47 protein-coding genes (1 of these 47 running past the window's edge) are annotated in these 57671 nt (G+C 67.6%); 36 read left to right on the forward strand and 11 right to left on the reverse strand.

All coding sequences use genetic code 11. The features are described from left to right. Positions 1 to 52: 52 nt before the first annotated feature. Positions 53 to 490, reverse strand: a complete 438-nt coding sequence (locus tag ABD301_RS36665; RefSeq protein WP_163569674.1) for a MerR family transcriptional regulator — start codon at positions 488 to 490, stop codon at positions 53 to 55. A 54-nt stretch (positions 491 to 544) separates the two neighbouring features. Here ABD301_RS36665 and ABD301_RS36670 point away from each other — a divergent pair, with 54 nt between their 5' ends. Next, on the forward strand, positions 545 to 1426 hold the full coding sequence (locus tag ABD301_RS36670) for a CE1 family esterase (RefSeq protein ID WP_344314737.1): 882 nt from the start codon (positions 545 to 547) through the stop codon (positions 1424 to 1426). After that, positions 1423 to 1665, forward strand: coding sequence for a hypothetical protein (locus tag ABD301_RS36675; RefSeq protein WP_344314738.1), 243 nt, complete (start codon positions 1423 to 1425; stop codon positions 1663 to 1665). The genes ABD301_RS36670 and ABD301_RS36675 overlap by 4 nt, the downstream gene beginning before the upstream one ends. A gap of 69 nt (positions 1666 to 1734) precedes the next feature. Here ABD301_RS36675 and ABD301_RS36680 read toward each other — a convergent pair whose 3' ends face one another. Further along, positions 1735 to 2874, reverse strand: coding sequence for a GDSL-type esterase/lipase family protein (locus tag ABD301_RS36680; RefSeq protein WP_163569671.1), 1140 nt, complete (start codon positions 2872 to 2874; stop codon positions 1735 to 1737). After that, entirely contained in the window at positions 2871 to 3362 is a 492-nt protein-coding gene (locus tag ABD301_RS36685; protein ID WP_163569670.1) for an FBP domain-containing protein, read from the reverse strand. The genes ABD301_RS36680 and ABD301_RS36685 overlap by 4 nt, the downstream gene beginning before the upstream one ends. A 64-nt stretch (positions 3363 to 3426) precedes the next feature. Here ABD301_RS36685 and ABD301_RS36690 point away from each other — a divergent pair, with 64 nt between their 5' ends. After that, entirely contained in the window at positions 3427 to 3993 is a 567-nt protein-coding gene (locus ABD301_RS36690) for a TetR/AcrR family transcriptional regulator (RefSeq protein ID WP_344314739.1), read from the forward strand. Positions 3994 to 4008: 15 nt separating this feature from the next. After that, positions 4009 to 4554, forward strand: coding sequence for a YciI family protein (locus ABD301_RS36695; protein ID WP_163569669.1), 546 nt, complete (start codon positions 4009 to 4011; stop codon positions 4552 to 4554). Between the two features lie 7 nt (positions 4555 to 4561). On the opposite strand, the gene ABD301_RS36700 is transcribed toward ABD301_RS36695, so the two are convergent. The 4 genes from ABD301_RS36700 to ABD301_RS36715 form a co-directional block, all read right to left on the reverse strand. Next, a complete protein-coding gene (locus ABD301_RS36700) occupies positions 4562 to 5275 on the reverse strand; it encodes an SDR family NAD(P)-dependent oxidoreductase (RefSeq protein ID WP_344314740.1) in 714 nt (237 codons plus the stop codon). Between the two features lie 15 nt (positions 5276 to 5290). Further along, complete coding sequence (locus ABD301_RS36705; protein ID WP_344314741.1) at positions 5291 to 6670, reverse strand: MFS transporter; 1380 nt, start codon at positions 6668 to 6670, stop codon at positions 5291 to 5293. Next, on the reverse strand, positions 6667 to 7080 hold the full coding sequence (locus ABD301_RS36710) for a sigma-70 RNA polymerase sigma factor region 4 domain-containing protein (protein WP_163569667.1): 414 nt from the start codon (positions 7078 to 7080) through the stop codon (positions 6667 to 6669). Before ABD301_RS36710 ends, ABD301_RS36705 begins: the two co-directional genes overlap by 4 nt. A 345-nt stretch (positions 7081 to 7425) precedes the next feature. Then, positions 7426 to 8397 carry a sigma-70 family RNA polymerase sigma factor gene (locus ABD301_RS36715; protein ID WP_344314742.1) on the reverse strand — a complete coding sequence of 324 codons (972 nt, stop codon included), beginning with the start codon at positions 8395 to 8397 and terminating at the stop codon, positions 7426 to 7428. Positions 8398 to 8519: 122 nt separating this feature from the next. Between ABD301_RS36715 and ABD301_RS36720 the strand changes: the two genes are divergently transcribed. From ABD301_RS36720 to ABD301_RS36735, 4 genes are all read left to right on the forward strand, one after another. Then, the gene (locus ABD301_RS36720) at positions 8520 to 9095 is read left to right on the forward strand and encodes a dihydrofolate reductase family protein (RefSeq protein ID WP_163569666.1); all 576 of its coding nucleotides are present in this window, start codon (positions 8520 to 8522) and stop codon (positions 9093 to 9095) included. Positions 9096 to 9499: 404 nt separating this feature from the next. Further along, on the forward strand, positions 9500 to 10735 hold the full coding sequence (locus ABD301_RS36725) for a hypothetical protein (protein WP_344314743.1): 1236 nt from the start codon (positions 9500 to 9502) through the stop codon (positions 10733 to 10735). After that, on the forward strand, positions 10735 to 11952 hold the full coding sequence (locus tag ABD301_RS36730) for an MDR family MFS transporter (RefSeq protein WP_344314745.1): 1218 nt from the start codon (positions 10735 to 10737) through the stop codon (positions 11950 to 11952). Before ABD301_RS36725 ends, ABD301_RS36730 begins: the two co-directional genes overlap by 1 nt. Continuing rightward, entirely contained in the window at positions 11952 to 13046 is a 1095-nt protein-coding gene (locus ABD301_RS36735) for a MalY/PatB family protein (protein ID WP_163569664.1), read from the forward strand. Before ABD301_RS36730 ends, ABD301_RS36735 begins: the two co-directional genes overlap by 1 nt. Here ABD301_RS36735 and pepN read toward each other — a convergent pair. Then, positions 13043 to 15595, reverse strand: coding sequence for an aminopeptidase N (gene pepN, locus ABD301_RS36740; protein ID WP_344314746.1), 2553 nt, complete (start codon positions 15593 to 15595; stop codon positions 13043 to 13045). The two genes, ABD301_RS36735 and pepN, sit on opposite strands and share 4 nt — an antisense overlap. 280 nt (positions 15596 to 15875) lie before the next feature. On the opposite strand from pepN, the gene ABD301_RS36745 reads away from it, so the two are divergent. From ABD301_RS36745 to ABD301_RS36855, 23 genes are all read left to right on the forward strand, one after another. Beyond that, positions 15876 to 16292 carry a pyridoxamine 5'-phosphate oxidase family protein gene (locus ABD301_RS36745; RefSeq protein WP_163569663.1) on the forward strand — a complete coding sequence of 139 codons (417 nt, stop codon included), beginning with the start codon at positions 15876 to 15878 and terminating at the stop codon, positions 16290 to 16292. A 58-nt stretch (positions 16293 to 16350) separates the two neighbouring features. Beyond that, entirely contained in the window at positions 16351 to 16971 is a 621-nt protein-coding gene (locus ABD301_RS36750; RefSeq protein WP_344314747.1) for a TetR/AcrR family transcriptional regulator, read from the forward strand. A 431-nt stretch (positions 16972 to 17402) separates the two neighbouring features. Next, positions 17403 to 21854, forward strand: coding sequence for a non-ribosomal peptide synthetase family protein (locus tag ABD301_RS36755; protein ID WP_344314748.1), 4452 nt, complete (start codon positions 17403 to 17405; stop codon positions 21852 to 21854). After that, complete coding sequence (locus ABD301_RS36760; RefSeq protein ID WP_344314749.1) at positions 21851 to 24397, forward strand: non-ribosomal peptide synthetase; 2547 nt, start codon at positions 21851 to 21853, stop codon at positions 24395 to 24397. Before ABD301_RS36755 ends, ABD301_RS36760 begins: the two co-directional genes overlap by 4 nt. Continuing rightward, positions 24394 to 24597 carry an MbtH family protein gene (locus tag ABD301_RS36765; RefSeq protein ID WP_163569657.1) on the forward strand — a complete coding sequence of 68 codons (204 nt, stop codon included), beginning with the start codon at positions 24394 to 24396 and terminating at the stop codon, positions 24595 to 24597. Before ABD301_RS36760 ends, ABD301_RS36765 begins: the two co-directional genes overlap by 4 nt. A 10-nt stretch (positions 24598 to 24607) precedes the next feature. Beyond that, positions 24608 to 25669: a guanitoxin biosynthesis L-enduracididine beta-hydroxylase GntD gene (gene gntD / locus ABD301_RS36770; RefSeq protein ID WP_344314750.1), complete on the forward strand. Its 1062-nt coding sequence runs from the start codon at positions 24608 to 24610 to the stop codon at positions 25667 to 25669. Beyond that, complete coding sequence (locus tag ABD301_RS36775) at positions 25666 to 28974, forward strand: non-ribosomal peptide synthetase (protein WP_344314751.1); 3309 nt, start codon at positions 25666 to 25668, stop codon at positions 28972 to 28974. Before gntD ends, ABD301_RS36775 begins: the two co-directional genes overlap by 4 nt. Before the next feature lie 13 nt (positions 28975 to 28987). After that, positions 28988 to 30268, forward strand: coding sequence for an LLM class flavin-dependent oxidoreductase (locus tag ABD301_RS36780; RefSeq protein ID WP_344314752.1), 1281 nt, complete (start codon positions 28988 to 28990; stop codon positions 30266 to 30268). After that, complete coding sequence (locus ABD301_RS36785; protein ID WP_344314753.1) at positions 30258 to 31946, forward strand: fatty acyl-AMP ligase; 1689 nt, start codon at positions 30258 to 30260, stop codon at positions 31944 to 31946. The genes ABD301_RS36780 and ABD301_RS36785 overlap by 11 nt, the downstream gene beginning before the upstream one ends. A 12-nt stretch (positions 31947 to 31958) precedes the next feature. Then, positions 31959 to 37259: an SDR family NAD(P)-dependent oxidoreductase gene (locus tag ABD301_RS36790; RefSeq protein WP_344314754.1), complete on the forward strand. Its 5301-nt coding sequence runs from the start codon at positions 31959 to 31961 to the stop codon at positions 37257 to 37259. Continuing rightward, a complete protein-coding gene (locus tag ABD301_RS36795; RefSeq protein ID WP_163569645.1) occupies positions 37256 to 37897 on the forward strand; it encodes an O-methyltransferase in 642 nt (213 codons plus the stop codon). Before ABD301_RS36790 ends, ABD301_RS36795 begins: the two co-directional genes overlap by 4 nt. Before the next feature lie 4 nt (positions 37898 to 37901). Then, positions 37902 to 38528, forward strand: a complete 627-nt coding sequence (locus ABD301_RS36800) for a 4'-phosphopantetheinyl transferase family protein (RefSeq protein ID WP_344314755.1) — start codon at positions 37902 to 37904, stop codon at positions 38526 to 38528. Positions 38529 to 38616: 88 nt separating this feature from the next. Next, the gene (locus ABD301_RS36805) at positions 38617 to 39681 is read left to right on the forward strand and encodes a hypothetical protein (RefSeq protein WP_344314756.1); all 1065 of its coding nucleotides are present in this window, start codon (positions 38617 to 38619) and stop codon (positions 39679 to 39681) included. Between the two features lie 10 nt (positions 39682 to 39691). Then, complete coding sequence (locus ABD301_RS36810) at positions 39692 to 40333, forward strand: flavin reductase family protein (protein ID WP_163569642.1); 642 nt, start codon at positions 39692 to 39694, stop codon at positions 40331 to 40333. A gap of 11 nt (positions 40334 to 40344) precedes the next feature. Beyond that, on the forward strand, positions 40345 to 40980 hold the full coding sequence (locus tag ABD301_RS36815) for a class I SAM-dependent methyltransferase (RefSeq protein WP_163569641.1): 636 nt from the start codon (positions 40345 to 40347) through the stop codon (positions 40978 to 40980). A 16-nt stretch (positions 40981 to 40996) separates the two neighbouring features. Then, on the forward strand, positions 40997 to 41368 hold the full coding sequence (locus ABD301_RS36820) for a hypothetical protein (protein ID WP_344314757.1): 372 nt from the start codon (positions 40997 to 40999) through the stop codon (positions 41366 to 41368). A 350-nt stretch (positions 41369 to 41718) separates the two neighbouring features. Then, positions 41719 to 42921 carry a cytochrome P450 gene (locus ABD301_RS36825; RefSeq protein ID WP_344314758.1) on the forward strand — a complete coding sequence of 401 codons (1203 nt, stop codon included), beginning with the start codon at positions 41719 to 41721 and terminating at the stop codon, positions 42919 to 42921. Beyond that, positions 42918 to 44381 carry an aldehyde dehydrogenase family protein gene (locus tag ABD301_RS36830; RefSeq protein ID WP_344314759.1) on the forward strand — a complete coding sequence of 488 codons (1464 nt, stop codon included), beginning with the start codon at positions 42918 to 42920 and terminating at the stop codon, positions 44379 to 44381. The genes ABD301_RS36825 and ABD301_RS36830 overlap by 4 nt, the downstream gene beginning before the upstream one ends. Further along, complete coding sequence (locus tag ABD301_RS36835; protein WP_344314760.1) at positions 44378 to 45601, forward strand: cytochrome P450; 1224 nt, start codon at positions 44378 to 44380, stop codon at positions 45599 to 45601. Before ABD301_RS36830 ends, ABD301_RS36835 begins: the two co-directional genes overlap by 4 nt. A gap of 11 nt (positions 45602 to 45612) precedes the next feature. After that, a complete protein-coding gene (locus ABD301_RS36840) occupies positions 45613 to 46671 on the forward strand; it encodes a class I SAM-dependent methyltransferase (protein ID WP_344314761.1) in 1059 nt (352 codons plus the stop codon). After that, positions 46668 to 48149 (forward strand): MFS transporter, encoded by a 1482-nt coding sequence (locus ABD301_RS36845; protein ID WP_344314762.1) that lies wholly within the window; start codon positions 46668 to 46670, stop codon positions 48147 to 48149. The genes ABD301_RS36840 and ABD301_RS36845 overlap by 4 nt, the downstream gene beginning before the upstream one ends. Further along, positions 48146 to 48622, forward strand: a complete 477-nt coding sequence (locus ABD301_RS36850) for a pyridoxamine 5'-phosphate oxidase family protein (RefSeq protein ID WP_344314763.1) — start codon at positions 48146 to 48148, stop codon at positions 48620 to 48622. The genes ABD301_RS36845 and ABD301_RS36850 overlap by 4 nt, the downstream gene beginning before the upstream one ends. A 196-nt stretch (positions 48623 to 48818) precedes the next feature. Further along, positions 48819 to 50051, forward strand: a complete 1233-nt coding sequence (locus tag ABD301_RS36855; RefSeq protein WP_344314764.1) for a PucR family transcriptional regulator — start codon at positions 48819 to 48821, stop codon at positions 50049 to 50051. 148 nt (positions 50052 to 50199) lie between these two features. Here ABD301_RS36855 and infA read toward each other — a convergent pair whose 3' ends face one another. Continuing rightward, complete coding sequence (infA, locus tag ABD301_RS36860; protein ID WP_163569630.1) at positions 50200 to 50424, reverse strand: translation initiation factor IF-1; 225 nt, start codon at positions 50422 to 50424, stop codon at positions 50200 to 50202. A gap of 17 nt (positions 50425 to 50441) precedes the next feature. After that, positions 50442 to 51227, reverse strand: a complete 786-nt coding sequence (locus ABD301_RS36865) for a GNAT family N-acetyltransferase (protein ID WP_163569629.1) — start codon at positions 51225 to 51227, stop codon at positions 50442 to 50444. Between the two features lie 508 nt (positions 51228 to 51735). Between ABD301_RS36865 and ABD301_RS36870 the strand changes: the two genes are divergently transcribed. Then, a complete protein-coding gene (locus ABD301_RS36870) occupies positions 51736 to 55038 on the forward strand; it encodes a serine hydrolase (protein WP_344314765.1) in 3303 nt (1100 codons plus the stop codon). 225 nt (positions 55039 to 55263) lie between these two features. Here the strand turns inward: ABD301_RS36870 and ABD301_RS36875 are convergent, their stop codons facing one another. Further along, a complete protein-coding gene (locus ABD301_RS36875; RefSeq protein ID WP_163569628.1) occupies positions 55264 to 55422 on the reverse strand; it encodes a DUF5670 family protein in 159 nt (52 codons plus the stop codon). A gap of 184 nt (positions 55423 to 55606) precedes the next feature. Between ABD301_RS36875 and ABD301_RS36880 the strand changes: the two genes are divergently transcribed. From ABD301_RS36880 to ABD301_RS36895, 4 genes are all read left to right on the forward strand, one after another. Then, positions 55607 to 56026 carry an ATP-binding protein gene (locus ABD301_RS36880; RefSeq protein ID WP_344314766.1) on the forward strand — a complete coding sequence of 140 codons (420 nt, stop codon included), beginning with the start codon at positions 55607 to 55609 and terminating at the stop codon, positions 56024 to 56026. 203 nt (positions 56027 to 56229) lie between these two features. Then, complete coding sequence (locus tag ABD301_RS36885) at positions 56230 to 56628, forward strand: hypothetical protein (protein ID WP_344314767.1); 399 nt, start codon at positions 56230 to 56232, stop codon at positions 56626 to 56628. 209 nt (positions 56629 to 56837) lie between these two features. Next, the gene (locus tag ABD301_RS36890) at positions 56838 to 57509 is read left to right on the forward strand and encodes a hypothetical protein (protein WP_163569625.1); all 672 of its coding nucleotides are present in this window, start codon (positions 56838 to 56840) and stop codon (positions 57507 to 57509) included. A gap of 151 nt (positions 57510 to 57660) precedes the next feature. Next, positions 57661 to 57671, forward strand: the 5' portion of a protein-coding gene (locus ABD301_RS36895) for an acyl-CoA dehydrogenase family protein (RefSeq protein ID WP_313885756.1). It continues 1132 nt past the right edge of the window; 11 of the gene's 1143 nt are visible here — the first part of the coding sequence; its start codon is at positions 57661 to 57663; the stop codon falls past the right edge of the window.

Raw genomic sequence — 57671 nt, forward strand, 5'->3', positions numbered from 1 at the left:
AAGTGCGGGATTTTCCCATGATCAACAACGGTGGAGGTAGCGGACGGCGACACTAACGGTGGGCCATCCGGGATCGGATGGCTCGTACCAGGTCGTCGGCTCGGCCAGCTGAACCGGCGCTGGGCCACTGCCAGCTTTCCCGTGGTTGTGAGTAAATCTCCAGCAGACCCAGCAGTGATTCGCGCATGGCCCGCAGGTCCTGGATTCTGCGCTCGAGGTCGGCGACCTTCTCGCGTACGAACGTCCAACCGGCCTGGCAGCTGTCGAGGTCGCCGGCGAGTGCCACGTCGAGGAGCTGGTCGATTTCGGCGAGGCTGAAGCCGAGGCCCTGGGCCCATTTCACGAAGCGCACCAGATCGACCGCCTCCGGGCCGTAGTCGCGATAGCCGGACGGCAGTCGCCGCGGCACCGGCAGCAGGCCGCGCCGCTCGTAGAACCGCACGGTCTGCAGGTTCACGCCGGCCAACTGGGCGACCTCGCTGGTACGCATGGATCCAGGCTAGCCCTTGACTCTGTACTGAGGTACAGGGTTGAAGGTGGCCACATGACAAAACTGACGGGGACGGTGGCGCGCGTCGTCATCGCCTTTGCCGTTGCTCTCGTGGCCTTCACCGGCGGTGCCGCCGCGGTTTTCGCTGGCCCTTCGGTGATCGCCGGATGGACTGGTCGCGTACGGGTCGAGACGCTGGGGGACAGGGACTATCGCACGTACGAGCCAGCGCATCGCGCCGCGCGTACGAGCCTTGTCCTGGACCTGCACGGCACGCATGAGAACGGATTTCTGGAGGAGTCGTTCACCCGGTTCGATCGGCAGGCCGACCGGCTGGGCTGGGTGGTCGCCTATCCGGACGGCGTGGACGGCGGTTGGGAACCTTTCGGGTGCTGCCACCGTGCCGGGGTCGACGACGTGGCGTTCATTTCCGCTCTCATCGACCATTTTCGTGCCACTGACGGAATTGACGCGGTGTATGTGATGGGCAGCTCCCGTGGCGCGATGATGGCCTACCGGCTGGCGTGTGAGCTTTCGTCGCGGATCACGGCGGTCGCGGCCGTGGAGGGAAACATGGCCGACGCGAACGCAAATGTCGACGGCGTCCAGTGTCCGCTCGCGCATTCGGTGTCAGTGCTCGCCATCCACGGTACGGCCGACTCCGCGGTGCCGATCAAGGGCGGTGGCCGGTTCGCTCCTTTCGTTGACGTGGTGGGAAAGTGGCGGCGGCTCGACGGGTGCGCGCCAGCTGGTGTCGTACGCGCCGGTGGTACGGACATGACCTGGTCCTGTTCCGCCGGAACTCAGGTGCGGTCGATCGTAGTGCCCGGTGGAGGGCACAGCTGGCCCGGCGCGCCGCTGGCCAACCTGCCGTGGACAGCCGCCGGGTCGCTTGACGCCTCTCGGATCATCGCCGATTTTTTTGCTGCCCGATGAACAAAAACAGGCGCCGCCGGGTGCCATACTGGCTGGTGATCGCCGACGGATTCAGCGCGGGAGTCGCCGCTGCGGGGTTTTTCGCGGTGGGATGGCCGTGGGATCTGCTGATCATTCCGGCACTGGCCGGGTGGGTCGCCCTCTTCCCGTACGGGCGCAGAATTCGACCCGTGACGATTTTCGGGCTCACGGTCATTTTTGTCACGTTGTGGGTTGCCCTGCTGTTGTCGACGGCTTAGTGGTCGGAAAAGGAAAAGTCCGCCGATCGCGGCGACCGCGATCACCGCTACAACCCGCATCGGCGCATCCTAGCCAGTGGCCCTCGCGAAAGGGCCGTCGAAGGCCAGTTTGGTGAAACGCTCAGCGATCCGTCGATGGCCGTCGACGCTCGGGTGAAGCTCGTCAGGCAGGGGCAGCTCGGCATAATCCGCATCGCCGTACAGCTCGCGGCCGTCCAGGAACTGCAGGTTCGCGTCTTCGCGCTGCTCAGCGACCCGGTCAAGCTGTGCGCGGATGATGTTCAACGTCAGGCGGCTCGGGTCCGACGGGTCGCCAGTCGCCCGGAAACGGACCTGCCCGTCCTTGATGTCAGCCGCGCCAGGACCCGGTGTGTCCTCGTGGATAGGGCAGAAGAGGGGCGACACAACCAGCAGGGGCGTGGTGGGATGCCCCTCGCGGACGGTGTCCAGAAATCCGTGCACAGCCGGGCCGAAGGCGCGTACGCGCATCAGGTCCGCGTTGGTGAGATTGATGCCGATCTTGACGCTGATCAGGTCCGCGGCCGTGTCGCGCAGGGCCCGCGCGGTGAACGGATCGAGCATCGCGTTGCCGCCGAAGCCGAGGTTGACCAGGTCCACGTGGGCATTCGCGGCGGCCAACGCCGGCCAGGTCTCGCTCGGCCCGTCGGCCCCCGAGCCGTGGCTGATCGAGCTGCCGTGATGGAGCCACACTCGCTGATCGCGATCAGCCGCGGCCAGCACCGGCGCATTCGTACGCAGCGCGATGACCTCGGTGATCTCGTTGTGAGGAAGCCAGATCTCCACGTCTTTGATGCCCGCCGGCAACGGCGCGAACCGGGCGGTGCCGGCGGGTCCGGGCGTGGTGACGTGAGAGAACGTCGTCATGTCGACGGTCTGCACACTGCCGCCGGACACGCTCGTACGAGAGGTCAGCCGACCATCGACGAGCAGGTCGTAAACGCCGTCCGGTCCGGCCGGAAAGCCCTCGACTATCGCCTTGGTCGGGCGTACGTCCAGCTCAACGACGGTCGCCTCGGTACGAAACGGCAGCCGAACCCCGGACGGCATGGCCTCCATCCGGGCGAGATAGCCATCCGGGAACTGCCTCCGGGCCGCCGTCGGCAGCCGATGCGGCAGCAGGCCAACGTCGGTGCGCTCGACCTCAAGTGCACCGCGCAGCATCCCGGCCTCGATCGGCGTCGTGATCATGCGGTCACCCGGTCCAGGAATCCGGTCAGGTTCGACATCGTCCGCTCGACCTTTTCGGCCAGCGACAGCGACTCGTTCAGCCGGCCACCGGGACCGACCGGCTTCTTGCCGCGCAGGTAAAGCGAACAGGCCAGGTCGCTGCACACGTACGACCCGACGGAGTTGCCCTGCTGCCCGTTCCGGCCGGCTTTGCGGGCGGTCATCAGCGAAACCCCGCCGCCGGAATGCGAGGTCAGGCAGAGGGAGCACATGCTTTGCCGCCGTTGGCCAGTAGGTCGTGCGGCCCGCAACGCCACCCCGACCAGGCCATCGCCGGACTCGGTCACCAAGTAGGCACGCTCGGTCGAGGCGGGATCTCGCCAGCCGAGAAAGTCCAGGTCGTCCCAGGGCCGCTCGGCCAAATCGCGGGGCACCGCGAGCCGAGTCGCCTCGCCCTTGGTGCAGTTGACGAAGGAGGTGCGGATCTCCTTCTCGGTCACTGATCTCATGTCAGCTAAACTAACTCGCCTAGGATCCCTAGGCAAATGATTAGGCCCTCTAGGAAGGTGACGCATGGCACGAGCTGGCCTGACCGCGGAGCGGCTCACCCAGGCTGCCGCGGAGCTGGCCGACGAGGTCGGCTTCGAGAACGTGACGGTGTCCGCGCTGGCCCGCGGCTTCGGCGTTAAGGACGCGAGCCTCTACTCCCACATCAGGAACTTCCAGGAGTTGCGGCAGCGGCTGGCGGCGCTCGCCCTCGACGAGCTCGCCGACAAGATCGCCGCCACCCTCGCCGGCCGCGCCGGCAAGGACGCGTTGGTCGCGTTCGCGAACGCGTACCGCGACTATGCCAAGGCCTGTCCTGGCAGGTACGCGGCGATGCAGATCGAGCTGGATCCGGAGACGGCCGCCGGCCCCGCCGCTCGTCGGCATTCGGCTTTCGCTCGGGCGGTCCTGCGCGACTACCGCCTCGGCGAACCCGCTGAAACCGACGCCGTACGGCTGCTGGGCAGTGCATTCCACGGTTATGTGAGTCTGGAGAAATCCGGCGGATTCCACCACCATCCGCGCGGCGCGGACGTTTCCTGGGACAGAATTCTGAACGTACTCGATGCCGCCCTCCGGAGCTGGCCTTCCTGAGGGGATAATAGGGCTATGGAATTTGTCTTTTATCACCGCGATCGGCCGGGCTCGATGCCGTTGCGTGAAGAGTTGATCGAAGCGCACTGGTCTTACATGGACGGTTACGCGAAGGGGATGATCGCTCGCGGGCCGACTCTCGGCGAGGATCTGGACACACCCACCGGCAGTATCCACATTGTGGATTTGCCGGATGTGGCCACCGCCCGCGCGTTTGCCTTTGACGAGCCCAATTATCAGGCCGGCGCCTACCGGGACGTGCTCATCCGGCGGTGGCGGAACAAGCTTGGCCGGACGATGTGGGACTTCGCTGGCGGCCGCGAGGGCGGCAACCGCTACCTGGTTATTGGTCTCGGGACTGGCGAAGGTGCCGATCTGGAGCCACCGGACAATGACGAGCTGATCGCGTACGGTCCGCTCCTGTCCGACGATGGCACCGGCTGGCTCGGGACCGTGGTGTTGCTCCGGGCGCCGGACCCGGACACCGCCCGCGCCGTCCTGTCCGAGGACCGGTATGCCGCCATCGAGGTCCACAACTGGCAGTTCGGCGGCCGCGAGTAGACAGTGGTCAGTCGATAACGGCTCCGCCGGTGAGGTTGATTTCGCTGGCGGTGATGGTGCGGGCCCAGTCGGACGCGACGAAGGCGGCAACGGTGCCGACTTCGGCGTAAGTGGGCTGATGGCGGGGCAGCAGCCCGGCGGTGTCCGGTTCGCCCGACTGGTCGGAGCCGGGTGAGAGCAGCCAGGTGACTCGTACGCCAGCGGGTCCGAACTCGGCGGCGAGTTGTCGGCAGAGCCCGGCCAGTGCGGCCCAGGCGACGTGCGAACCGCCGAGGTTGGCGATGGCCTCACGGCCGCCGGCCATCACGAGGATGACGCCGCTGCCGCGTCTTGTCATGTGCCGGCCGACCGCGGTGCCGATGGTGAAATGCGCGGTGATGGCTTTGCTGACAGGGCGCAGAAAATCCTGGTAGGCGAGGTCGAGCAGCGGGATGCCTTGAACGTCGTCATTGGGGGTGGCGTTGAAGCAGATATCGATGCCGCCGCTGTCGGCGACGGCCGCCGCGTGTTCTTCGACGGCGGCCCGGTCGAGGACGTCGAGAGGGGCGACGTACGCCGTGCCGCCCTCCTCGCGAATCTGCTGTGCCAGCGTCACCAGGGTCGCCCCGGTGCGACCGACGAGGTGGACCTCGGCGCCTTCGCGGGCGTAAGCGCAAGCCACCGCGGTACCCACGGGCCCGGCCGCGCCGTAGACGATCGCGGTCTTGTTTTCGAGCAACATAAGGAAAGCCTTTCGTCAGGGAGCGAGATGGAGATCGGCTTGTTTGAGGGCGCGGATGGTGTCGCGAATCTGGCCGAGGTAGTCCTGGCAGCCGACACAGTCGGCGAGGTGGGTCTGGAAGCTCTCCTTGAGATCGGGTGGCAGCACGCTGTCGAGGAAGTCGGTGACCAGCTCGACGAACTGCTCGCAGGCGCAATCCGCCGGTTGTTCGGCGACGGATGGCCGCCGTACGGACGTAATCAGCAGCAGTCCGATCAGCACCGCGGCGCCGGTCAGGAACCAGCCGGCCGACGGCACACCGTGGGTGCGCGCGTACCAGCCGAATACCAGCGAGAACGGCAGGAACAACAGCCACGACAGGGTGCCAACCCCGGACGAGACGCCGGCTCGTACCGCCGAGGGCACCCCGTCATGCAACAACTTTCCGGCGCGGATGCTGATGATGGCGAGCAGCAAGGCGAGCACCGCCTGAGTGGCGATCACCGCGACCAGTGACCGCGTCAGGGTGAGTGCGATCGCGGCGGCCGGTGCGGCAACCGCGAGCACGCCGACCGACAAGGGATGGCCGAGGTTCAGCTTGCTGGTGAGAAGGCCGCCCACGCCCAGGGTGGAGACCAAGGCCGCCCAGTACGGGCCGAACAGGACGGCCGGCGCGGCCAGCGCCACCAGCCATAGCGGTCCGAATTCGAACACCGACTGGGAAAGTAGCCCGACCAGGGCGGCCAGCAGCACGACCTGCCCGATGCCCGGCTCTCGGATCATGGTCCGGTAGGTCAGCGCGATATGGCTGCGCAGCGCGAGCGGCTCCGCGGCGCGATGCAGCTGTGGCTCGTCGAACCGCAGGAACGCGACAATCGAGAGCGCGATGCACGGGAGAGAAACAAAATACGTGACTCTGGCGGAGGTCAGCCCGGCGAGCAGGCCGCCGGCGAGCGAGGTCACCACGAAAGCGCCGCTTTGCACCATCTGGACCCGGCCGATCCAGGTCGCGTACAGATCGCTGTCGCCGGTTTCCTCGATGAGCACGTCATAAACGACGCTGTCCAGGGTGCCCGAGCTGAGGGCGAAGTAAATGCCGAGAATCATCGCCGCCGCGATATACGTCGGCACGTTGGTGCTCAGGCCGCCCAGCAGGGTGCTGGCGATCAGCGCGACGGTGGCGCAGACCATGATCTGGTTCCGGCTCCAGCGGTCGGCCAGGATACCCGAAGGCACTTCGAGCACGGGGACGACGACCGCGTATGCGGCCGCCATGAGCGCGACTGTGCTTGGCGTGAAGCCAATCTGGGTCATGAAGAGCTTCTCGACCGGCACCCACAGGGCGAGGCCCTGCAGGCCCACCGCGACCTGCAGTGGGACCAGCCGGCGTGCGAGCGTACGCGGCGCGATGGTCATTGGTCGCCGGGCCCGATGAGCGCCCGCGCGAGGTGATCTCGTACGACTGCACGCGCTTTGTTCAGGATTGCTCGCTGTTGCCGCGGGGACAGGCCGGATCGCCGGCTGATGGCGGTAGCGTCGAGACCGAGTCCGTCGTGGGCGACGATTATCGTGCGCCAGGTCGCCGGCAGCTGGTCGAGAGCCGCGGCGAGCGCGTCGCGAACCCGTGGATCCGTCGGCTCGGCCGGTGACCACGGGTCCGGGAAACGTCGCCAATGACCGGGAAACGGCTCGCTGTGGTCCTGAAAACGCGAGCTGGGCACCGCTGTCGTACGCCCGAACCAGCGCGCGGTCCAGCGGGCAAACCCCTTGCGCGGCTCCTCCGCACGCCAGCCGGTGGTGGCCAGCCAATCACCGGGCGGGCTCATCGAAGCCCTGCCTTGTCTACGCTGAGAAAGGCGACCCATTCAGCGTGCCTTTCGTGGTGGTTGGTGCGCCGAGCCCGGTGGGCGTGGTTCCGATCGGGGCGGCGATATCCGTCGTCGTCGCGGAAATCCCCTTTTAGGGCAGCAAAAAAGTCTTTCTCGGTGGTTCCTGGACGACGGATGTTTCCAGACCCGGTTGTCAAAGGGATGCCACCGCGATGTCACGCGCCGGCGAAGGCTGGCGGCGTCATCGGAGCGGACCTCCTTAGCGCGATCGTCGCTGGCACGCATAAAGCTAGAGCCGCCGCGATCCGGCCGCATCGGCGAAGTCGCCAGTCGTGAGGCTTCCTAGCTGGGAAGCGATCGCGGCAGCCCAAACCACCGGAGCGCGCTGTTCTCGAATCGGGTGAGGGCGCTGATCCGGTCGCCGGCGAGGGTGACCACGTAAAGGCCCGTTCCGTGCATGGTGCCATCGGGGGCGCGCAAGTACGCGCCGAAGGCAGGTTGGCCGTTGGCGCGGGTTGGCACGAGGTGGAACCTGCGCCCGGCCTGGAAGATGCTCGCGCTGAACCGGGCGACCGCGTCCCGGCCCTGGTATTCGAACGGAATGGGCGGCATCGACATGGTCACGTCGTCGGTCAGCAAGCTGACCAGCGCCTCGACGTCGGCCGCCTCCCATGCGCGTACGAACTTCGCCACGATCGCGTCCGCCGCGGCCAGGTCGGCGGCGGCCGGTGGCCGTTGGTGCCGCAAGCTGGCGCGGGCCCGTTTCAGGGCGCTTTTGACCGACTCCACGCTGGCGTCGAGCATGCCGGCCACCTCGACGGCAGGGAATCCGAGGACATCGCGCAGGATGAGCACGGCGAGCTGGCGAGGCGGCAGGAGCTGCAGGGCGGTCACGAACGCCAGTGAGACAGCCTCGGTCAGCTCGTAGCGCGCTTCAGGACCAAGCGGCGCATCTTCCAGCAGAGCGTCCGGAAAGGGCTCCAGCCAGACGACCTCGCCCAGCCGGGTCGGCTCGGGCGGGTCCACTTGCGGTATGTCCCACGCCTTCGCGGGGCGCCGGCTGGCCGTCCGGCGCGCGTTCAGGCACCGGTTGGTGGCGATCCGGTAGAGCCACGTACGCAACGAGGCGCGCCCCTGGAACCCGGCGAAGCCCTGCCAGGCGGCCAGCAGTGTTTCCTGTAGGGCGTCCTCGGCGTCCTGGAACGATCCGAGCATCCGGTAGCAATGCACCTGCAATTCCCGGTGGTACGGCTCGGTCAGTTCCCGGAACGCCGCACTTTCGCGGGCCTGGGCCGTCACATCGCCAGCTGGCACTTTCGGTTCACCTTCCGTCGGCTCTCATCTTGTACGGACACCAGCGGGAACGCGAAAGGGGCGGCCCTTTCCCGCCTTTCGCGGTGTCTCTATCACCAGTAGCCGACCCAAGGAGATCCACGATGGGAAAGATCGTTGTCAGCGAGAACGTGTCCCTCGACGGAGTCGTCGAGGACCCGACCGGTGACCAGGGCTTCGCCCGCGGCGGCTGGTTCGGGCAGATGCCGGAGCGGGACCGTGACGCCTGGGCCGAGGTCGAACTCGACGAGGCCGTCGGCGCGGCGGCCCTGCTCCTGGGACGGCGAAGCGACGCGTGGTTCGCCGCGCGGTGGCTGTCCCGCCGCGGCGAATGGGCGGATCGGCTGAACAGCCTGCCCAAGTACGTCGTGTCCGCCACCATCCAAGATCCCCGGTGGAGCAACGCGACGGTCGTTAGAGGCAACGTGGTGGACGAGGTGCGAAAGCTGAAGACAGAGGTTGACGGCGAGATCGTCGTCTACGCCAGCACCCCGCTCGTACGTACGCTGCTCGAGCACGACCTCGTCGACGAACTGCGGCTGATGGTCTTTCCGGTCGTGCTCGGCACCGGCGAACGGCTCTTCGGCGAAACCAGCGACTCGAAGCCGCTGCGGTTGACCAGCGTTCGAACCGTAGGTAACAGCCTCGCCTTTCTGACGTACCAACCAGTCAAGTACTAGGTGTTGCCTTTCCGGGTTCCGGCAAAGGTCACTCTGGGCAGTCGTCCGGCCGGCTACCCAGCAGTGATGCCGAAACGCGCCTTACGTTCGTCCTGCTACGCGCGTCGCTCACCCGGCTGGAAATATCGCCGAGCCGCCCGCGGCCCGGCGATCGTGGACGCGAGGGGAGGTGGCAAGGATGAAGGAAGAGACCCGTGAGCTCGAATACCTGCTGTGCATCGCCTACCCGACGTGAGTCACTGGCGGGTCCTTTTTACTTCCTGTCGACCGAAAGTACGCCGGTCCGGCAGGTGCTGCGCCTTGAGTTGGGGGCCAGCAGCTAGGTAACCCGCTCGCGGTGGGAGCCGTCGGCCGGCGGCTTCCACTGTGGCCGGCACCGTTTTCCGCGGACGAGGAGAGAAAACATGCCTACCAGCGAGCATCTGGAGGCCGATCGGCAGGAACTTCCGTACCGGCGCCGAGCCGGCGGGGTGGCATTCGGTGCGCCAGCGGTCCTGGATGTCCAGGATCTGCGCAAAAGATGGCTGCCGTGGATCACCATGGGAGTCGACGACACGACCCATGTCATCGTGAAAACGGCGTGGATGACCTGGAACCACACGATGACCGCGGACCGGAACGACATTCTCGCGCGGCCGTGGACCTCATTGCTGACGTCGGCGGGCCTGCGGCCCTTCATCCTTGGCCAGTGCCGTGCGCCGAACCACCTGGCGCCCGACGCACCGGAGACCGGTGAGCCGATCTCGAAGCTGCGAGCCGTCTGGCGCGACTGGTTGTACGGCCCGGATCCGTTGCGGCGCCTGCAAATGACCGTTCTGCTGGGCGCGCTCACCACCCACCTTCCGGTGCTGGAGACGCCCGATCCGGATCCGGATGACACCGATCCGATCGTCCAGCACCTGCGGTACGCCCGTGCCGGCGTCCTGCACCAGCGGTATCCGAAGGACCCGTGGAACGACGAGCTTTCCCAGTTTTTCACCAAAAACGCGACCGAGGCCGTGCTGCGTACCGGTGCCACCGTACGAGTGATCACCCAGGAGTTGCGCATTCACCGGGCGTGGGAGCCGGCGAAGCCGTGGATCGACTTCGGCTATGCGGGACTCGATGATCTCAAAGAACATCCGCGTTGGCTGGCGCAGTTGGCGGAGAGCAAGTTCCACCGTTGTGTGGCCCTCTACCATTTCCGCAAGAAGGACGCGGCGGAGACGGCGAATGCGCTGCGGGCGTCCTATCAGGCCGATGCGGAGCTTCGAAAAGAGGCCGGTGACAATCCCATCCTTCACCACCTGTGGCTGGAGAATCATCGTACTTTGCTGGAAAGTACGATCAAGAACCAGGTCGGGCACGACCCTGCCGGGGTAGCCGCCCAGATCGCCGAGTTGGATGAGATCGAGCCGTACTTCTACGAAAGCCGGTTCTTCGTTGGTCTGCTTTTCGCTCGCGCGGAACAGCCCGCCGAGGCCGCCCGGCATTTCGAGGCGGCCAGCAGGGGCGGGTCCGGTCGAGGTGCGGCCGGCGCATTCCTGGCTTTTGAGTGCTACCGGGAAATCGGCGACACGGACGCGGCGCAGCGATGCCTCAGCGTCGCGGCCGACCTGGACCCGATGCTCGACCTTGGGCATTACCGGCAGCTGGTGTGATGACCAGGGCGGCTGGTACGGCGACCGAAACGCGGTTCGTCGCCTTCGTACGAAGCACGGTCGGCGGCCTGCCGCGGGCCTGCTGGGTGCTGTGGGGCGGCATTCTCGTCAACCGCGTCGGTTTCGTCGTCCAGCCGTTCCTGGCGTACTACCTCACCGGCGTCCGTGGCCTGTCGGTCACCGCGACCGGACTGGTGATTTCGGGATGCGGCCTCGGAATGGTGTGCGCTCAGCTGGTCGGCGGGACGATGGCCGACCGGGTCGGACGGCGGCCGACGGTGGTCTTCTCGACCGTCGCCAACGCGGTGGTGTTGCTGTTGCTTGGATCCACTGGATCGCCGGTGCTGCTGGTGGTGCTGACCTTCCTTTTCGGCCTGACCCTAGACATGTACCGGCCGGCTTCGACGGCGATGATCGCCGACCTGGTGCCGCCGCAGGATCGGGCTCGCGCGTACGGCGTGAGTTTCTGGGCGGTGAACCTCGGATTCTCACTCGCGATGATTCTCGGCGGGCTGCTTACCCGGGCCGGGTTCACTCTGCTTTTTTGGCTCGACGCGGTCACTTCGGTGCTCTTCGGGGTGCTGGTGTGGCGGGCCGTGCCGGAGACGCGAAAGCGGCCCGAACCGGGCGTACGAGTCGCCGGAGCTTTCCGGGTGATCTCGAAAGACTGGTTGGCGCTGGCTTTTGTTGGGCTGATTTTCGCGCAAGCGCTGGTGTATATGCAGTCGTTCACGACTTTCCCACTGGCGATGCGGCTGAACGGCCTGCCAGCCAGTGTGTACGGCATCGTGATCGCGCTGAACGGCGTCCTGATCATCGCGCTCCAGCCGGTGGTCGGTGCGTGGGTTGCTCGCTGGGACCACAGCTACGGCCTGGCCGCGAGCGCGGTGGTGCTGGGACTCGGGTTTGGGCTGAACACGGTCGCGCACACGGCCTGGCAGTACGCGCTGGCGGTCGCGGTCTGGACGATGGGGGAGATCCTGTCGGCCGGCACCGCGCTCGCGGTGATCACCGCGCTCGCGCCGCCACACCTGCGTGGCCGCTACAGCGGCATGTTCGGGCTCGCGTACTCGGTCGCCTGGCTGGTCGCGCCGATCGGCGGGTCGTGGCTGCTCAGCCTGGGTGTCCCGGTGCTCTGGCTGACCTGCGCGGCGGTGTGCGCGGCGGCGGCCGCCGGCCAGTTGTTGCTGGGGCCGGCCGTGCGCAGGCGCGGCTGATGGAACTCAGTGCGCGTACGGGCGTGAAGTGGGCGAGTTGCGAGCCGGATGTGATCGCGGCCTGGCTGGCGGACATGGACTTCGCGGCGCCGGCAGTGGTGCGTGAGGCGCTGATTCGGTACGTCCAGGATGGCGATCTGGGCTATCCGCCGTGGCTGCTGGACGACGCGTCGCCCTTGCGTTCGGCCTTCGCCGAGCGCATGCGGGTACGGCACGACTGGACCGTTGACGAATCGTACGTCCGGGAGTTCACCGATCTGATCCAGGGCCTTCAGGCTGTTCTGCAGGTGGGTACGAGCGAAGGCGACGCGGTTGCCGTCCTCGCCCCCGCTTACCCGCCGGTGCTGGCGAGTGTCGAAGATCTGCGGCGCAGGCTCGTGCCCTTGGCCGACTGGGAGTCGTTGGCCGAGACGGTCGCGCGGCAGCGAGTCCGCGCGTTGGTGCTGGTCAACCCGCACAATCCCAGCGGCCGATGCATGCGGGTCGAGGAGCTGGCGGCGGTCGCTGAGGTGGCCGAGACGTACGACCTGCTGGTCATCGCCGATGAGATCCACGCCGACCTGACCTTCCCGCCGGCCCGTTTCGTGCCTTTCGGGTCGCTCGCGCCAGATCGTACGGTCACGCTGACCTCGGCGACCAAAGCGTTCAATCTGGCGGGGCTGCGCTGCGCGGTCGGCCATGTCGGTTCCGCCTCCGTACGCGCCGGGCTGGCGCGGCTGCCGCCGAACCTGCTCGGTGACGTCAGCACTCCGGCCGTACTCGCCACCCTGGCCGCCTGGCGGTCGGGTGATGGGTGGCTCTCGGCGGTGCTCGAGGTACTCCAGCGCAACCGGGACTTTTTGGTGGCTGAGCTGGGATCCGCTGGCATCGACTGTTCGCCACCGGACGCCGGCTATCTCGCCTGGCTGGACTGCCGTGCGCTCCAGCTGCCGAGCGAACCGGCCCAGTTCTTTCTGGAACACGCACGCGTACGCCTGTCGTCCGGGCTCGGCTTCGGCCCTTCCGGCCGCGGCTTCGCCCGACTCAACTTCGGCACGTCGCCGGACCTCGTCGCTGAGATCTCCAGCCGGCTCGTACGCGCCGTCGAGCGCTAGGCGCGAGAGTCGCGGGAACGGGCCCGAAGCGCGCGCAGTTGGTCGTCGCGGCGCTCCAGCAGGATGGTGCTGAGGGCCGGTGGCGGGCGGTCGCGGCTGAGGCATTCGTCGGTCATCGCGACGGTTTGTTCGCTGATCACCGGGGTGGGGTAGCCGGCGGTGGCGAACCGGCGGGCGAGACCGGCCGGCCAGTCGCGCCAGATCGCCACGATCACGTCGAAATAGCGTTGTGCGTACGGTTCGAGCAGGTCGGCCTGGTCGAGGTCGGCGAATCCGGTCAGCGAGGCGCCGACCATCGCCGCGCTGGTGGGCGGCTGCTGGCCGTCGGCGGCCATCAGCAGCCGCCAGGTGGTCGCCTTGGCGGCCGCGGTCGGGATCGCGGCCCGGCAGGTGGCCGCGTGCCGCAGTCCCGCGGCCGTACGGTCGCGGCGCAGGTGCTCTCCGATAGTCGACTCGTCGCTGGCACCGCGGCTGATCAGCCGGCGCAGCAACAGCCAGCGCAGTTCGGTGTCGACCCGCAGGCCCGGTAGCCGCGTGGCACCCTCCAACAGCTCCCGCAAGAGGGTCAAATGCTCGTCGGAGGTGGCCAGCCCCGCCAGCATTTGTACGCAGAACAGCTGGCGGTCCGAGCCGGCCGGCGCGAGCACCAACATCCGGTGCAAGGCGTCCGCGAGCTGCCGCAGCCCGGTGAGCCGCCACGACGGCGCGGCGTAGTCACGGGCCACCGCGACCGTCTGCAGCAGCAGCGTCTCCAACATGCCGGGGTCGTCGATCGCGTCGAGCGTGCCGGCGACCAGTCGTACGTAGTCGCGGGCCGGCAGTTCACCGTCGCGACACATGTCCCACATCGCGGTCCAGCACACGCCAGCAGGCAAGGTGTTCGCCGCGTGCGCCGCGCCGGCCAGCACGGTGGCCAGCGACCGGTCGTCGAACCGGATCTTCGCGTACGTGAGGTCGTCGTCGTTGACCAGCACGAGATCCGGCCGCCGGCAGCCGTCCAGGGCCGGGATGCTCGTACGATCACCGGCCACGTCGACTTCCAGCCGCTGCCGGCGGGTCAGGGTGGTGCCTTCGCGGTCGTAGAGGCCGACGGCGATCCGGTGTGGACGCAGCAGCGGATGGGCCTCGGGTGCGCTCTGGGTGACCGCGAAACCGTCGATGGTCCCGTCGCCGGCGAGCCGGTAGTCCGGCCGCAGCGTGTTCACGCCGGCGGTCTGCAGCCATTCCTTCGACCAGCAGCCAAGGTCGCGGCCGGAGGTCGCCTCGACGGCCGCCAACAGGTCGGCGAGGGTCGCGGTGGACCACTGGTGGCGCTGGAAGTACCGCTGCAGGCCGGCCGTGAACGCTTCTCGGCCGACGTACGCCACGAGCTGCTTCAACACCGACGCGCCCTTGTAGTAAGTGATGCCGTCGAAGCTGACTTCGGCGGTCGCCACGTCCGGCAAGTCGGCCACGATGGGGTGCGTACGGGTCAGCTGGTCCTGGTGGTAGGCGGAGGTCTTGAAGAGCTGCGAGAAGGTCGTCCAGGCGCCTGGCCACCGGGTCGCCTCGGCCTGGCAGAGGGTGCTGGCGTACGTCGCGAAGGACTCGTTCAGCCACAGGTCGTCCCACCAGGTCATCGTGACCATATTGCCGAACCACATGTGTGCCAGCTCGTGCAGCAGCAACGACGCCCGCCGCTCGTGTCGCACGTCGGTGACCCGCGACCGGAAGAGCATGTTCTCGGTCAGCGTCACACAGGCCGCGTTCTCCATGCCGGCGTGGTTGAACTCCGGGACGAACACCAGGTCGTACTTGCCGAACGGGTAGGGCATCCCGAAAAGCCGCTGGTAGAAGTCGAAGCCGTTCCAGGTCACCTCGAGCAGCTCGTCGGCATCGAGGTACGCGGCCAGCGACCGGCGGCAGTAGAGGCTGAGCGGCACCCGCTGCCAGGATCCGCTGACCGAGTGGAACCGGCCGGCGGCGACCGAGGTGGCGTAGGTCGGCAGCGGTGGCGTGGCGGGAAAGTGCCAGCGGGTGGCGCCGGTGCCGCTGGCCAGCCGGGCCTTGCCGACCGAGTCGGGCTGGGTGTTCGCGACCACCTGCCAGTCGGCCGGCACCACGACACCCAGCTCGAACGTCGCCTTCAGGTCTGGCTGGTCGAAACACGCGTACACCCGGTGCGCCTCGGCCGGCTGGAAGTGGGTGTAGACGTACACCGAGCCGTCGGCAGGATCGGTGAAGCGGTGCATGCCCTCGGCGGTGCGGGAGTACGCGCAGTCGGCGACCACCCGGAGGGTGTTGTGGGCCGCCAGCGCGCCGAGCCGAATATGGCCGCCGGACCAGGCGGACAGCGGGACCGGCCGGCCATTCAGGTCGATGGAGCGCACCGCGCTCGCTGCCAGGTCGATGAAAACCGCGCTGCCCGGTGCCGTGCAGCCGAAACGGGCGACGGTGGTCGAGGTGAACGTCTGGTCGTCGCCGCTCAGGTCCAGCTCGACCGCGTACGACTCGACCGCGATCAGTGTGGCGCGCCGCCGAGCCTGCACCCTGGTCAGATTCCCAGCCACGTCCCTGCCCCTCTCCGCGCCGCCGTCTTCCCACCCCCGTCGCGGGAGAACCGCGGCACTCAATGACCGTATTCGCCTCTAACAGCCGGTTTGTAGGCGCATCGCCGGTAAACGCAGGGGGCACATTCATGCTGACGTCTGAACACTGGCCAGTACCTGTATGGCTAACAAGGGGCGAAGTGCCTTGGAGGTGGATCCCGATTCGGGGGGTTGGACGTCTCGCAGCTCTGGCCGGTCCGTGCCAGCATGCAGTGTCAACCGGATCCGGGAGGAATGTCGGATGGACAGCAATGAGTTGATCGCGTTCGTACGCGAACGGGGTCTCGCGGTGGTCGCCAGCCAGGGCCCGGACGGCACGCCACAGGCCGCGCTGGTCGGGGTGGCGGCGACCGACCGCGGCGAGATCGTCTTCGACACCTCGGCAGGCTCCCGCAAGTTCGCGAACATAGGGCGGCAACCGAAGGTCGCGTTGGTGATCGGGTGGGAGGACGAGGTCACCGTCCAGTTGGAGGGCACCGCCGACATCATCACCGGCGCGGAACTGGAGCGCTGCCAGCCGTTCTACTTCGAGCAGTATCCGGACGGCCGGGACCGCGCCAAGGACCCCGACATCGCGTACGTACGAGTGCGCCCGGCCTGGCTGCGGCACTGCGACTTCCGCCCCGACACCTTCGGTTTTGCCGAAACCACTTTCTAGCTGATCCGGGCTTGCGGCGACCTTGACGACCGCGGTCCGGCGCGCGACTATGGAAACTATGGAAACCCAGACAGTTTCCGCAGTTTCTGGCGAGGGTCGCATCGACCTGATCGTGAACGCGGCCGGCCGGCTGTTCCTCGCACCCGGGGCCGGCCGGGTGAGCATGGACGATCTCGCCCATGAGCTGGGGATGAGCAAGAAGACGATTTACCGTCACTTCCCAGACAAGCACAGCCTGCTGACCGCCGTCCTGGATCGGCAGTTCGGAGCCGTCGAACGCGCGCTACTCGCGGCGGCCGCGGAGTCCGAAGGCCAGCCGTTCGGTGACCAGGTGCGGCAGTTCCTGATGGCCGCGGGCGGCGAGCTCGAGCGGATCGGCGCGGCGCAGCTGGCGACCGGACGCGGCGATGCCGCGCTGCGCCGGCATGTGGAGCAGCGCATTGACGCGGTGGTCTACCAGCGGCTGGACGACTTGTTCCAGGCCGGGCACCGGCGGGGACTCCTGTCGGCGCGGCCCGAGCTGTTGGGTGAGATCATCCGCGGCGCGGTCGAGCGGCTGTTGAACTCGCAGCTGCCGCGCGAACTCGACTGCACCGCGGCCGATCTGCTGCGGGCGACCGTGGACACGGTTCTTTACGGGGCAATCCGATCCGGCGCTGATGAGAAGTCGGGTACGTGAAGGGCGCATCTACGTGGTCCGCCTAGAATGATAAGAAATGAAATATTTGGCGCGAAAGCTAGCACGCCGCCCGTTATTGGCGAGAGCATGTTGCTGACAAAAGCGCGGCCGCCGGCACTGCAAACGTAACGACAAAGGCGGATCGGCGGATCCAGGCTGAACGCCCCAAAGAGCTCCTTCGGGGCAGTCACCGCGCAAACGGGGACGATCTGCTTTGTGCGCGTTGTTTCACGACATTCGTGGAATAGAACGCGGAAAGTCCCGGGAGCGGTAAACTCGTTGCCGGAGGCCGGAAAGCAGACGCGGGTAGCGTCGTCCGTTTTGACACCCCGCGCGCGGCCGGTCGCGGCGCCTAGCGTCATCAGCGCCCACCAAATCGGAGCCATTCTTCTCCCCAGGCGGGGAGTGGTGGATCGGGAGGACCGACGCCGATGCATGAGCCCGACGCTGTCCATCAGATGTCTCTCGAAGCCAAACGGGAATTGCTCGCCCAGCTGCTCAAGGCTGAGGCGGCCAAGGACGCTGACCAGCTTTCCGTTGCGCAGCGCCGATATTGGGTGCTGCGGCAGATGGCGCCGGAGGTCGCGACCCATGTGGTGACGACGACCGAGCTGTCCGGGGTCGTCGACAGCGCACTGTTGCAGCAGGCCTGCGCCGCGGTCGTCCGGCGGCGGAGCGATCTTTCGGTCGGATTCGTGGAAGTCGAGGGCCGGCCGGTACGCGTACACGCCTCGATCGCCGGCTGGGTACCACTGTCCACAGTGGACCTGAGTGACGTGGCGGCCGGCCGGCAGCTGGAACAGTTGCGGCAGGTGGTCGCCGAGGAAGCGGCGCGGCCGTTCGACGCGGCCTCGCCGCCGCTGGTACGGCTCACCCTGGTTCGTTGCTCTCCACGGCTGCACGTGCTGGTGCTCGTCGCCCACCAGTTGGTCGCCGACGACCGGTCCGGGCAGCTGCTGGTGGACGAGATCCGCCGCGCGTACGGGACGCTCGCGCAGGACGGCGGGGTGCCGGACAGTAGGCCGGCGCCGGTGTTCGCGGACTTCGCGACCTGGCAGCGCACCTGGCTCACCTCCGAGGAGGGTGCGCGGCAGCTGGAGTGGTGGCGTGGCCGGCTGGCCGAGGTGCCGGTGCTGACGCTGCCCACCGACCGCTCTCGGCCGACCGTGAAGGCGCAGGGCCTGCGTGGTTCCCGGGTCGCGATGCCGGTACCTGCGGCGACCTGGGAGGGCCTGAAGTCGCAGGTCATCGCGCTCGGCCAGCCGGTGCCGGACATTGTGCTGGCCGGCTGGGCAGCGCTGCTCGCGCGCTACTCCGGCCAGCGCGACTTCGCGATCGGCTGGCTGACCGATGGCCGGCAGCGGGCCGAATGGGAGTCGATGGTCGGTCCCTGCCAGCAGACCTGGCCGGTGCGCTGCGTGTTGCGCGGCGACCCCACTTTCGGTGACCTGCTCGCCGGAGTCTCGTCGTCGGTCAACGATTCCCGAGCGCATGGCGCGGTGCCGTTCGAGCGGTTGGTCGAGGACGTCCCGCATCGCCAGGACGTGGCCCATTCCCCGCTTTTCCAGGTACGTTTCGCCGCCGAGGAAGTCGAAGGCGAACAGCGTTCCGGTGGCGTCGGCTGGCAACCCGCCGACATCCCGACCGGCCTCGCACCCTTCGACCTCACGTTGCGCCTGCGCGAGACGCCACAGGGTGCCTCGCTGGTGCTGGAGTTCGCCGGCGACCTGTACGACGACGCCACCGCCGAGCGGATGCTCGATCATCTTCTGGTGCTGCTCCGGCACGTTGTCGGTGACGCCGGCACTCGGTTGGGCGCGCTGCCGTTGGCCGGCGAGACCGAGCGCGCGCAGATCACCGCGTGGGAACAGACCGCCACCACCACCGACACCCACCGCGGCCTGCACGAACTGATCGAGGAACAGGTCGCTCGTACGCCCGACGCGATCGCCTTGCGCGGCGGCGGCCTACGCGTCACGTACGCCGAGATGAACCGCCGCGCGAACCGCCTGGCGCACCGGCTGCGCGGCCTTGGCGTCGGCCCGGAGCGGCTGGTCGCGGTGACCGCGGACCGCCGGCCCGAATCGGTGATCGCGCTGCTCGGAGTGCTCAAGTCCGGCGCCGGGTACGTCCCGCTGGACCCCGAATACCCCGCCGAGCGAGTGCGTTATGTCTGCGAGGACGCGGCGGTCGCGGCCGTGGTGATCACGCCCGGCCGGTCGGCCCAGTTGTCTGAGGGCGACTGGAAAGTCGTGGTCGAGGAGACCATCGGCGCCGGCGACGAGCCGGACACCAACCCGGAACCGTTGACGGACAACCAAAATACCGCCTACGCGATTTATACGTCCGGCTCGTCCGGTCGGCCGAAGGGTGTGCTGGTCCCGCATCACGCGATCATCAACGCCACCGAAAATCGCACCGGCGTCTTCCCGGAGCCCATCTGGGCGTACGTGATGCTCGCGCCGTTGAGCTTCGACGCGTCCGGCGCCGGCCTCTACTGGACGCTGACCAACGGCGGCCGGTTGGTGCTGCCGAGCGAGGACGAAGTACGCGACCCGCGGTTGCTGGCCGCCTTGCTACGCGAGGAAAAGGGCGCCCATTTCGACGGCGTTCCTTCGCAGTACGGCGTGCTGTTGGAGACCCAGCCGGACTGCGTGGCGGACCTGCGCTGCGTCATCCTGGCCGGCGAGGCGTTGCCGCCGGCACTCGTCGCGCGGCACTATGAACTTGCGCCAAACACCCCACTTTTCAACGAATACGGGCCAACCGAGGGCACTGTCTGGAGCACGGTCCACCGCTGCGAGGCGGCCGATGCTGGCATGACCGTGCCGATCGGCAAACCCGTCCGGGGCGTACGTGTGCATGTCCTGGACGAGGCGTTCGGGCTCGCGCCGATCGGCGTGCCGGGGGAGTTGTGCCTCGCCGGTGAGCAGGTCGTACGCGGCTACCTGAATCGTCCCGAGCTGACCGCCGAGCGGTTCGTACCCGACCCATATGTGCCGGGCGGGCGCATGTATCGCACCGGTGACCTGGCCAGATGGCGTCCGGACGGGGAGCTGGAGTTCCTCGGCCGGGCCGACTCGCAGGTCAAGGTGCGGGGCTTTCGGGTCGAGCTGGCCGAGATCGAGAACGTGCTCGGCGAGCATTCGGCGGTCGCGGCGACTGCGGTCGTCGTACGCCAGCACGGCGACGCCGCTCAACTGATCGCCTATCTGGCGCCGCGTACCGGCCGCACGCTCGATCGCGCTGGCCTGGAGTCGTTCGTACGCGACCGGTTGCCGTCGTACATGCTGCCGCAGCAATACGTTCTGCTCGACACCTTGCCGATGACCGACCGCGGCAAGGTCGACCGAGCCGCATTGCCCGATCCCGCGCCGGACTTGGACCGTGGCGTCGGCTACCAGGAGCCGCGTACCAAGATCGAGCGCGAGGTGGCGCTGGCGTTCGCCGAGGCGCTGGGCATCGAGCGGGTCGGCCGGCATCAGGATTTCTTCGCCAACGGTGGAAACTCGCTGTTGATCGCGCGGGTCGGCTCGCGGCTTTCCAAGGCGTACGGCGTGGATCTGCCGCTGCATTCGCTGTTCACCACACCCACCGTCGCGGGGGTGGCGACCACGATCGAGGTCTATCGCAAGGAGGGTTACCAGGGCCTGCTGGCCAAACGTGACCCGCAGCTGCTGGTGGCCGAGTCACGGCTGGATCCGGAGATCACCCCGGCCGGGCTGCCGATGGCGAACATCGCCGACCCGGACCAGGTGCTGGTCACCGGCGCCACTGGTTACCTCGGGATTTTCCTGGTGGAGCAACTGCTTCTGCAGACCCACGCGCATGTGCATTGTCTCGTACGCGCCGACGACCCGGTGTCCGCGCAGGAGCGGCTCCGGGAGACCGCTGCCAAGTTCAAGGTGGACTGGGACGAGCGCTGGGACGAGCGAGTTCACGCGGTGGTCGGCGACCTGGCGAAACCGCTGCTGGGGACAAGTGAGGACGAGTTCGACCGGCTGGGCCGCATTCTCGACGTGATCTACCACAACGGCGCCCTGGTCAACTTCGTCTATCCGTACACGGTCCTGAAAGCGCCGAATGTCAACGGCACTGTCGAGGTGCTGCGACTCGCCTGCCGGACCCGCGCGAAGCTCGTCCACCACGTGTCGACGATCGACGTGCTGGTTGGGTCGTACATTCCGCGGCCGTTCCTGGAGATCGACCTGCCGCCGCTGCCGCCACGGGTTCCGTTCAGTTATCCGCAAAGCAAGTGGATCGCGGAGAAGATGGTGGTGACGGCGAGGGAACGCGGCCTGCCGACCACGATTTTCCGGCCCTCTATCATGATGGGCCACACCGAGACCGGCGCCTGTCACGAGACCGACTACATCCTGACCGCGTTGCGCGGCTTCCTGGACCTGAAGATCCTGCCGGTCTACACCGAAATCCTGAACTCGGTGACGGTGGACTTCGCCAGCGCGGCGCTGATCGCGGCCTCGCTGCGGCCGGATTCGATCGGCCGGATCTTCCACATCTGGAACACCGAAGCCCTGCCTACCAACGAGACGTACGAGTGGATTCGGTCCTTCGGCTACGACTTCGATGTGGTGCCGTTCCAGGAGGCCACCGATCGGGCGATGCGGGTCGATCCGTCGCATCCGATCTATCCGCTGCTGCCGGTGCTTTTCCTTTACACCGGCGGTGATGCCGGGCTGCCCATGGAGTTCGCGGCGCATCTGGCGTTGGACCCGGCGAGCGAATGCCGGAATCTGCACCAGGCGATTGCCGGCAAGGGCATCTCGTGTCCGCCCATTGACGAGAAATTCCTGCACAACTGCATGAATTTCCTGCTGGAGAAGGGATTCCTCCCGGAACCGCAGCGCGGTGGCCGGCGGTGAGTGCGGTCACCGCTGGGATCGACGGGCCGCTGGAGCCGGGCCTGCTCCGCCGGTCGGTGAGTGGCTGCCTGCGCCGCCGTCGCAATCATGTCCACAGTGGACAGACCTGGGCAGCGGTCGACCTGACCGATGGGCCGCCCGAACAGACCGTTGCCGCCACCGAGACCGCCCTCGCCCGTACGACCGAAGTGCCGCGCTTTGTACTGCTCCGACACTCAGACGACCGACACACCCTGGTGGTCACCGCGGACCCGTCGGTGCTCGGTACGGCCGGACTGCGCGCGTTGGTCTTGGAGATCGCCGGCCAGTATGCGGTCGACAGCGGCGTACGCGCCGACGTACGCCTCGCTGGCGCCCCGCCGACACCGCGGCCGAGCTCGGACAGCGGGGCGTGGTGGGGAGTGCGGCTTCGCGGCGCCACAGTCCCCGATCTGGTCGTTGAGACAGCTCAGCGGCCAGGTCGGGCTTCCCACTCGGTGGATCCGAAGGTGGCGCTCGCCGGCTGGTACGCCCTCGTCGCCCGCCTGACCGGGAGCCGGGACATCACGATCGGTATCCCGCCGACGGACCAGCAGCCGGGGCCCGAGCCGGTCGACCTACCGGTACGCGTGTGCCTGCTCGGCGATCCCACACTTGCGGTCATCGCCGAGCGAGCCCAAGCGGCCTGGCAGGAAGCCAAGAAGCACGCCCCCGTACCCACAGAGGCTGTTCAGCACTTGACGGATGGCCCGCACCTGGCCGTACGGTTCGCGGCCGGCCCGCCAAAGGCTGCCCACATCACCCACGGCTCGCTCCGATGGACGATCGACGAGCCGGCCGTACGAGCGACAAACGGCGAGGTCACGCTCTGGGCCGACAGCACCACGTTCCAGGGTGGCAGCCGACTGCTGGATCGGCTGGCGCAGGTGGTGGCGGCCGACCCCGATACCAGGCTCTCCGAGTTGCCGGTCCTGACAGCGCACGAGCGCCGCGTGCTGGCCGAGGCGAACGCGACGGACGCCCCGTACCCGCGTGACAAGTGCCTGCACCAGCTGATCGAGGAGCAGGTCGAGCGGACCCCGAAAGCGATCGCGGTGACCGCCGGCGGCGAGCACCTGAGCTACCGGGATCTGGACCGGTCGGCGAATCGGTTGGCGCATTACCTACGGGCGGCCGGTGTCGGCCCGGAGCGGATGGTCGGCATTCTTGCTGCCCGCCGGATCCAGACCGTGGTGGCGATGCTCGCGGTGCTGAAGGCCGGTGGCGCGTACGTCCCACTGGATCCCGACCAGCCAGCCCCACGGCTGCGCCTGATGACCGCCGGCCTGGATCTCGTAGTGGCGCCTCACGACCTCACCAGTCGAGTGCCCGGAGCGGTCGACGGCACCGCTGTATCGGCCGATTTTCCCGAGCGACGGCTGGAAAACCTTGCACTCCCGGACAATCTCGCGTACGTCATCTACACATCCGGCTCGACCGGCGAGCCCAAAGGCGTGTTGGTGCCGCACCGCCAGATCGTGCACTCCACAGCGGCGCGGTGGGCCGACGGCCGGTTCTCACCCGGCGCGTACGCACCGCCCGTGCCGCTGTCATTCGACGCGTCGGCGGCGGCGATTTACTGGAGCCTGTGCCGCGGCGGACGGCTTGTCCTGCCGTCCGACGACGAGGCTCGTGACCCGCGGCTGTTCGCGCTGCTCATACGCGAAGAGCGAGTCACCCACGTGACCGGCATGGCGTCCTTTTACGCGCTGGTGTTGACCGCCGGCCCGGAGCCGTTGGCGACCCTGCGAGATGCCGCGATCGGCGGCGAGGCGATGCCGCCGGAAGTCGCCGCCGAGCACCGCCGGACCCTGCCAAACGCCTTGCTGTGCAACGATTACGGTCCGACCGAGGGCACCGTGTGGAGCACCGCGCACAGCTGTCGCGGCGACGAGACCGGCGCCAGTGTGCCGATCGGGAAGCCGATCCAGAACGTACGAGTGCACCTGCTCGACGAGCACCTGCTGGCGGTGCCGCTGGGCGCGGTGGGACAGATCTGCGTTGCTGGCGAAGGAATCGCCCGTGGCTATCTGGGCCGGCCCGCGCTGACCGCCGAGCGGTTCGTGCCGGACCCGTACGGCTCCCCGGGCGACCGCCTCTATCTCACCGGCGACCTCGGCTTTCGCGGCGAGGACGGTGAAATCACCTTCGCTGGCCGCCTCGACAACCAGCTCAAGGTGCGCGGCTTCCGGGTTGAGCCGGCGGAGATCGAGGCGATCCTGCACGGCCACCCGGAGGTCGGTACGGCCGCGGTCATCGGTCGCCCCCGCGGTGGCGACACCGAACTGGTCGCGTACGTGGTCCCACGTGACGCCAGTCGGCCGCCGGAAGACCTGGTCGAGTACGTCAAGGAGCGGCTACCCGCATACATGGTGCCGAGTCGTTTTGAGGTCGGTCCGGAGCTGCCGCGTACGGCCACCGGCAAGATCGACCGGTCCGCCCGACCCGACCCGGTGAGCGCACTGTCCGAGCGAGACGTGGACGCACTCCTTTCCGGTCTGTTAGCGAAAGGACAACCAAGATGAGTGACCAAGAAAGCGCGGTCAGCTGGGCCGTGGTGGTGAACGACGAGGACCAGTACTCGATCTGGCGCGACGACCGGGAGCCGCCGGCCGGCTGGCGCCGGACCGGCACCAGTGGGCCGCGTGAGCAGTGCCTGGACCACATCCGCGAGGTGTGGACGGACCTGCGTCCGCTCAGCCTGCGCCAGCGAATGGAGAGGTGACAGCACCGCTATGGACAGCGAGTTCCCACCCGGGGTCGGGGTGTACGAGCTGGCCCCCGATCTGCCCCTGGTCGAGCCACTACTGGACGAGCTGACCGACCGCTACCCGGCCGCCGACGACCCGCAGCTGCTGGCCGGCTGCCGCCAGCTCGCGTACCGGCGGCTGCCCGCGGACCTGGTGGCCACCTTGACCCGGTTCCGGGACGCCGAGCATGTGCCGGTGCTGGCGGTCGCTGGGCTGCCGGTCGACGACACCCGGATCGGCCCGACCCCGGATCACTGGGCCGCCCAACGAGACCCGGCTAGCACGGTCCGCGAGGAGATCTGGTTCCTGTTGCTGGCCGCCGTCATCGGCGACCCGTTTGGCTGGGCCACCCTGCAAAGTGGACGGCTGGTGCAGAACGTGCTGCCGATCAAAAACCAGGAACACGAGCAGAGCGGCCACGGCAGCCTCACCACCCTCGCCTGGCACACCGAGGACGGCTTTCACCCGTACCGGTGCGACTATCTCGGACTTTTCGCGCTGCGCAACGACGATCTCGTGCCGACCACGATCGCACCGGTGGACGCCGTACGACTGGACGCGCGTCATCGCGAGGTGCTGGCGCAGCCGCGGTTCGTGATCGGGCCGGACAACGAGCATTTGACCCAGCGCCAGCGCGAAGACGCGGCCGCCGGCGAGCCGCTGCCGGCGGACTGGACCCATCCGCCGCCGACCGCCGTCCTTTTTGGCTCGCTCGACCAGCCTTACCTGCGCATCGACCCGTTTTTCATGCGCGCGGTCGACGGTGATCCGGAGGCCGCCGCGGCGCTCACCGCGATCGTCGAGCAACTCGGCGAGGCGATCCGGCCGCTGCCGCTCACCCCGGGCACCGCGTGTTTTGTTGACAACTATCGGGCTGTGCACGGCCGCAGTGGGTTCCGCGCCAAATACGACGGCCGCGATCGCTGGCTGAAGAAGCTGGTGCTGACCCGGGACCTGCGAAAATCCCGGGCCGCCCGTGGTCCGGTGGACGCCCGCATCTTGCGTGCGACGGTCCTGGACAGTGTGCCCGTGGAGGTGCGGCGATGACCGATCTTTCCCCGGCCAAGGCCAGACTTCTGGCCCGGTGGCGAGAAGCCGCGACCGACGAGTCCGAGACGCCCGGCGACATCCCGGCCCGTACGAGCCGCGGTCCGGCGCCCCTTTCCCTTGCGCAGCAACGACTCTGGATCCTGGAGCAACTGCAGCCCGGCTCAGCTGCCTACAACCTTTTCTTCTGCGGCCGGCTCAGCGGTCGACTGGACCCGGCCGCGCTGACCACCGCGGTCGCCGATTTGGTGCAGCGCCACGAAACCTTGCGGACCGCGGTCGTGACGATCAGTGGCCGTCCTGCTCAGCGTACGGACGCGTTGCCGCCGGAGCTGGCTGTCGTTGACCTTCGCGACTCGGCCGACTTTGATGTTGCCGTACGCGAAAAGATGGACGAGGCGATCCATCTCCGCTTTGCGCTGCGGACTGGTCCGCCGGCTCGGTTCCTGCTGTTGCGCGGGCCTGACCACGACTGCATCGGATTAGTCGTCCATCACCTCGTAGGCGATGGTTGGTCGCTCGGTGTCGCACTGCGCGATCTGTCCGCCTGCTATCAGGCACGCGTACGAAATGAGGAGCCCCCACTCGAGGCCCTGCCTGTCACCTTCGCGGATTTTGCCAGCTGGCAACGCGAAGCCGTACGCGCCGAGGACTGGCAGTCTGACCTGGGCTATTGGGCCGATCGGCTGCACGACCTGACGCCGCTGGAATTGCCGCTGGATCGGCCACGGCCGGCGATCCTGTCGCTCGACGGAGACTGGTTGCCGATCGAGCTCGGCGCTCGTACGTCCGACGCCATCCGCGCGCTCGCCCGCGCCCGCGACACGACAGCTTTTACCGTGCTGCTCGCGATTTACACGACCCTGCTGTCGCGGCTCGGCGGCCAAACCGACCTGACCGTCGGCACGGCGGTGGCGCATCGCAGCCACCCGCAAACGTACGGGCTGATTGGCAACTTCATCAACATGCTGGCGTTGCGTACCGACGTTGCCGGCGATCCGACCTTCGGTGAACTCGTCAGCCGGGTCCATCGCACCTGCTCCGCCGCGTACGGGCATCAGGAGGTGCCGTTCGAGCGAGTCGTCGAGGAGATCAACCCGCCGCGAGACACTTCGCGAGGTGCGATTTTCCAGACCACGCTGGTGATGCAGCCGGCCAGCGCGCCAGCTGACTTCGCCGGTCTCGACATCGAGCTCATCGAGTTGGGCTCCCGAAGCGTACGAGCTGATCTGGAACTGCACCTCTGGGATCGGCCGGAGTTTGTGGGGCGGCTGGCTTTCAGCACCGACTTGTTTGACCGGACCACCGCTCAGTCGTTCGTCGACCGGTTCGTACAGCTCGCCGAGACCGCGGTGGTTGAGCCTGACCGTCGGCTTACTGAGTTGCCGATGTTGCTGCCGGACGAGCGGGTGCGCCTCCAGCAGTGGTCGCGTGGCGAGCCCGCCTGCGAGTCCTTTGTTCCCGTACATGAGCAAATCGCCGAGCAGGCCCTGCTGCGGCCGAACGCGCCGGCGGTGGTCGACTCGCAAGGCCGCACACTGACTTTCGGCGAGCTGGCCAAAGCCGCGACCGCCTTGGCGCGAAGGCTGGTTTCCTTGGGCGTACGCCCCGAAACTCGGGTCGGCATCTGCCTGGAGCGCAGTGTTGATCTCGCCGTAGCGGCGCTCGGAGTGCTGGCCAGCGGCGGCGCGTACGTGCCGCTGGATCCTGGCTATCCGGCCGAAAGACTCGGATATCTCGCCGAGGACTCGGCCGCCCCGATCGTGATCACCTCACCGGAACTTGCCGACACCAAGCTCGCCGGACTGCCGGCAACGCTGGTCTGGATCGACGGCGACGACGTACCGGCAGCGCTGCCGTCCACAGTGGACAGTGGGAGTTTGGCTTACGTCATCTACACTTCGGGCTCGACCGGTCGTCCGAAGGGCGTCCAGATCGAGCACCGGTCGCTGGCGAATCTCGCGTACGCGATGCGCCGCCGGCCTGGACTCGGGCCGGACGACACGATGACGATGATCGCCAGCCTGTCCTTCGACGCGTCGGTGGCCGAGCTGTTCCCGCCGCTCGCGGCCGGCGCGCGGGTGGTGGTCGTGGACGCCGACGACGCCCGTGACGGCCGCCGGTTGGCCGCGCTCATCGAGCGGCACCAGGTCACCGTCGTGCAGGCGGTGGCGACCACTTGGCGGCTGCTGCAGGGCGCCGGCGGAGTCGACGGCAGTCGCGTACGAGCGCTCTGCGGTGGAGAGCCGATTGGCGACGAGCTGGCCAGCTCGCTGGCCGAGCGTTATGAGGCATGGAACATGTACGGCCCGACCGAATCGACCGTCTGGTCGTCGTGTGGGCCGTTGACCACGGATGGCCCGGTGTTGCTGGGCGAGCCGCTGGATGGCGTACGGCTGCACGTCCTTGACGACAGCCTCGAACCCGTTCCAGTCGGCGTGTACGGCGAGTTGTGCATCGCCGGCGCGCACCTCGCCCGCGGCTACCACGACCGCCCAGAGCTGACCGCGCAGCGGTTCGTCCCCGACCCGTACGGGCCAGCCGGCGGCCGGTTGTATCGGACCGGCGACCGGGCTCGGCGCCGCCAGGACGGCTCGCTGGAGTTCGCCGGCAGGGCCGATGACCAGGTCAAACTCCGCGGCTACCGGATCGAGCTGGGGGAGATTGAGGCGGAGCTGGCGGGCCACGAGCTGGTCGCCGAGGCCGCCGTCGCGGTGCAGCCGCCCGGTCGGCTGGTGGGCCACGTCGTTCTCGCCGCCGACACCTCCGCGACGCCCGCCGAGATCACGGGGCAGCTCCGGGACGCGTTACGGTTGCGGCTGCCGGACTACATGGTGCCGTCCGCCTTCACGTTCCTGCCGAAACTTCCCGTCACCGCCAACGGAAAACTCGATCGGCAGGCGCTGCCCGAGCCCGGTCGCGACCGCTCCGGCTCGGCACCTTACGTGGCACCGGGCAGCGACCTGGAGAAGGAGGTCGCCGGGTTCGCCGCCGACTCGCTTGGGGTGCGGCGGGTCGGCCTCTACGACGACTTTTTCGACCTGGGCGGGCATTCGCTCACCGCCGCGCAACTGGTGGCGGCATTGAGCGTCCGGTTCGGCGTCGACCTGTCCGTCCAGGACCTTTTCGTGAACCCGACAGTGAGTCACCTGGCCGCGCTTGTCCAGGCCGAGGTGGACCGGTCGCTGCACCTGACCGACGAGGACGGCCGGATCCGCCGGCTGGTCGCGGAGATGTCCGAGGAGACGGTCGACATGCTCACCACCCATCTGTTGCGTGCCGGCGACGGCGCGGCGCGGATCTGAGCAGGAGGCACCGATGCAGTTCGGCATGTTCTTCGAGCTTCAGTTGCCCCGACCGTGGGCCGACGGCGACGAGCACCGACTGGTCCAGAACGCGCTGGAATGGGTCGAGCTCGGTGAGGAGGCGGGGATCGCGTACGCCTGGGCGCAGGAGCACCACTTTCTGGAGGAGTACTCGCATTCCACCGCACCCGAGGTGTTCCTGTCGGCGCTGAGCCAACACACCAGCAAGATGCGGATCGGACATGGCATCACGCTGATGCCACCGGCGTACAACCACCCGGCCCGAGTGGCCGAGCGGATCGCGATGCTGGATCTGGTCAGTGGCGGCCGGGTGGAGTGGGGGACCGGCGAGTCCACCTCCCGCATCGAGCTGGAGGGTTTTGGCGTCAACTACATCGAAAAGCGCAGCATGTGGGCCGAGTGCGTACGGGAAGCGGCCAAAATGATGTGCACAGAGCCGTATCCGGGTTATGCCGGTAAGCACTTTTCGATGCCGTCGCGAAATATCGTGCCCAAGCCAGTGCAGTCTCCACATCCGCCGCTCTGGGTGGCTTGTACGAACCGTGACACCCTCAAGTTGGCTGCCCGCCTCGGCATGGGTGCTCTGACTTTTTCCTTCATGGACGCGGGAGAAGCCAAATACTGGGTCAACGAGTATTACGAGACCTTCGCCCGCGAGTGTCGGCCGATCGGGCAGGCGGTGAACCCGAACATCGCGATGCTCTCCGGTGTGATGATCAACGAGGACGAGCAGGTCGCGCTCGATCGTGGGCTGCTCGGTCAGCAGTTTTTCAAGTGGGCGCTGGCACATTACTACCGGCACGGCGAACATGTCCCGGGGCGTACGAACCTGTGGGAGGAGTTCCAGAAAATCGAGCCGGAGCCGATGGCCGGCGTCGGTGCGGTCGGCACGCCCGAGCAGGCGATCGAGCACTTCAAGGGCCTGGAGGAAGCCGGTGTCGACCAGGTGATCCTGCTCCAGCAGGCCGCCGGCTACCAGCACGAGCATATTTGCGATTCGTTGCGGCTGTTGGGAAAGAAGGTGCTCGGCGAGTTCAACGAACGGCATGTCGAGCGACAGGCCCAGAAAGAGCGTGACCTGGCACCGCACATCGAGGCCGCGTTGGCGCGCCGGCCGGCGATCGACGAACCTGACCTGACGCCGGTCACTTCCTATCCGCAGCAGTGGAAAAAAGACGGCGCCACCGACCAACAGGTGGGCATCAACCGCTCGGTGGACGCTTCGGCGCTCTGGCGGCTGCACGTCGGCGGTGGTGGCAGCAATGGTCGGTGATTCCGCGTATCTCAACCGCTTCCGTCAGCAGGTCGAGCGGGTCCCGGAACGAGTGGCGTGCGGGTTTCTGGGCGACGGTGAGAATCTGACCGCCACGCTCACGTACGGCGAACTCGACGTGCGGGCGCGTACGATCGCTGACCAACTCCAAGGGCGGCTGGCTGCCGGCTCTCGAGCGATCCTGCAGGCCGAGCCTCATCCGGACTTCGCGGCAGCGTTTTTCGGCTGCCTGTATGCGGGCGTGATCGCCGTGCCGGTAGCCGCACCGGCGCCGCCACGGCCTGATGTTGGGATGGAGCGGCTGCTGCGGATCGTCGGGGACGCCGGTGCGGAGGCACTGCTGTTGTCCGGCGACCTTCCGGTGGAATTGCCGGCCGGCGTGGCGGCCATTCGTGTGGACCGCCCTGGCGGCGACCCGGCCGGCTGGCGGGATCCGGGCGTACGTCCGGAAACCATCGCGTTCTTGCAGTACACGTCCGGATCGACTCGCATTCCGCGGGGCGCGGTGGTGGGTCACGGAAATCTGGCCGCGAACCTGGACGCTCTCGGACACGCGCTGGCGGTGCCGCCCGGCAGCACCTCGGTGAGCTGGCTGCCGCTGTATCACGACATGGGGCTGATCGCCGGCCTGCTGCTCGCCGCCAGCAGCGGCGGCACGGCGTACCTGATGAGCCCGCTGCATTTCCTGCAACGCCCGGTGCGGTGGCTGTCCGCGGTTTCCACGCACCACGGGTTTATCAGTGGAGCGCCCAATTTCGCGTACGACCTGGCGGTCAGTAAAGTGACCGACGAACAGGCCGCCGGGTTGGATCTGTCCTGCTGGCAGGTCGCTTTCAACGGTGCCGAGCCGGTCCGGCCGGCCACCGTGGAACGTTTCGGAGAGCGGTTCGCGCCTTTTGGCCTCCGGCCGGAAAATGTGATCGGCTGCTATGGGCTGGCCGAGGGCACGCTGATCGTCAGCGGCTGCACGAACACCGATCCGAAATCGGTCGCGGTGGACCGGGACGGCATCGAGCACGACCAGGTCCGCGAGCCGGTGCCGGGTGAACCGGTGACCCGGCTCGCGACCTGCGGGCGGGTGCCGCCGGGCGTACGGCTGGAGATCGTGGATCCGGCCGATCGGGTGGCGCTCCCGCCGGACACCGTCGGTGAGGTGTGGGTGGCAGGTCCGAGTGTGGTCCGCGGATATTGGGGCGGTGCGGCCGATCCGTCGCTCGGCGCCCGCCTCGGCGACGACCCGACGCCGTTCCTGCGTACCGGCGATCTCGGCTTTGTCCACAATGGACTTCTGTATCTTTCCGGGCGGATCAAGGACTTGCTGATCGTGCGCGGCCGGAACGTCCAACCACACGAGGTCGAGGACGCGGCCCAGGCCGCTCATCGGCTGATCCGGCCAGGTGGCTGCGCGGCCTTCCATCTGGACGACGTGAGAATCGCCTTGGTGGCCGAAACTTCGGCTGGCGACGATTTCGCTGAGGTGGCCGCGGTCGTACGACAAGCGGTGCTTGCCGATCAGCAAGTGGCTCTCGCGGCGGTGTTTTTGGTGCCGGCGCGGGCAGTCCCGAAGACGACCAGTGGCAAGGTGCGGCGGCAGGCCTGTCGGCAGCTGCTGACCAGCGGCCAACTCGACGTGCTCTTCGAAGACCGCGATCCGAGCCAGTTCGCGGTGGTCAGCTGAGGGAGAGGTGCCATGAGCGACACCGCGGATCTGGTGCGGTGGCTGACAAACCGCGTCGCCGAGTTGACCGGCGCGGCGGCCTCCGAGGTGCCGGTCGACCAACCGTTCAACGCGCTCGGGCTGGACTCGGCGCGGCTGACCGCATTGGCCGGTGAGCTGGAACAGCGGCTCGGCCGGCGCATCGACCCGACAGTGGGATACCACCATCCGACCATCGCCCAGCTGGCGATCGCTTTGACCACCGCGATTCCAGCGGTCGCGGGTACGAGGGCACGCCCAGAATCGGAGCCAATCGCGGTCGTCGGGCTGGCCTGCCGGATGCCTGGCGCCCCGGACGCGGAGGCGTTCTGGCGGCTGCTGGACGGCGGTGTCGACGCGGTGTCGCCACTGCCGCCGGACCGTTGCGCTGGCACTCCAGGGCTGCCCCCGGCCGGTACGCTCGCGGACCTGGCCGGCTTTGATGCCCAGTTTTTCCGCTTCACCGCGGCAGAAGCGGACCGGATGGATCCGCAGCAGCGTCTTCTGCTGGAGGTCTGCTGGGAGGCGTTGGAGGACGCCGGCAGCCCGCCGGAGCGGTTGCGCGGCTCGGATACCGGAGTTTTCCTGGGAATCTCGGAAACCGAGTATCTGAACCGGCAGCTCGCGGACCCGGCCGGCATCAACCGGCACACCGCGACCGGCGGCGCGCGGTCGGTGGCGGCCGGCCGGATCGCCTATCTTTTTGATCTACACGGCCCTGTTTTGGGAGTCGACACCGCCTGCTCGTCCTCGCTGGTGGCCCTGCATCTGGCCGTACGAGCGCTGCGCGCGGGCGACTGCGGGACGGCTCTGGTGGCAGGTGTAAACGCGTTGCTTGACCCGGAATTGACCCTCAGTCTGCAGCGGGCCGCAATGTTGGCACCAGACGGTCGATGCAAGGCTTTCGACTCGCGTGCTGATGGCTACGGTCGTGGTGAAGGCTGCGGTGTGGTGGTCCTTCGGCCGCTGTCGGCGGCGGTCGCGAATGGCGATCGGATTTATGCTCTCGTACGGGGAAGCGCGGTCAACTCCGATGGCGCCAGCAACGGCCTGACCGCGCCCAACCCGGCCGCGCAGCGGGCCGTGCTGGCCGCCGCGTACGCGGATGGCGGGGTTGCTCCGGATACCGTCGATTACGTCGAATGCCACGGAACAGGCACATTGTTGGGCGACCCGATCGAGGCCGCCGCTTTGGGCGCTGTGGTGGGTGGCGCTCGTACGAACCCATGCCTGATCGGGTCGGTGAAGACGAACATCGGGCACCTGGAGGCCGCCGCTGGAATGGCCGGGCTGATCAAGGTCTGCCTGTCATTGCACCACGGTCGGGTGCCGGCGAGCTTGCACGTACTGGAGCCAAATCCGCATATCGACTTTGCCGCGGCCCGGCTGCGGGTCGCGACCAACGCGGTCGAAATTCCTGGGGCCCGGCTTGCTGGAGTGAGCAGCTTTGGCTTCAGCGGTACGAATGCGCATGCCGTGCTGGCCAGCCCGCCGGTTGGTTTGAAGACCGAAGCTGGCCGGACAGTGCTGCCGTTGTCTGCGCGTACGCGCGAAGGCTTGCAGATCCTCAGGCAACGCTTTGTCGATTTGTTGGAAACATCCAGCGATGTCACCGCGATCTCGCGGACGGCGGCGGGTCGTCGTACGCACCATCGCCCGTACCGGCTGGCCGTCCCGACACCGACCGCCGAACGACTGGCGGCCGCGGTGCCGCTGGTGCCGCGTACGACGGCGGCCACCGCGGGCCAGCCGCGGCTGCTTTACGTCTGCTCCGGTCAGGGTTCGCAATATGCCGGAATGGCCCGCGGGCTGCTTGCTGTCGAGCCGCTTTTTCGTTCTGTTATCAGGCGTTGCGACGAGGAGATGGACTGGTCCATCGAGGCCGTCCTGGGTGGCGACGACCCACGCGATCTCGCGGACACCTCGGTGGCGCAGCCGGTCACGGTGGCCGTTCAGGTCGCGCTGGCCGAGCTTTTGCGGGGATACGGCGTCATGCCGGCCGCCGTCGTCGGACACAGCGTCGGAGAGATCTCAGCGGCGGTGATCAGTGGCGCCCTGCCGCTGGGTGCGGGTATCGGGCTGGCGGCCCGCAGAGGTCTCGCGATGGCCGCTCCTGGCGGTGCCGGCGCCATGTTGGCCGTCGAAATTTCCGCTGAAGAGGCCGAAAAGCTGACAGACGTCTCGGTGGCAGCAGTGAACTCACCGGGGACCTGCGTGCTGTCCGGTGATCCCAAGACACTCGGCCGGGTGCGTACGCGGCTGTCCGCCGACGGTGTGCTGGCGCGTTGGGTCAAGGTCGACTACGCCTTCCACAGCCCGCGAATGGCGGGTGCCGCCGAAGCGCTCGGACACGTCGAGTTGGAGCCGTCGGCCGAGCCGGCTGTACCGTTCTGGTCCGCCCTCACGGCCGCTCCGGTAACCGCTGGTGAGCTGACCGTTTCGTACTGGTCGCGGGGAATCCTGGAGCGCGTACGGTTCTCCGACGCGGTCGCGGCCGCAGTTGCGGGACTGTCCGGCATCGACGCGACTGTCGAACTGGGTGGCCATCCGGTCCTACGATCAGCCCTCCGCCAGATCGCGTCGAATGGTTTCGAAGTGCTGCACGCGATCGACCGCGACCGCGACGACTCGGACAGCTTCCGGCAGCTGCTGGCCGGCGCGTACGAGCTGGGAGCGACTGTCCGCTGGGACCGGCTGGGACCGGCCAGCCCACCAGTGTCGTTGCCGCCTTATCCGTGGCAGCACGAAAGACACTGGATCGAGCGACCCGAGCGTACGCTCCCCAGCGGTCTGCCCCTGCTCGGCGCACCCGTGGATCTTGCGTCCGGCGAACAGAAAGTCTGGGAGTCCGCGCTGTCTTTCGATTCGGTGCTGGCGGATCACCTGGTTGGCGGCACGGTTCTGTTGCCAGCGGCGGGATATCTGGAGCTGGCGCTGGATGCGGCGGCCCACGTTGGCCGGGACTCGTTGCGAGAAGTCCAGCTGCTCAAACCGCTGACGTTGGACCGCTCGCGGTGGCGAGTGCAGACCAGTCTTCAGCCGCGAGATGACGCGTACGAGGTGACGATCGACGCTCGTACGACCGACCAACCGTGGGCGCGTTTCGCTACCGCACGAGCGATCGCGGCCGGCCCCGCGCCGCTGCTGGACCTCGCGGCCGTACGCGCGCGTTGCCCGAAGGAGATGCCGGCCGGCGCTGTCTACGCCGCACTGGCCGAGCAGGGTTTGCAGTACGGTCCGGCTTTTCGAGGCCTCGCAGCGGTGTACGGCGGCGACGGTGAAGCGCTCGCGGAAATTCAGGTCGGGTCCGAGCAGCTTCCGGGCGTGCGCGCGATGGACGCCGCCATCCAGCTGATCGCCGCGGTCAGTCCGGCGGGCTGGTCCGGATCCGCTGGTCACGGGCCTGCGGTGCCAGTTTCCGCGGCCGACGTGACCCGCTGGGCGGACGCGGCTGACGCGATCCTGGCGCATGCCCGGGTACGTGCGGTGGATGGCGACGAGCTGACCGCGGACATCGTGTTGGCTGACGCGGACGGCAAGCCGTGCGTACAGATCAACGGCCTGCGGGTCCGGCGGACCGGCCGAGCTGCCGCACAGGATGACGGACTTTGGCGCTATGACTTGCGATGGTTACCGGCGGCTCGCGCCGACCGCACCACAGCGGGTGCCGGCCGGTGGCTGATCGTGCCCGATCAAGGTGGCGTCGGCGCGGCCCTTGCCGAGCAACTGACCGCTCGTGGCACCGACGTGGTGATCGGCGAATTCGACAACGGCACGTACACGGGAGTAGTCCATCTCGCTGGCCTCGACGACGACGTGGATCTCCATAGCATGGCTCAGCTGATCCAGGTTGCCTCGTATGCGAACACTCCGACGATCGTGGTGGCCACTCGCGGTTGCCACCCGGTGGCCGGCATGCCGACAACAGTTCCGACGGCAGCGCCGATGTGGGGTCTGTGCAAGACATCCCCGATGGAGAACCCGACACTTCCCATTCGTTGCGTGGATCTCGACCCGGCGGCCTGCGCCAAGGACGCGGCGGCCGATTTGCTGGGTGAGCTCGTACCGGCGCCACGGACCAGCGACCCGGCGGTGATTGCCAGCATTGACACCGAAGTCGCGTACCGAGCCGGCCAGCGATATGTCCGAAGGCTCGGTCTCGCCGAGAGGGCATCGGGACGGCTGAACCTCGACGGCGACGGTGTGTACGTCGTCACCGGCGGGAGTGGCGCGCTCGGTCTGGCAGTGGCCGGTCGGCTGCTCGAACGTGGCGCCGGTACGGTCGCGCTCATCTCGCGCGGTCCGCTGAAAGACACGGCAGCGCCAGTCTTGCGGGCCGGTGGCGAAAGGGTTGTCGCACTACAAGCCGATGTGGCAGACGAACCGGCGCTCGCGGGAGTTCTTGCTGAGCTGCGGGTGAAAGGTTCCATCAGAGGTGTGGTGCACGCGGCTGGCGTGCTCGAAGATGGTGCCCTGCTGGAACTGACCGGTGACTCGTTAAGCCGAGTGCTGGCGCCGAAAATGGCCGGCGGTTGGCATCTCCACCAGCTCACCAGGGATGATCCGCTCGACTTCTGGGTCGCGTTTTCCAGTGCTGCCAGCGTGCTGGGCTCACCCGGCCAGGCGAACTATGCGGCGGCGAACGCGTATCTCGACTCGCTGGCGGCTTTCCGGCAGAGCGAGGGACTCCCGGCGGTCAGCATTGGCTGGGGGCCGTGGGCGGCCTCAGAGCTGGGGGAGGGGATGGCCGGCGGCGCTGGGATCAGCTCGATCTCACCGCGCCAGGGCTTGGACGAATTCGAGCGGCTGGCGACCGGCCCAGCGGTTCACGCAGTGGTGCTTCCCTTTGATATCCGCGATTTGCTGCAGTTTTATCCGGCCTCGCTGGGAACGGCGTTTTTCACCGAGGTGGCCGACGAAAGCGTACGGTCGCTGAAAAGCATCGGAGTGGGTTCCGGCGCCCGGCCGGAGCTGACCACGCCGTACCAGCCGCCGGCCGATGGGGTGGCCCGGCGGATCGCCGCCATCTGGCAGAAGTCGCTGGGCATCGAGCCGGTCGGCGCGAACGACAACTTCTTCGAGCTCGGCGGGGATTCGGTGTTCGGCAACCAGATCCTGGTCGAGATCAACCGGGCACTGGGCGTCACGCTCGACCCGGAGCGGGCGTTCGAGAGATTCACCGTGGCGGCGCTGGCCGGACTGGCCGAGCAGGAGCAGATCCGCCGGTTGGAACGGATGACCGACGACGAAGCGGCCCGACTGCTCGGGTCCCCGACCTCCAGGAGCGAGTCATGAAGCCGGTAACCCTGCCGGGAATTGAGGATTACGTCGCCGCGCACACCACCCCGGATGCGCCCCACCTGGTCGAGTTGGCGGCGCAGGCACACGAGGCGCTGGTGGACCCGCAAATGATGTCCGGTCCGGTGCAGGGCCGTTTCCTGGAGCTGCTGGTGTTCGCGATGCGACCCCGGCTGGTGCTGGAAATCGGGACTTTCAGCGGATATTCGGCGCTGTCGATGGCGCCGGCGCTGCCGCCCGGCGGGCGGATCGTCACCTGCGAGCTGAATCCCGAACACGCGACCTTCGCGCGAAAGCGCATCGCGGAGAACGGCTTCGCGGACCGGATCACCGTCGAGGAAGGCCCGGCGCTGGATACCGTACGGAGCCTCGACGGACCTTTCGACCTGGCATTCATAGACGCGAACAAAACCGGATACCCCGACTATTTGGAGGCCGTACTGGAAAAACTGTCACCCAACGGTTTGATGCTGGCGGACAACACGCTGTGGAACGGCGATGTCCTCAACGCCGACAGTGCCGACCCGGACACGCACGCCTTGCGGTCGTTCAACGCCGCGGTTGCCGCTGACCCGCGGCTGCGCTGCACGCTGTTGACCGTACGAGACGGCCTGACCGTCATCCGGCGCGCCTGACCGGATGCTGGTTGGCAGCGTCGTACCCGTCGGCGTGGTGGTTGTCGAAGGCGCGATCGGCGCGCCGGACGTGCCGATCGCGACCGACGAGCGGGCCCTGGTATGCGGCGCGGTTTCGCGGCGACAACGGGAATTCGCGGCCGGCCGCCGGTGTGCGCACCGGGCGCTGGCGGCACTCGGGATGGACCTGTCGGTGATCGGGTCGGGTCCTCGCCGCGAGCCGCTCTGGCCGGCTGGCGTGGTCGGCAGCATCACCCATTCGGACGCGTACGTCGCGGCCGCGGTCGCAGGTGGCCGGGCGTACGCGGGCCTCGGCATCGACGTCGAATGCCGAAGACCGCCACTGGAGTCGATGCTGGAAACCGTGTGCGTCCCGTCCGAGCAGGCCTGGTGCCTCGCCGGAGACAGCCCGTCGCAGCGACTGCGGCTGGTGTTCAGCGCCAAGGAAAGCGTCTTCAAGGCCGTCTATCCGGCGACTGGCGACTGGCTGGGTTTCCACGACCTCGAGCTGATCTTCGCCGGCCACACCTTCACCGTCCACAGTGGACGGTGGTCAGGTGTGACCGGCGCCCACCAAGCGGTCGACGACCTCCAGGCGACGGCCGCGTGGCTGCCGGCGCTCTGCCGTTGATCGGCAACCGCACCCGGCCGGTGCTGCCGGTCAAGGGGCCCCATTTTTGGCTCGGGGAGGACATAGCCTGCGGCATGAGGTGATGGCGGTGGGCAGCAGCGTACGAGCGGCGCCGAGGGTTCCGTTGGTGGTTCTGCCGGCGACGACCGAGGTGCTGGAACCGATCTCGGGTGCCGCGACGGTGGCCGTGGCGCTCGACCGGCTCAGCCGGCTGGCCGCCGAGCCGGACCGGCGGATCGGCCTGGACGCGGCCTTGCCGATCGCGGTACGCGAGTGCCGCCGGCTGCTCGTCGCGCAGACCTGCGCCGGGCCAGTGGACAACGGCGAGCGGATGCCCGCGGACTTCCACGTCCACGAGTATTTCGGCGTACGAAGAGGAAAAGTGTCAGCACGAGATGCGGCCGTACACGCGACCGCCATCGTCTACCGAGCACTCGTCGACCTCGGATTCGCGACAGTGGACGGAAACGACATCGCGGCCGAGGCAACCGGGATGCGGTTGGCGCTGACTTCGGCCGGCGCAAAAGGAAAGCACGAGAACGGGCCGCTGGTCGACTATCGTCCGGACGGCGACGGCCTGGAGCGGTGGATCGTCACCCACCATCTCTACTTCCTCTTCAACGTACGGGCCGCGGACCACATCCGGCTGGCCATTGGCGCACTCGGCGAACGGCGTTGGCAAGCCGCGGCCGAGTCGTTAAGAGTCGCCGCCGAGTACGTCCGCGCGCTCACCGCGGCGATGGCGCATTCGGCCGCGTTGTCCCGCGACTACTACCGCGATGTCGTACGCCCCACCATGTCACCGCCGGCCGCGCCGACCGAGCTGACCGGCCGCATGCAGCCAGAACACCGCGCGTACCGGCGTGGCCTGGGTGCCCTGCTGGACGTCCTGGACCAGCCGTACGACGAGCTTCACGCGCGCTCGCCCGCGCTCGCCACCGCTCGGGAGGAACTGCTCGACGCGGACCTGCTCGACATCGAGCGGCACGTCTGTGTCGCTGACGCGCTGGTACGCGCCGATCGCTCGCTCGTCCAGCAGGAGCGCGGCAGCGAGAACGCGGTAGCGACGCTGCGGCAGATGCGGCACCAGCGGGCCGCTCGCTACCGGCCGCTGGTCCGTTACGGCGACCCACTGCTGAGTTACGCCGATTAGGAGGAGCGCGATGTTTTCGTCCCATCCCGAGCCGCCGCCGGAGCTCGGCGCGGATCTGGAGCTGGACCCCGAGGAATGGGCCAGCCAGCACACGTACACACTGATCGGCTCGCTGGTGGTGCCGCGGCCGGTCGCCTGGGTGTCCACGATCGGCGCGGACGGCCGGCTGAACCTCGCTCCCTATTCGTATTTCAACCTGGTCGCGGACGATCCGCCGCACGTGATGTTTTCTTCGATTGGCGCAAAAGACACTCTGCGAAACGTCAGAGACAATGGTGAATTCGTGGTTAACCTCGCCGGCCGCGGCCAGCTGGGGGCGCTGGACAAGACGGCCGAATCGCCACCGGACGACAGCAGCGAGTTTGACCTCTGCGGCGTCACCGCCGAGCCGTCGCAACGCGTACGGCCGCCCCGGGTCGCGGAGGCGAAGGCGCAGCTGGAATGCGTGCTGGTGTGGCACGCGCCGGCCGGCAACGGGCACGTGGTGGTCGGCCGGGTGGTGCACATCCACGTCCACCGGTCGGTCTGGTCCGACGGCCGGGTGGCGCCCGCGCTCTATGACCCGGTCGTACGGCTGAGCAGGCGTTACGGCGCGCTGTCGGCCGAACTCACCCCAGAAGAAGCACCGGCCGACCACGCCCTGGCTCAGTAAAGGAGACCGCGATGAGCAGAAGCCGGCACCCGATCTTCTCCCGTTGGTACGACTTCGTGACCGCGTTCGTCGAACGCTCCGGCTACGGGAAACTGCGCCAGCAGATCCTGGAACCGGCCAGCGGGCGGCTGCTCGCAATCGGCCTCGGTCCCGGCTATGACCTGCTGCATCTGCCGGTCGCGGTCAAGGAGGTGGTCGGTGTCGAGCCGGACCCCTCGATGCGCAAGATCTGTGCGCGCCGGGCCGCCGATTTGTCGATGCCGGTGCAGCTGGTCAACGCCAGCGGTGAGCACCTGCCGTTCGACGACGCGTCCTTTGACACGGTCCTGTGCACCTTGGTGCTGTGTACGGTCAGCGACCCGGTCGCGGTGCTGGCCGAGGCCCGCCGCGTCCTGAAGCCGACCGGTGAGCTGCTCGTACTGGAACACGTACGCGCCGGCGACGGGGAGTCGTTGGGCCGCTGGCAGGACCGGATGGCGGGGCCGTGGTCCTTCTTCGGCGGCGGGTGTCGGCCGAACCGGCGCACCCTCGCGGCCTTCGACCGGGCCGGCTTCGACACGACAGACCTGACCTCGGAGCGGATCGACGAGCTGCCGCCGCTGATCCGCCCCCATCTGCACGGGCGAGCCCGCCCGCGTTCTGCCTGACGCGAGAGGAATTCCAGTGGCGTCGATAAAAACTGGTGCTGTGGTGGTGTCGTGGGGCGCCGCCATCCCCGGCCGGGAGGCCGGCATGTTGCGAGTCCTCAAGCAGGCGCTCGGGTACGTGGAGCAGCTGCGGGGGGAGGGAAGGATCGAGGACTCCCAGCTCTACGTGTCCAAGACCGGTCCGAACCGGGACACGCTGATGTTGACCGGCCAACTGGACCGGCTGGCCGCGCTGCTCGCCGAGGACGACTTCGAGGACCTGCTGCAGGACGGGATGCTGGTCGTCCAGGACGTACAAGTGGCCCTCTGGGCCGGCGGCGCACCCAGGGCGATCGCCGAAGGCATCGACGTACACGCCGGCAAGATGCGCGATCACGGCTTGTTGTGAACCTCGCAAAGGCCGCACAGAGGGCGTCGGTCGTCCGGATTCCGTACACCTTCCGGTGCCCGGCAAGACGCACCGGGTCGAATGTCCGCTCGTAGCAGATCCGCCGGACCCGCCCGCGAACTTATGTTTTGGCCGGGCCCGAGCTTGCAGGCGGGGCCGGGCCGCTCCGGAGGTTCGGCCGCGCCGACCGCTCGTCATCCGGAGAGCTACCCGCGGACGAGTGGGCAACGCCCGTCGGCCGAGCGGAGGAGGTGGGAGCCATGCGCTACCTGCACTGATCCGACGCATAGCCGTGGCCCGGTGACAGCACCGGGCCACGGCCCCAGACCTCTCATCAGAAGGAAGCGATCATGACTGACACCGCGGTGCAATGGCCGGCGCGGCAGGAGCGGGTCCTGAGTGATCCGCTGTTCGACCCGCTGTCCGAAGCAGTCCTCGCCGACCCCTACCCGGCCTACGTACGGATGCGTGACCACGCTCGCGTCTACTGGCACGACCAGCTGAACTCCTGGGTGCTGACCGGGCACGCCGAATGCCAGGAGGTGCTCCGCGACTCGGACCGGTTCGGCACCGACTTTCGGCGGATCGGCATTGCGACTCCGCCGACCCTGCTCAGCCTGCAGACCCTGGACCCGCCGGACCACACTCCGCTGCGGCACCTGGGCCTGGCCACCATGCGTACGCTCGACCTGCCGGCCATCGAGGCGGCGCTGTCCGGGATCGCCACCGAGCGGCTCGGCGGGCTGCTGGATCGTGGTTCCTTCGACTTCGTCGCCGACTTCAGCGACTGGTTCACGATGGCCGCGATCACCGCGGTGCTGGGCGTGACCCCGCCGACCGAAGACGAGACTTTCCACCGGCTCAACCGTGAGCTGGACGCCAGCATGGACAGCGGCGTCGACGCCGAACTGGAAGGGCCGGGCCTGCGCGCCCGGCAGCATTTCAATGCGCTGGTCGAGTCATGGCTGGACGACCCGCCACCGGGCGGTGCGATCGAATATCTGGCCGAGCACCAGCAAGAAGGCGGGGTGGAGAAGGCCGTTCTGGTGAACTCGATCCGGGCGTTCTTCCACGCCGGCTTCGAGGTGCCCAGCCGGTTCCTCGGCAACGCGGTGGCCGCGCTGATCCGGCAGCCGGCGGCGATGGCGGCACTGCTGCACGGCGCCCCGATCGATCCGGCGGTCGAGGAACTGGTCCGCTTCGGCGGTCCCGTCCACGCCCTCAGCCGGGCCTGTACGCAGGACACCACGCTCGGCGGCACGCCGATCGAGCGCGGCCAGATCGTCATCGCGATGATCGGCGCCGGTGACCGGGACCCGCTTGCCTTCCCCGACCCGGACGTGCTGCACCTGGACCGCGATCCGAACCCGCATCTGGGCTTTGGCCGCGGCAGCCACTCGTGCCTGGGCTCGATGGTCGGTCGGCTGGAGGCGCGGGTGGTGCTGTCGGTCTTGACCAGCCGCAACGCGTTGTTGCGGCTGGATGGCGAACCGGTCGTACGCCCCAGCGCCACCTTGCGTGGGCTGCGGAACCTTCCGGTAGCCCGGGCATGACCAGCACGGCCGCGGTAGGCACCGACTACGACCGCCTCTACATTGGCGGCGAGTGGGTGCCGCCCGTCGAGCCGGGCATCGGCAGCTCGGTGGCCGTGCACAGCCCCACCACCGAGCTGCAGATTGGCCGGATCCCGATGGCCGGCAAGGCCGACGCGGACCGGGCCGTACGGGCCGCCAGCGCAGCTTTCCCAGACTGGATGGCGACCCCGCTCGAGGAACGGTTGGCCGCGCTGGAGCGAATCAGCGCGGCTTTGTACGCCCGGATGCCGGCGCTGACCGAGCTGATCACCCATGACCTCGGCATGCCGCACGACCTGTGCGCCCTCACCCAGGTCGCGATGCCAGCGGAGACTTTCGCGATCACCGCACGGATGGCCCGCGAGTTTCCCTTCCAAGAGCGACTCGCGCAGTCGATCGTCTGGCGGGAGCCGGTGGGCGTGGTCGGGGCGATCACGCCGTGGAACTTCCCGCTGGCCGAGATCGCCAGCAAAGCGGCAGCCGCGCTCGCGGTCGGCTGCACGGTGGTCGTCAAGCCCAGTGACCTCGTACCGCTGGCCGCCTTCGCCCTGGCTGAGGTGATCGACGAATGCGGGCTGCCGCCGGGCGTCTTCAACCTGGTGTCCGGCCGCGGCGAGGCCGGCGAGGCGATCATCTGCCACCCCGACCTGGACATGGTGTCCTTCACCGGTTCGGACGGGGTGGGCCGGCGGGTCGCCGAACTCGCCGCCGGCGGAGTCAAGCGGGTCAGCCTCGAGCTCGGCGGAAAATCCGCCAACCTGCTGTTCCCCGACGCCGACTTCGAAAAGGCTGTGCCGGACGGGATTTTCAAGGCATTCCTCAACTCCGGCCAGGTGTGTAGCGCGCTCAGCCGGCTGGTGGTGCCACGTGAGCGACTAACCGAGGTGGAGGAGTTGGCGCGTACGACGATCGCCGACTGTCCGGTCGGCGACCCGTTCGACCCGGCCAGCAAACTTGGCCCACTGGCCTCGGCCGGCCAGCGCGATCGCGTCCTTCGCTATGTCCACAGTGGACTCTACGAAGGTGCCCGGTTGGTGGTCGGCGGGCCGGATCGACCGGCGGGGCTGGACCGTGGACATTTCGTTGCCCCGACGGTGTTTTCGGACGTACGCCCGGAGATGACCATTGCCCGCGAGGAGATTTTCGGGCCGGTCCTCGCCATTTTGCCGTACGACAGCGAAGAAGAAGGTATCGCGATCGCGATGGACACGTCGTACGGACTCGCCGCGAGTGTCTGGACCGCGGACACCGATCGCGCGCTCGGGTTGGCCCGCCGGTTCCGGGTCGGCCAGGTGGAGATCAATGGAGGAGTTTTCGACCCGCTGGCACCCTTTGGCGGCTATCGCCAGTCGGGTTACGGCCGGGCCGGCGGAAAGTTCGGCCTGGAACCGTTCGTGGAGATCAAGTCGCTGCTGGTCGCGCCGGAAGGACAACCGTGAGCACCGAGACCGAGCCACTGGCCTTCAACCCGTTCGACCCCGTCTATCGGGCCGACCCGTACCCGTTTTTTGAGCGCCTGCGCACCGAAGCGCCGACCGGCCGGGTGCCTGGCGTCGACGTTTGGTACGTCACGAGGTACGACGACTGCGAGGCGATCCTGCGCCATCCGGACGCCGGCAGCGACTCCACCAAGTCGCCGGTTTACCAGCGGCTGGTGGAAAATGGCGTATTAAGGCTGCCGCAGACCATCACCGGCCGGCCGTCTTTCCTGTTCCTGGACCCGCCGGACCACACCCGGCTGCGCAAGCTGGTGTCCAAGGCCTTCACCCCCAAGGTGGTCGAGCGGATGCGGCCACGGATCGCCGAGGTGGCCGACGAGCTGCTCGACGAGGTGATGCCGAACGGGCGGATGGAGTTGGTCTGGGACATCGCCTATCCGCTGGTTTTCCGGGTCATGAGCGACATGATCGGCGTACCGCGCGCCGACCAGGCCAAGTTTCTGGCCTGGTCCAAGGACATGTCCGCGTCGATGGACATGCGCCTGGACGCGCCGCCGGACGCGATCGCCCAGCAGGAAAAGACCATGCGCGAAGGCAAGGACTACCTGACCGCACTGATCAACGAGCGCCGCCGCCAGCCCTGCGACGACTTGATCTCCGAGCTGATCCAGGTGGAGGAGGAAGGTGGCCGGCTCAGCCAGGACGAGCTGATGTCGACCACGGTGCTTCTGGTCGGCGCCGGCACGGAGACCACCGTGCACCTGATCTGCAACGGGATCCACGCGCTGCTGCGGCATCCGGACCAGCTGGAGCTGCTGCGCCGCGACCCGTCGTTGATCGCACCGGCGATCGACGAGAGCCTGCGATGGGATCCGCCGACCCAGCTCACCCAGCGGATGGCGCTGACCGACTTGAAGGTCCGGGACGCGGTCATCCCGGCCGGCTGCCCGGTGGTGCTGGTGATCGCGGCCGCCAACCGGGACGCCGAGCGCTGGCCGGACCCGGAGCGGTTCGACGTCACCCGGCCGACCCTGCCCAACCTGTCCTTCTCGCTCGGCCGGCATTTCTGCCTCGGACCGGCGTTGGCGCGGGCCGAGGGCCAGATCACCATCGGCAAGATCATCGAACGCTGCCCGGAGCTGCGGATCGCCGATGAGGGCGCTCGCTACCGGGACACCTTCGTGTTGCGCTGCCTGGACTCGCTGCCGCTGGAATTCTGAAGGGACACCTGATGCCCACGCCCACCTCACCGACCGAGCGCGTCGCGTTCGGGCTGAACGCCGCGCCCGGACCGGTGCTGGACTACGTCGGTGCGTTGGGCCTGCGGGCGGTGTTCGTGGCCGTACGGGTCGGGATTTTCCAGGCGCTGGACCACGGTCCGCGTACGGCCGAGGATCTCGCCGCGAAGCTGGACCTGGACCCGCGCGGCACCGAGACGTTGCTCGACGCGCTCGAGTCGATCGGCTACGCACGATCGCGAGCCGGTGCGTACGAGCCGACCGCGATGGCGGCCCGCTGGATGCCGAAATTCTCCGCGGGGGTGGACTTTTACGAATGGATGGCCGCCGACGGCTGGTCCGACCTGCCGGCCCGGCTGCGGGGCGAGGCGGGTGACCCGGGCAGTCGTACGTGGGTGGCCGGCGACTCCGCCGACGAGAACTTCGCCGGGATGGTCAGCAACGCGCGGTTCGCCGCCGACGAGGTCGTACGCCGAATCTCCTTTGCGAAGCCACCTCGAAGGCTGCTGGACATCGGTGGCGGCCACGGTGTTTTCGCTGCCCGATTTGTCGAGAAACACAGCGAAATGCGAGCGACTGTTCTGGACACCGAAGACGTACTGAAGCGCAGTGTCGCGGTGCAAGCGGAAGAAGGGGTCGCCGACCGGGTGGAGCTTCGGACCGGCGACTTCTGGACCGACGACTGGGGCACCGGCTACGACGCTGTGCTGCTTTTCAATCTTCTGAACGCTTATCCGCTGGAGCGCAAGCTGGCGCTGTTGGACCGGGCCCGCGCCGCCCTCGCGCCGGGTGGGCAGCTGGTGATCCTCGACCAGATGCGCCGGTCGGTGCGCAGCGGAGCGGCCAGAGCCGTCGTCGAGCTGACCAACCTGCGCCTGTTCGACCCTGGTACGGGTGGCACGTACACCCTTCCTGAGCTGCGAGAATGGCTGGCTCACCGGAGGATGGAAAAGGTACGCAACCACCGCTTGTTCAGCGTCCCGTGGACCGCCCTGGTGGCAGCCCGCCGGCCGCTGGATCCCACCCCCGATCATGAGGAGGCCCACCGATGAGCGCCGCCGAAACCACCGTGCCCCGAACCGGCTCCGGTCGCTGGGTCGCGCTGGTCGTCGTCCTGGTCGCGTCCTTCATGCAACTGCTGGACGGGACCATCACCAACGTCGCGATCCCGCTGATCAAACGGGACCTGCAGGCCACCGACGCGCAGATCCAGTTCGTGCTCGCGGCCTACCTGCTCGCGTACGCGGCGCTGCTGATCACCGGCGGCCGGATCGGCGACATCATCGGCCGCAAGCGCTCGTTCATGATCGGCATGGTCGGCTTCATCCTCGCGTCCATCCTTTGTGGACTGTGCCAGTCCGGCCTGCAACTGGACCTCGCCCGCGGCCTGCAGGGCATCACCGCGGCGCTGATGCTGCCGCAGGTCCTGGCCGTCATGCAGGTGTTGTTCCCGCCCGGCTCCCACCCGGGTGACCGGGCGAAGGCGTTCGGGCTGTACGGGCTGACGCTCGGGCTGCCGACCTTGCTCGGCCCGTTTGTCGGCGGTGGAATCCTGCAAGCCAACCTCGGCGGCCTTGGCTGGCGGCCGATCTTCCTGGTCAACGTACCGATCGGGATCGCCGTGCTGCTGCTCGCGCCACGCTTCCTGCCCGAGTCCAAGGCGACCGGGAAGGTACGGCTGGACCTGGTCGGGGTGGTGCTGATCGCGGTCGCGCTGGTGCTGCTGGTCGGCGTGCTCGTACAAGGGCGGCAGGCTGGCTGGCCGGCCTGGGCGTGGATCGGTGGCGTCCTCGCGATCGCCGCGCTGGTGGCGTTCTGGTGGTGGGAGTCACGGCTGACCGAGCAACAGCGGTCGCCGCTGCTGCCGATGACGCTGTTCCACGACCGCGCGTTCAGTGTCGGGCTGCTCATCACCCTGGTGGTCTTCGCCGGCTTCACACCGCTGGTGTTCTTCTTCTCGATCTACCTGCAGCTGGGGGTGGGCTACTCGCCGCTCGCGGCCGGTATCACCACCGTGCCCTTCGCGGTCGGTTCGATGATCACGTCGATCGCATCCGCGATGTTGGCGCCCAAACTCGGTCGTACGCTGCTCACCCTCGGCGCCGCGGTGGTGTGTGTCGGGATGGCCGCGCTGGCGGTCACGATCGGTTTCGCGGCCGTCCCGCTGGCCAGCGGCTGGCTGGTCGCGCCGGCCCTGCTGATCGCCGGACTGGGCCTGGGCATGCTGGTGGGGCCGCTCGTCAACGTCATCCTCGGTGCCTCGAAGTCGGCGGACGCGGGAGCCGCGTCCGGCGTACTGAACAACGTCAACATCGTCGCCGGCGCGGTCGGCGTGGCGCTGTTCGGAGTGATCTTCTTCAGTGCGGCCGGTGGCGGAACGGCGCTCGCGTACACGTCGGCCGTACGCCTGACCATCATCAGTACGCTGGTCGCGTTCGCGATCGTCTTGGTGCTGACGTTCGCCCTGCCGCAGCCAGCCCGAACACCGGTCGCGAACGTTGGCCGTACGCCGGAGGGCAGCCACTCGTGAAGCCCAGCCGGCCCCGGATGTTCGGTGGACACGCCGATCCGGTGCTGCTGCCGTGGAGCTGGGCGGTGCGGACGCTCACTGATTGCATGCATTACTGGATTGCCACCACTCGACCCGACGGCCGGCCACACAGCCGGCCGGTCTGGGGTGTGACGATCGAGGAGACCGTGTATTTCAGTACCGGCTCACTCGCGGTCGGAAACCTCGCACACAGCCCAGAAGTGTGTGTCCACACCGAAAGTGCCACCGAGCTGGTGATCCTGGAAGGCACCGCGGAGCACGCCGGCGATGCCGCGGTCCTGGAGCGGATCGCGGTCGCGTACGAGCGGAAGTATGCCGAGCCGATGACGACCGCGACGATGCCGGAGTTTTATGCCGTACGGCCACGGGTCGCCTTTGGGTGGCTCGCCAGTCCGACATTTGTGGACGGCGGGTCGGTTTTTCACGGCACCAACACGAAATGGACTTTCTAACCCTATTGCGGGAAAATAAACGAGCTTTCAACGTGGGACCCACCCATTTCGGTCAACTGTTCGCGGTAACTCATGAATTTTATGTTCTTTTTCAATATGTTTCCGGTAAGCAGTTCGTCGTATTTTGTTCTCGTTGATGGCAGCACGGCGGGCATATGAGGGCGTAGAATCTCGGGATAGGTCGGAAGGGGACGCAATGCTTTCCAAGACGGCTGTCCAATTGCAGGGACTGCGCGACGAGAGTGGTGATCTCGGGCCCAAGGTGCTGCACGCGGTGCGCAACGAGGTCACCTCACTGCCTGGGGTGGCGACCGAGCTGGCCTCCAGTTATCTGCACAACCTGGTCGACGTGGTGCTGGCCGGCCGACTGCCGTCCGAGCAGGACGAGACCGCGCTGCGGATGATGGGCGCCGAGGCGGCCCGGGAGGGCATCAACCTCAGTTGCGTCATCAGATTCTGCAGCGCCGCCACCCGGGCGCTGGGCGCGCAGCTCAGCACGCTCGCCACCAGCGCGTACGACGGCGAGCCGCCGCCGGCCGAGCTCGCCGCGATGGCGGCCACCGTGGTGCATGCGGCAGATGTCGCCCTCAACGCGGTCACCGACGGGCACAGCTCCACGTTTCTGCGGCATGCCGCCTCGGAATACAAGCTGCGCCAGGATTTTGTCGCGGACTTGTTGGACGGCACGCTGGACCTGCCGGCCCTGATGGAGAAGGCCGAGCTCATCGGCTTTCAGCCGTCGGACGCGCATTTCGTCACGGTGATCGCCACCAACCGGCAACTGGATACCGGTTCGCGGATCGTCAGCTGGCTGGATTCCGCGCTGCGCGCCGATATCGGGCAGTCCGACCTGATCGTGACGGTCAAGGACCCGTTCATCGTCGGCGTCTTCGCGGCCGCCGAGGACACCCCGGCACGGGTCGCGAAGATCCTCGCCCGGGTGCTCGACCAGGCCCTCGGCGAAGAGGACGACGACTGGCACGCCGGCATCGGCCGGCAGCGCGCCGGCCTGTCCGGTGTCCAACTGTCCTTCCAGGACGCCTGCGACGCGCTGCACCTGTGGCGGCCGTCCAGCGGCCGTCGGATCCTGCACATCGACCGGCTGCTGCTGTCCCGGGTGCTTTACCGGGACCGTTGCGCGATGGCGGACCTGATTCGGTCCATCCTGACACCGCTGAACGACGCGCAGAATGGTCCTGAGCCACTGCTGGACACCCTGGAGGCCTATTTCCAGGCCTGCTGCTGCAGCACCGAGGCGGCCAAGACGCTGCACCTCAGCGTCCGCGCCGTCACGTACCGGCTGCATCGGGTCCGCGTCCTGACCGGTTACGACGTGGACAACCCGGACGACCGCCTCGCCCTGCAGGTCGCGGTCGCCGGCGCCCGGCTGCTCGGGTGGCCGCACCAGGAGCTGCCGATCTCCGACTGACTCCGGTCAGCGGCTCTGGCCGGCCGGCCTCGGTTTCGTCCTGGACGAGGTCGCTGAGCAGCTGGATCAGTCGCGCGCGGCTGGGCCTCAGCGACATCGCGCTGAGGCCCAGTCCGGTTGTTACCGCGCCGTCAGACCGGCCTCGCCACTAGGAGCGGTAGCGGAAGGTGATCCGGCCGCGGGTGAGGTCGTACGGGCTGAGCTCCACGAGAACTCGGTCGTACGGCACAATTTTGATGTAGTTCTTTCGTATTTTGCCGCTGATGTGCGCGAGCACCTTGTGCCCATTCGGCACCTCCACCCGAAAAGTGGCGTTGCGTAGACACTCAACGACAGTGCCTTCGACTTCAATGCCCTTTGCTATTTTAGCCATATTTTTCTCTTTTCCAGTCAGTGTCGGACAAGTTCGAGATTGCTGCTCACACGTTCGGCGCCGACGCTGTCGAACAATGCCACCGCGGCCGTGTTGGATTCGTTCACCTCGGCCGATGCCGTTTCGATCCCTGCCCGCCGCAGCGCTTCGAGCACGTGGGCCAGCAACGCCCGGGCGATGCCCCGGCGGTGCTGGTCGGCCCGCACCGCGAGCAGCCCGATCCGTGGCAGCCTGGTCACCCGCACCACCCGCACCAGCCCGATGTACCGATCGAACTGGGCCGCCACCGCGTACTTCGCCGGGTCCACCGGGACGGTCCCGTCCGGCCGTACCAGCACCTCGGCCGGCATCGAATCCCAGCCGACGCTGGCGTCGACTTCGGCACGAATCGCGTCGTACACCTCCCGAAGCGGTCCTTCCTGCGCCTTACCCATCGGCACGATATGCACGCCCTCCGGCGAAAGTGCCGAGTCGAGGCCGGTGACCAGCGGGTCGGTGGGCACCAGGTATTCCCACTCGCGGCGCCGGGTCGTGAAGCCGGCCCGCTGCCAACTTGCTGTCAGGTCGAGGTCAGCCTCGTCGACCACCGTGTAGAGCGGTGCGGGGAGGGTCGTCAGCATCGTCGCGGCGAGTTGGTCGAAGACCGCCCCATGCCACGAGTCGATGCTGAGGAAGATCCGGCCGTCGGGCCGGCGTGACACGTCACCGCGACCGACCACTCGGTCGTCGTCCAACGCGTGCCATTGTTTGTCGGAGATCCGGGTGATCACTGCCGTGCCCGGACTGAAATGCACAGAGTTCATGGTTAGCTGCCTTTCCGGAGTGCCTTGTGGTCCAGGCGCTCCCGGCGACAGCTACGTCAATCGCCCGGCCGTGACGGACGGAAGGAGCACCCACATCGATACAACTCGCATGGGTCTCACCTCCTCAGACGGCGTCACAGTCCGGCGTACGGTATCAGCCGAACCTCTTTCTGCCAAAGCCTTTTTCGCCCGGATGGCCGCGCGCCGCTCAGGCCGGCCACGCCAGGTCGTTGGTTTTCGGGGTGGCGGCGGCTCGGTGAGCAGCCACACCACCCAACCCATACCCGTTATCGTACAGCTGTTCGAATGGGTGAATTTCGTGGGGGAGCTACATCAACTTCGCGGCGCTCCCGTCGAGTGCGGGACATTGTGCTGCAGTCGATGGGCCGGTTCCTGTCCAGTGGCACGAAAAATGTGACAGTCGCTTGCAAAAAGGAACGTGGCATCTTGACCGCGGTCACAGGCGTTTGGCCGGCGAATCCTGCCGGGTCGCGATATGCATGACATCGTGACCCGACGCCTGCGGATCGACGACCTTGCCCGCATCGCCGTTCCGGAGCGGCCGGCGCTGTCTCTGGACGGCACCGACCTCGTTTATGTGCTGCGTACGGCCGATATCGACGCGGACCGGGACGTGCGTTCGCTGTGGCGGGTGTCGCCGGACGGCGGCACTGAGCCGTGCCGCCTGACGTACGGCTCGTCCGATACCGCGCCGGTGTGGTCGCCAGACGGCAGCCGCATTGCGTTCTTGCGGGCCACTGACGGTCCGGCGCAGCTTTGGGTGCTCCCGATGGAAGGCGGCGAGCCGGAACAACTGACGACACTGCCGTTGGGCGCGGCTACCCCAATGTGGAGCCCGGACTGCGGTCGCATCGCGTTCAGCGCGCCGGTCGGTGAGAATGACCGGCGTACGCGCGCGCCGATCGTCGCTGACCGCATCGACTATCAAGCGGACGGCGCCGGGCTCTTGGGTACGACGCGTACGCAGGTCCATGTGTTCGACGTGGCCGACCGGACGTGTCGTCAGGTGACCAGCGGCGACTCGTACGCGAGCGATCCGGCCTGGTCGCCGGATGGTGCCCAGCTCGCGTACGCCGCGCGGACCGCGGCCGACCTGACCTTCACAGCGCCGGTCTACGTCATCGACGCGGTGGATCCGCAGGCGACGCCAAGCAGGGTCGGCCCCGCCGACGCGATCGCCGACACTGTCACCTGGACCGCGGACGGACGAGCGCTGCTCGTCTCCGCAACGCTGGGCTGCCCGGTCGGGCACGCGGGGCTGTGGCGGATAGCCCTCGACGACGGATTTGAGCCGCTCAATCTCGCAGCCGCTCTGGACCGCAACGTGATGCCAGGCAGCCTTGGCTACCCGGGCGGATTGCCGCAGGTGGTGGGCCAGACCGTGACGTTCTGCGTACGAGACCGCGGTTACACCCACCTCTACGCCGTGGACGTGTCCGGAGGAGAGCCGCGCCGCGTTCTCGGCGGACGGCGCCAAAGCGTGTCGGACCTCTCGGCCGCCGGCGAGGTGGTCGCGACCGTGCTCAGCACGCCAACGTCGTTCGGTGAGATCGCCATCGTCGACAGCGGTGGTACGCGTGTGTGCACCACGCACGGGTCAGAACTGTCCGAGGTAGAGCCGTTTGAGCGGATCGAGCGCGAATTCGGCATCTCCGACGGCACTCGCGTACACGGCTGGCTGGTTCGTGACCCAGCGGCGGCCGAGCCGCAGCCATTGCTGCTGGACATCCACGGCGGCCCCCACAACGCTTGGAGCGGCGCCGCCGACGAGGCCCACCTCTACCACCAGGAGCTGGCGGCCCGTGGCTGGACCGTTCTGCTGCTCAACCCGCGCGCGAGCGACGGCTACGGTGAGCGGTTTTACCAGGCCGGGCTGAGCGGGTGGGGGATCGCGGACGCGAAGGACTTCCTGGAACCGCTGGACGAGCTCGTCGCCGACGGCACCGCCGATCCGGAGCGGCTCGCGGTCGCCGGCTACAGCTACGGCGGGTTCATGACCTGCTACCTCACCAGCCGCGACCAGCGCTTCGCGGCCGCCGTCGCGGGCGGTCCGGTGAGTGACCTGACCAGCATGGTCGGCACCTCGGACATGGGCCACTACCTGGCGACGTACGAGTTCGGTGGGCCGCCGTGGCAGCGCGCGAGCCAGTACGAGGCGATGTCGCCGTTGAGCCAGGTCGACCAGGTTCGTACGCCCACGCTGATCCTGCAGGGTGTCGCGGACCTACGGTGTCCGGTCGGTCAGGCCCAGCAGTGGTATTCGGCGCTGCTGGAGCGGGCCGTACCCACCAGGCTGGTGCTTTACCCGGACGCCTCGCATTCGTTCGTCCTGGACGGGCGGCCGTCGCATCGGCTCGACTTCAACCACCGGGTCGCCGACTGGGTGCAGCAGTACGCGGGACGGCGTCCGGCGCGGATCGACGCGGGCCACTGGCAGCGCCGGTTGGACGAGCTGGCCGAGCGGCACCGCGTACCCGGTGCGACGTTGGGTATTTTGCGACTGGGGCCTGGTGGTGAGGATGAGCTGGTCGAAGCCGCGTACGGCGTGGTGAACGCCAGCACCGGCGTGCCGGTCACCACCGACACCGTCTTCCAGATCGGCTCAATCGGCAAGGTGTGGACGGCGACAGCGGTGTTGCAGCTGGTTGACGAGGGCAAGCTCGACCTGGACGCGCCGATTGTCGAAGTGCTGCCCGAGGTGCGGCTGGCCGATCCTGAGGCCGCCAGACGGGTGACGATGCGGCACCTGCTCACCCATACCAGCGGTATCGACGGCGACGTGTTCACCGACACCGGCCGGGGTGATGACTGCGTGGAGGCGTACGTCTCCCAGCTCGACAAAGCCGCACAGAACCACCCGATCGGCGCCACCTGGTCGTACTGCAACTCCGGGTTCGTCCTCGCTGGCCGGGTGATCGAGAAGCTCACCGGCGACACCTGGGATGCCGCGATGCGCGCGCGAATCTTCACGCCGCTTGGCCTCGAACGAGCGGTCACGTTGCCGGAGGAGGCGCTGCTGCAGCGAGCCGCCGTCGGTCACCTCGCCGATGGCGAGGCCGCGCCGGTGTGGTGCCTCCCGCGCTCAGTCGGCCCGGCCGGGCTGATCACCACGACCGCCGCCGACGTGCTGGCGTTCGTACGGATGCACTTGGCCGGCGGTCTCGCGGCGGACGGGACCCGGGTGCTCAGCGAACAGGCCGTGGCGGCAATGGCCGCGCATCAGGTCGACCTGCCCGACAAGCACACTCTCGGGGATTCGTGGGGCCTGGGCTGGCTCCGGATGGAGTGGGACGGCCACCGGCTGATCGGCCACGACGGCAGGACCATCGGTCAGGACGCCTTCCTGCGGGTGCTGCCGACGCAGGGGCTGGCGGTCACCCTGCTCACCAACGGCGGCAACAGTCGCGACCTGTACGAGGACCTCTATCGTGAGATCTTCGCGGAGCTGGCCGGCGTCGCGATGCCCGAACCGCTGGGCCCGGCCGCCGAGCCGGTGAACGTCGACACCACGCCGCACCTGGGACGTTACGAGCGGGCCAGTTGCCGGGTGGATGTGTTCGTACGCGACGGAAAGCCCATCTTGCGTACCACGGTGACCGGACCGCTCGCCGACCTCGAACCCGACCCCGTCGTGGAACACGACCTGATGCCCGCTGATGGATCCGGCAACCTGTTCGTGATCCGGCGGCCGGGGCTGCGGACCTGGACGCCGGTGACGTTTTATTCGTTGCCCACCGGGGAGCGCTACGTGCACCTGGGCGGACGTGCAACACCCCGCATCAGCGACTGAGTGAGCCATCGAAGCGCGACAATAACAGCGGGTTTCGCGCAAGACACACGGTGAGTGCTGATATTGCCGCGCAACTGTAGGGATTTCCCGATGCAACCGGGCTTTTAGCCGTACAAATCAGGTATTTGATGAGTCAAGGATTTCTCGTCGGTCAGAGCGATGCCCGGCCATCGCGGGTAGCGATGGCCGGGCACCTGTTGGGGTCGGCGGCCGGTCGATGGTTGGTTACCAGCGATACCAGCGGGAGCCGCCGGCGACGCGGACGAAGAATCCGACGATCCACACCACGAGGACGATCGCCGCGATATACCAGAGTGCGTGGAGCGCGAAACCCGCTCCGCCCAGGAGCAGTGCCAGTACGAGAACGATGATGAGAAGAGGCATGACAACCGGGTACCACGGGTGGCGAGAATCAAACCTGGTAGCCAAAAGTGGCGAGGTATGTCCTCGGTGCGCGATTGGATCCGTTTGTCGGAAACAGGTTTTGCCCTATCTGCGTGATTGAGCGGCTCACGTCCGGGTAACCCAAGAGCGACACCATGACGACCGTGGAAGGGGGCGACCACCGATGCCGACACACCGCAAGCAGCTGATCCGACCGCAGGATCGCGATCATGTAGTCGAAATGTCGGTGCCGGCGAGGCCGAGCCAGTTGCCGGTCATGCGGGCGGTGGCGGGCACGATCGCGGTCCAGCAGGAATTCGAGTTCGACGCCGTGTCGGACATCACCATGATCGTCGACGAGTTGTGCTCGACGATGGTCGCGAGAGCCATCAGCGACGCGGAACTGGTCTGCCGCTTCGAAATGACGGCCGGCGCGCTGACGGTGACGGCCTCGGTGCGGACGAACGATGTCACAGCGCAAAGCACGACGGGCTTCGGGTGGCGGGTGTTGACGGCGGTGGCCGACTCGGTCCGGAGTTGGCTGACCGATGTCGGCGGTGGCATCGCGGCCCTGCACATTCAGGCGGTCAAGGTGCGGCGCTGAATCTCCACGGTGACGGTGAAAAGAAGGGTGACTCGTGGGGTCGGGCTGTGGTCGCGAGGCAAACCTCCGCACGGTTATGGGCAGTAGCGGTTGAGCAGCAGATTGAAGGGATGAATCTCCGCACGGTTGAGGATCGGTTGCCGCGGGTATCCACCTGGGAAACCCGCGTTCGTCCGGATCCCCTGCCGATTGGATGCAAGGAAATGACCTACCGTGATCCCGTACCGCAGCAGCCCGTCGTCGAACAGACCGAGGTGGTGGACGACGGCTATGGGAAAATCAGGGCCGTACGGGCGATGTGTACGGTTATCAGCGCCATCTGTACGTTGTTCGCGGTCGTGCTGGCCATCCATATCCTGCTGGTCCTGGGATCGGCGAATGGCGGAAATGGCTTCGCGCAGTTCATCGCCAGCTGGTCCGGCGCGATCACACTGGGACTAAGCGATCTTTTCACCCCAGGGGACGCCAAAATGCAGGTGCTGCTCAATCAGGGCCTGGCCGCGATTCTCTGGTTGATCATCGGCGCGGCGCTGACCGCGATTATCGGCCGTCTCGCTTTGCCTGTGCAGGCGCGGCGGATCCGTTACAGGCGGACCATATAGCGGGCCGAGACTTTCCTCACGCACCTCGTCGTATTCGGTCTGCTCGTTCTCGGCACGCAAGTCACCGGCAATTGTGACGACAGGCCCCCCAGGATATTTCGGGTTTAGAACCTGGCTGAGGTGGTACTCAGCTGATGGGCGTTCCATCAGTGCGGCTGGAACGTACCCGGCAATACAAGTGTTGATATGTTGAAGAAAGAGGAGGCCAGATGTCTTTCGGTAGCAAGTCGTCGACCCGTGAGCGGGCCGCGGAGATCTCGGCCGAATTCGGTACGGGTGTGGGCCACTGGGAGAACGCGGCCAGCGCCGCTGTGACGAACGCGCGGGACGCGGTGAAACCGCGAGTCGACCAGCTGTTGGCCAGCCTCGCGCCAGTGGTGGAGGCGGCCGTTCAGGCGCAGAGCGCCCACGCGAAGTCCGCCAAGAAGGCGACTCGAAAGTGGCAGAAGAAGGCCGATGTGGCTCGCAAGGACGCGAAAAACGTCGCAGGTGAGGCAAAGCGTCGTACCAAGAGAGCAGTTCTGGCAGTGCAAGGCGAAAAGATGCCCAGTCGGTGGCCGGTAGTTGTCGGCGCGTTCGCGATCGGGGCGGCCGCTGGCGCGCTGGGAGCGGCCCTGCTGGCTCGACGCGGAGAAGAGATGTTCGACCAGTACGGCATGCCGCTGGCCGAAAGCGAGTGGGGGACCACTGGGGAGGCGGTCGCCCAGAAAGCAGCGGCGGCAGCGCAGACTGCGGCCTCCCAAGCCTCATCGGCGGCGGACAAAACCGCGAACACGATATCGGGAGCCGCGCAGACCGCTGCCGACAAGACAAAGTCGGCCGGTGACAAACTGTCCCACCGGACAAGTCAGTTGGCGGGCTCAAAACAGAGTACTAGTTAGCCGGCATTCGCCAAGAAGCCGCCAGCCCCAGACGCGGGCTGGCGGCTTCTTGTTTGCGCTCTGACCCGCGCTCGGGGTTGACAACGAGCGAGTCGGTAACGAAACTGAACCAGTAAGGAGAATGAACCGACGGAGAGGAACCGTGGTGACCATCGGCACCGA

It is taken from the genome of Fodinicola feengrottensis, from assembly GCF_039530045.1.
GTDB lineage: Bacteria > Actinomycetota > Actinomycetes > Mycobacteriales > HKI-0501 > Fodinicola > Fodinicola feengrottensis.

What these genes read in the sequence shown, in the direction of transcription:
- ABD301_RS36665 (WP_163569674.1), bottom strand. Translation starts at nt 490, where the DNA reads ATGCGTACCAGCGAGGTCGCCCAGTTGGCCGGCGTGAACCTGCAGACC.
- ABD301_RS36795 (WP_163569645.1), top strand. Translation starts at nt 37,256, where the DNA reads ATGAAGCCGGTAACCCTGCCGGGAATTGAGGATTACGTCGCCGCGCAC.
- ABD301_RS36840 (WP_344314761.1), top strand. Translation starts at nt 45,613, where the DNA reads ATGCCCACGCCCACCTCACCGACCGAGCGCGTCGCGTTCGGGCTGAAC.
- ABD301_RS36725 (WP_344314743.1), top strand. Translation starts at nt 9,500, where the DNA reads ATGCCTACCAGCGAGCATCTGGAGGCCGATCGGCAGGAACTTCCGTAC.
- ABD301_RS36750 (WP_344314747.1), top strand. Translation starts at nt 16,351, where the DNA reads ATGGAAACCCAGACAGTTTCCGCAGTTTCTGGCGAGGGTCGCATCGAC.
- ABD301_RS36875 (WP_163569628.1), bottom strand. Translation starts at nt 55,422, where the DNA reads ATGCCTCTTCTCATCATCGTTCTCGTACTGGCACTGCTCCTGGGCGGA.
- ABD301_RS36670 (WP_344314737.1), top strand. Translation starts at nt 545, where the DNA reads ATGACAAAACTGACGGGGACGGTGGCGCGCGTCGTCATCGCCTTTGCC.
- ABD301_RS36745 (WP_163569663.1), top strand. Translation starts at nt 15,876, where the DNA reads ATGGACAGCAATGAGTTGATCGCGTTCGTACGCGAACGGGGTCTCGCG.
- ABD301_RS36700 (WP_344314740.1), bottom strand. Translation starts at nt 5,275, where the DNA reads ATGTTGCTCGAAAACAAGACCGCGATCGTCTACGGCGCGGCCGGGCCC.
- ABD301_RS36765 (WP_163569657.1), top strand. Translation starts at nt 24,394, where the DNA reads ATGAGTGACCAAGAAAGCGCGGTCAGCTGGGCCGTGGTGGTGAACGAC.
- ABD301_RS36710 (WP_163569667.1), bottom strand. Translation starts at nt 7,080, where the DNA reads ATGAGCCCGCCCGGTGATTGGCTGGCCACCACCGGCTGGCGTGCGGAG.
- ABD301_RS36800 (WP_344314755.1), top strand. Translation starts at nt 37,902, where the DNA reads ATGCTGGTTGGCAGCGTCGTACCCGTCGGCGTGGTGGTTGTCGAAGGC.
- ABD301_RS36675 (WP_344314738.1), top strand. Translation starts at nt 1,423, where the DNA reads ATGAACAAAAACAGGCGCCGCCGGGTGCCATACTGGCTGGTGATCGCC.
- ABD301_RS36730 (WP_344314745.1), top strand. Translation starts at nt 10,735, where the DNA reads ATGACCAGGGCGGCTGGTACGGCGACCGAAACGCGGTTCGTCGCCTTC.
- ABD301_RS36815 (WP_163569641.1), top strand. Translation starts at nt 40,345, where the DNA reads ATGAGCAGAAGCCGGCACCCGATCTTCTCCCGTTGGTACGACTTCGTG.
- ABD301_RS36720 (WP_163569666.1), top strand. Translation starts at nt 8,520, where the DNA reads ATGGGAAAGATCGTTGTCAGCGAGAACGTGTCCCTCGACGGAGTCGTC.
- ABD301_RS36845 (WP_344314762.1), top strand. Translation starts at nt 46,668, where the DNA reads ATGAGCGCCGCCGAAACCACCGTGCCCCGAACCGGCTCCGGTCGCTGG.
- ABD301_RS36680 (WP_163569671.1), bottom strand. Translation starts at nt 2,874, where the DNA reads ATGATCACGACGCCGATCGAGGCCGGGATGCTGCGCGGTGCACTTGAG.
- ABD301_RS36855 (WP_344314764.1), top strand. Translation starts at nt 48,819, where the DNA reads ATGCTTTCCAAGACGGCTGTCCAATTGCAGGGACTGCGCGACGAGAGT.
- ABD301_RS36825 (WP_344314758.1), top strand. Translation starts at nt 41,719, where the DNA reads ATGACTGACACCGCGGTGCAATGGCCGGCGCGGCAGGAGCGGGTCCTG.
- ABD301_RS36865 (WP_163569629.1), bottom strand. Translation starts at nt 51,227, where the DNA reads ATGAACTCTGTGCATTTCAGTCCGGGCACGGCAGTGATCACCCGGATC.
- ABD301_RS36880 (WP_344314766.1), top strand. Translation starts at nt 55,607, where the DNA reads ATGCCGACACACCGCAAGCAGCTGATCCGACCGCAGGATCGCGATCAT.
- gntD (WP_344314750.1), top strand. Translation starts at nt 24,608, where the DNA reads ATGGACAGCGAGTTCCCACCCGGGGTCGGGGTGTACGAGCTGGCCCCC.
- ABD301_RS36755 (WP_344314748.1), top strand. Translation starts at nt 17,403, where the DNA reads ATGCATGAGCCCGACGCTGTCCATCAGATGTCTCTCGAAGCCAAACGG.
- ABD301_RS36695 (WP_163569669.1), top strand. Translation starts at nt 4,009, where the DNA reads ATGGAATTTGTCTTTTATCACCGCGATCGGCCGGGCTCGATGCCGTTG.
- ABD301_RS36790 (WP_344314754.1), top strand. Translation starts at nt 31,959, where the DNA reads ATGAGCGACACCGCGGATCTGGTGCGGTGGCTGACAAACCGCGTCGCC.
- ABD301_RS36690 (WP_344314739.1), top strand. Translation starts at nt 3,427, where the DNA reads ATGGCACGAGCTGGCCTGACCGCGGAGCGGCTCACCCAGGCTGCCGCG.
- ABD301_RS36830 (WP_344314759.1), top strand. Translation starts at nt 42,918, where the DNA reads ATGACCAGCACGGCCGCGGTAGGCACCGACTACGACCGCCTCTACATT.
- infA (WP_163569630.1), bottom strand. Translation starts at nt 50,424, where the DNA reads ATGGCTAAAATAGCAAAGGGCATTGAAGTCGAAGGCACTGTCGTTGAG.
- ABD301_RS36780 (WP_344314752.1), top strand. Translation starts at nt 28,988, where the DNA reads ATGCAGTTCGGCATGTTCTTCGAGCTTCAGTTGCCCCGACCGTGGGCC.
- ABD301_RS36890 (WP_163569625.1), top strand. Translation starts at nt 56,838, where the DNA reads ATGTCTTTCGGTAGCAAGTCGTCGACCCGTGAGCGGGCCGCGGAGATC.
- ABD301_RS36685 (WP_163569670.1), bottom strand. Translation starts at nt 3,362, where the DNA reads ATGAGATCAGTGACCGAGAAGGAGATCCGCACCTCCTTCGTCAACTGC.
- ABD301_RS36735 (WP_163569664.1), top strand. Translation starts at nt 11,952, where the DNA reads ATGGAACTCAGTGCGCGTACGGGCGTGAAGTGGGCGAGTTGCGAGCCG.
- ABD301_RS36705 (WP_344314741.1), bottom strand. Translation starts at nt 6,670, where the DNA reads ATGACCATCGCGCCGCGTACGCTCGCACGCCGGCTGGTCCCACTGCAG.
- ABD301_RS36885 (WP_344314767.1), top strand. Translation starts at nt 56,230, where the DNA reads ATGACCTACCGTGATCCCGTACCGCAGCAGCCCGTCGTCGAACAGACC.
- ABD301_RS36810 (WP_163569642.1), top strand. Translation starts at nt 39,692, where the DNA reads ATGTTTTCGTCCCATCCCGAGCCGCCGCCGGAGCTCGGCGCGGATCTG.
- ABD301_RS36785 (WP_344314753.1), top strand. Translation starts at nt 30,258, where the DNA reads ATGGTCGGTGATTCCGCGTATCTCAACCGCTTCCGTCAGCAGGTCGAG.
- ABD301_RS36775 (WP_344314751.1), top strand. Translation starts at nt 25,666, where the DNA reads ATGACCGATCTTTCCCCGGCCAAGGCCAGACTTCTGGCCCGGTGGCGA.